Origin of the sequence: Micromonospora sp. CPCC 206061 (assembly GCF_036906915.1) — a bacterium.
In the GTDB taxonomy this organism is placed as follows: Bacteria; Actinomycetota; Actinomycetes; order Mycobacteriales; family Micromonosporaceae; genus Phytohabitans.
Genome location: NZ_JBAKHX010000005.1, coordinates 114145 through 171815 on the forward strand (window position 1 = coordinate 114145; position 57671 = coordinate 171815).

The following is a 57671-nucleotide window of genomic DNA, read 5'->3' on the forward strand; positions in this document are numbered from 1 at the left end:
TCTGCGTCGATCGGTACGGGCGGTGAGCGCCCGCTGGCGGTCCAGTGAGTCATCCGACCCGATCAACTCTGATCACGGACTAGGAAGCAGGCACAGTGAAGGCTGTCGTGGTACGCGATTTCGGCCCCGCGGAGTCACTGGTGGCAACGGAATTCGACGAACCGGTGCCCGGTGAGAGCGAGGTCCTGGTTCGGGTCGGCAAGGCCGGCATCAACTTCGCCGACAGACACGTCATCGAGGGTTCCTACAGCTACCGCCCGCCACTGCCGTATGTACCGGGCATCGAAGCGGTCGGCACCGACCCGGACGGCCGCCGGGTCCTGGCGTTGCCCCGTACCGGTGGCGCCTGGGCGCAGTGGGTCGCCGCCCCCGCCGCGACGTTGGTCCCCGTCCCCGACGCCATCACCGACCTGGAGGCGCTCGCGGTGGCCAACCAGGGTTTCGCGGCCTGGCACATCCTGCGTACCGCCGGCCGGATGACCCGGCAGGACACCGTGGTGGTCAGTGCCGCCGCCGGTGGGGTGGGGTCACTGGCGGTACAGCTCGCCCGGGCCTGGGGTGCCCGCCGGGTGATTGCGGTCGCCTCCACCGCCGCCAAGCGGGAGCTGGCGGTACGGCTCGGTGCCGACGTCGCGATCGACCCGACCGGTGGTGACGTCGCCGACCGCCTGCTGGCCGCGAACGACGGCAAGCCGGTCGACCTCTATCTGGAAATGGCCGGGGGACCTGCCATGGACGTCGCCCTGGCCACGCTGGGCCGGCTCGGCCGACTGGTCACCTACGGCTCCGCGGCGGGGCGGGCCAGCAGCCCGATCCGGCCCGAGTCACTGATGCAGGGCTCACGCAGCATCGTCGGATTCTGGGCGAACGACCTGGTCACCCGGTATCCACGGATCACCGCCGAGACGATGACCGGCCTGTTCGGGATGATCGGTAAGGGCACCCTGGTGCCGGTCACCGAGCACGTGTACCCGCTGGCCGAGGCGGGCAGGGCGGTCACGGCGCTGGCCAACCGGGAGACGACCGGAAAGCTCATCCTCGATGTCACTGCCTGAGCCGGGCCTGTTCGCGCTGGTCAACGCGGCCGGTCAGGCGGCACCGGAGCGGACCGCGATCCGGTGCGGCGACGAGTCGGTCAACTACCGCGAGCTGCTGGAGACGGCGTCCTGGCTGGCGGAGCGGCTGCGGGCGGCGGGGGTTGGCCGGGGCGACGTCGTCGCGGTCTTCGCCGGGGCGTCGACCGGATACGTGATCGGTGTCCTGGCCGCACTCGCCGCCGACGCGGTCTTCCTACCGGTCGACCCGGAGCTGCCGCCGGGCCGGATCGCCACCGTGCTCCGGGAGGCGGCCCCGGCCGCTGTCCTGCAGGCCCCGGGTCTCCCACCGGCGCCGACCCCGGCGCCTGTCGTCGCGCTGCCGGCACGACCGGTCGGGTGGCACGCCGGTGAGCGGTGTCCGGGGGATTTCCCGGTCGCGCACGGGGAGGAGCCGGCGTACCTCATCTACACCTCCGGGTCCACCGGCACTCCCAAAGGGGTGTTGTGCCACCACCGAGGGCTCACCAACCTGCTGACCGACTTCTCGGCGCGACAGCCCCTGGAACCGGGGGCTGTGGGCACCATGTGGGCGTCGATCGGCTTCGACGTCTCGGTGTACGAGATCTTCTCGGTGCTGCCGGCCGGCGGCACCCTGCTGGTCGTCCCGGCGCAGACACGGCTCGACCCGGAGGCGTTGTTCGCCCTGCTGGCCCGGGAACAGGTGGCGCACGCATACCTGCCCACGGTGTTGCTCCCGGCGCTGCGTGCATGGCTGGACACCCATCCGGGCGAGCTGCGGTTGCGCCGGGTGATGGTCGGCGTGGAGCCGATTCCGGAACGGCTGCTGCGCGACATCGCCGCCAGGGTGCCGGGGCTGGCGCTGATCAACGCGTACGGCCCGACCGAGACCCACGTCATCGCCACGGCGTACGACATCCGGCTCGACGACCCCGAACCGGACGACGGCCGGGCCCCGATCGGGGTCGCCGTCCGCGGGGTCACCACCCACCTGCTGGACCCGGATCGCGAGCCGGTCCCTGACGGGGAGGTCGGGGAACTCTGGATCGGTGGGGTCCAGGTGGCACTCGGTTACCACCGACGCCCCGACCTCACCCGGGAACGGTTCCTCCCCGACCCGTTCAATGAGGCGCCCGCCGCCCGCCTCTACCGAACCGGCGACCTGGCAAGACGCCGACCCGACGGCAATCTCGTCTACTGTGGACGGATTGACCGGCAGGTGAAGCTGCGGGGGTTCCGGGTCGAACCGGAAGAGGTGGAGGCCGTCCTCGAACGGCATCCCGGCGTCGGGACCGCAGTCGTGGTACAGCCGGAATCCGCCGGCGAGGCCCTCTGCGGCTACGTCACCGGCACCGCCACCCCGGCCGAGGTGCTCGACCACGCGCGCGATCTGCTGCCGTCGTACATGGTGCCGCACTGGGTGGTCGTCGTCGACGCCCTCCCGCTAACCGTCAACGAGAAGGTCGACCGGGTGGCGCTGGCCCGGCGCCCCCCTCCGGTCGTCGCGCCCGTCGACGACACACCGCGGACCGAGACCGAGGAGGCGCTGGCCCGGCTGTGGGCCGAGGTGCTGGGCCTGGACCAGGTCGACCTCACCGCCGACTTCGCCGCCCTGGGCGGGCACTCGCTGGCCGCCGTGCGGCTCTGCGGGCGGATCCGGCGCGACTTCGGCATCGAACTGCCGGTGGCCGAGGTGTACCGACTGCGTACCGTCCGCGCCATCGCCGAGACGATCGGGGAGCACCCCGGCACACCCGTGCTCCCGGTCGAACGGCCGAGTCGGCGGATCGGGCCGCTGTCCGCCGCACAGCGGGCGTTGTTGCTGCTGCACCAGCTGTATCCGGACTGTCGGGCGTACACCCTGCCGGTACTGCACCGGATCACCGGCGAGCTCGACATCGCCGCCCTGACCAGGGCGCTGGACCTGGTGGCCCGTCGGCACGCCGCACTGCGTACCACCATCGAGTCGGTGGCCGGCCGGGACGTGCAACGGGTCGTCGAGTTCGCGTCGGTCGAGCTCGCGGTGGTGCCTGTCAGCGAAGCGGAACTGGCTGCGCGGTGCGACGCGGAGAGCAGCCGCGCCAGGTTCGACCTCGCGGGTGGCAGGCTGTTCCGGGCCGTGCTGTTCCAACTGGGACCAGGCCGCCACGCGCTGCTGCTGCTCGCCCACCACATCGTCGCCGACGGTTGGTCCTTCACCGTGCTGCAGCGCGACCTCGGGCTGGCCTACACGGCGGTACGTGCCGGTGCCGATCCGGCCTGGGAACCGTTGCCGGCACAGTTCATCGACCTGGCCGCCGAACAGGCAGCCTCCGCGCACCACCAGGCCATCGCCGCCGAACTGGACTTCTGGCGCGCGGAGCTGGCCACCATCCCGCCGCCGCTGCGGCTGCCCGGGCAGCGTCCCCGCCCGGCACGGCCACGGTTCCAGGGCGGGCGGGTGACGGCGCCGCTGCCGTCGGCCACGACGGCGGCCGTCCGGGACCTGGCACAGCGGCTGCGCACCACCGTCTTCACCGTTCTCGTCACCGGCGTCCAGATGATCCTCGCCCGGTACTGCGACCGTGCGGAGTTCCTGCTCGGCATGCCGGTGGCCGGGCGTGACGACCCGCGCGCCGAAGACCTGGTCGGATTCTTCAACAACTCCCTGGTGCTGCGCTGTGAGGTGCCCCCGACGGCGACGGCGGCGGACCTGATCGCCGCCACCCACCGCCGGTTGATGGCGGCCTTGGCGCACCCGCACGTACCGTTCGACGTGCTGGTGCGTGAGGTCAACGCCCCCCGCGTCCCGGGCGCCAATCCGCTGTTCCAGATCTGGTGCAACATGCTGTCGTACCCAGCGGCACCACTGCGGCTGCCCGGCTGTGCGGTCGAGCCGCTGCCCGCGCCGCTCGCCGGTGCCCTCTTCGATCTGACCTGGTACTTCGTCCAGGACGGTGACGAGTTGAGGCTGGAGGTCGTCTACGACACGGACCTCTTCGACGAGGGGCAGGTCGAGGCGATGGCCGGCCACCTGGCGACCCTGTTGCCGCTCATCGCGCGGGAACCGGCGGCGGCGCATTCCGACCTCGACTTCGGAGTGCACGACCCGGGGCGGGAGCCCACCGAGTTCGTGGCCCCGGGCCCCGGGATCGCCGAGCGGTTTCGGCAGGCCGCCGAACGGCACGGCGACGCGCCGGCGATCGGCGACACCCAGACCTATGCGGACCTCGCCGCCACGGTCACGGAGCTGGCCGCGAGGTGGCGCGGGAAGGGACCGGTCGGGATTCTGGCCGCACGGACCCCCGCGGTGGCGGTCGGGGTCCTCGCCGCGCTCACTGCCGGTGTCCCGTTCGCGTTGTTCGACGCGACCCAGCCACCGCGACGACTACACCGGATGATCTCGCAGGTTCAGCTCGGCAGCTGGTGGGACGCCACCGACGGGCAGCATCCGGGCCTGGCCGACCAGCTCGGCGAGCACGCCCTGGCCGGCGGTGCCCCGGTACCGGCCGACGCCGCGTACGTCACCTTCACCTCGGGCACCACCGGCGAGCCGGTGGCCATCGCCGCGGCGGCGGAGCCGCTGCAGGCGTTCGTGCAGTGGTACGAGCTCGAGCTCACCCGGCAGGACCGGTTCGCGCTGTTGTCCGGGGTGGGCCACGATCCGCTGCTGCGTGACCTGCTCACCCCGCTCTGCATCGGCGCGCGCCTGTTCGTACCGCCACGGGCGGCGGCGGAGTCTCCGGTCGAGATGGTGCGCTGGCTCGCGGAGGTGGCACCCACGGTGCTGCACCTGACACCGGCCATGGCACGGGTGCTCGGTGCGGCTGCGGTTGCGGAAGGGGTCAGGCTGGACTCGGTCCGGCTGGTCGGGTTCGGCGGGGCGGCGGTGACCCGGAGCGGGCTCTCCGACGCCCGCGTCCTCTTCCCCCGGGCCCGGCTGCTGTCGTACTACGGCACCACCGAGACCCCACAGGTGGCCAGCGTGGCCGAGGCAGGGGTGGAGGGGGTAATCGGTTCCGGGAGCCCGGCCGCGCGGTTGTCGGTGGTAACCCCGACCGGCTCCCCAGCGCCGGTGAACGGCACCGGTGAGATCGTGGTACGGAGCCCGTACCTGGCCCTCGGGTACCTCACCGACCCGGCCCGGACGGCCCGTCAGTTCCGGACCAGGGACGGGGTGCGCGAGTACCACACCGGTGACCTGGGCTGGCGCCGACCGGACGGCCGCATCGTGCTCACCGGCCGTGCGGATCGGCAACTGGCGGTCAACGGGCTCCGGGTGGAGCCGGCGGAGCTGGAAGCCGTCGCGCGGGAACACTCCCAGGTCAGCGACTGTGTCGTGACCGCGACGGTCCGGTCGAACACGACCGAGGTGTTCGCGTTCGTGGTCGGGAACCCGGAGCGGCTGACCGATGAGGCGGTGCTGCGGCACTTCGCGGAGCGACTGCCGGCGACGATGACCCCCACCCGGGTGGTGGTCCTGCCAGAGCTGCCGCTGACCCCGAACGGCAAACCGGATCTGGCCCGGCTCGCGGCACTCGCGGAGACCGCGGACGAATCCGGCTCCCTGCGCCAGACCGAGGACATCACCCTGGTCGCCACGATCACGCAGGCGTGGCGCACGGTTCTCCACGTCGCGGAGGCCCCGCCACCGGACGCCAACTTCTTCGACTGCGGCGGTACGTCGGCCGACCTGCTGAGGGTGCAGACCGAACTCGCCCGCCGCTTGTCACGTGAGGTGGCGCTGCTGGATCTGTTCCAGTACCCGACGATTGCCAGTCTGGCGGCGGCCCTGGCCGATGACGGGGGCGCGGCGGTCGGCGAGGTGCGTCGATGACCCAGTCCTCTGGAGTCCGGATCAGCACCCGTCTCGCTGATGTCGTCACCGGTCGCGATGACGTACTGCTCGACGACGTCGACCGGCGGGAGCTGATCCGGGCGGAACGCGCCCTCGCCGAGGTCGGCCAGTCGGCCCGGTACGTCGTCGTCGAGGACCGGCCGGGGATCCCGATCGGCCTGCTCCCCATCTACCCGGTGACCCGGCCGTACCGGGTGACCCCACACCCCCGGCTGGTGCTCGGCGGCTCGCGGGTCACCCGAGGTTGGCGGACCGGCTGCTACCTGGGCTCCCTGGGCCGGGCGTCCGGGTTGGTCGTGGTGGCGCCCGGGGCTCCGCCGAAACCGGTCCGCGAGGCGCTCGTGCGAGATGCCTGGCGGCTGGTGACCGCGGAGGCCGACCAGCTCGACTTCGCCTGTTTCCCGCTCCTGGACGCTGAATCGCTCGCCGCCGTGCTGCCACAGGTCGCCGCCCAGGACCCGACGCTGGTGACGAGCGACGAGCCGTACATCCCGATCCGGTTCGACTCCTTCGCCGGATACCTGGCGACGCGGCCACGGAAGCAGCAGGCGATGATCACTCGGGAGCAGCGCCGGTTCCAGGGGGCTGGGCTGCGGATCGTCGAACTGGACCTGCTCACGCGTCATTCGCGACTGGCGCCGCTGCTGCGCAATGTTGAGCAGAGATACACGGTGGCCGGCACCGTCGAGGACTACGCCAGCTACCTGGCCGGCATCGCGGAAACCCTGGGCGACCAGGCAACCTGCCTGGTCGCCTGCCACGAGGATGACCCGACGGGACAGGATCCGGTCGCGTTCACCGTCGTATCGCGACAGGACACGGTGCGGCGGATCCGGTGCTGGGGCTGTGACCCTTCCCGGGTCGAGGGCACCTACGCGTATTTCAACATGGTCATCTACGAACCTCTCCGGCGCGCGATCGCGACGGGCGCCCGAAAACTGGTGCTCGGTCGCGGCAGCACCGAGGCCAAGCGCCGGCGCGGTGCCGAACTGGACCGGAAGACCAGTGTCGCGGTGGCACTGAACCCGATAGATAGCACGAGGTGAGGAAGAGATGTCCGACGATCTCGTCGCCACCCTGGTCACCATCTGGCGAGCCGCGTTGAAGAATGACGTGCTCGACGCGGAGAGTGACTTCGTGGAGTTCGGCGGTACGTCGCTGACCGCGGTACGGATCCAGGCCATGATCCGCTCGGAACTGGGCAAGGACGTCGACCTCCTCGACATCCTCGACAACCCGACCCCGACCGAGCTGGCCCCGGCGGTCACGGTGGCGCCCGAATGGACAGGGAGTGGCCCTGAGCCGGGACAGGACGAACGGGTCGAGGTCCGGGTCGACTCCGGCACGGCCGTGCTGGTGCGAGATCCGGACCGGCCGCGGGCGTACACCCTGCTGCTCGACGGCGTGCCGCAGTCGCATGTCGACTTGGACGACCCCACCCGGCTGGAATTCGACTACATGCGGCGCATCGCCCATGTCGTCGATGCTGGCCGGCCCCGGCAGACTGAGATCGACATCCTGCACCTCGGCGGCGGCGGGTTGACACTGCCGCGGTACTTCGCCGCCACCCGCGTGGCGAGGCAGTACGTCGCCGAAGCCGACGGCGCCCTCGTCGACCTGGTGCGGCGGGAGCTGCCGCTGCCATCGGCCGCCCGGGTCGACGTGCGGGTAGGGGACGCCCGTGCCGTGCTGACCGACACCCGCGACGGCCGGTACGACGTGATCATCGCCGATGTGTACACGGCACTGGCTATCCCCGCGCACGTCCTGGCGGTCGAGTTCGTCGAGGAGGCCGCCCGGGTGCTGCGCCCCGGCGGCCAGTACGTGGCGAACATCGCCGACGGCGGTCCACTCACAACTGTCCGGTCCCAGCTGACGAGCCTACGAACGGTCTTCCCGTACGTGTGCCTGCTCGCCCACGACGAGACACTGCGGGGCCGCCGGTCCGGCAACGTCGTCCTGGCAGCGAGCGACACCCCGCTGCCCGTCGACCCCCTGCTCCGTCACCTGACAGGTGACCCGTCCCCGTGTCGCCTCGTCGACGGTCCTGACCTGGACACCTTCGCTGCCGGAAGCCCTGACGTCTCCGAGGTTCCGGAGGTGATGGTGTGGCCCGAGGCCGCTTCAAGGACCCCACGTTGGTGAGCCTGGCCAGCCCTGACGAGGAACCGGAGCTGGACCTGTTCCTCCTGCCCGGCGCCGGGGCCGGACCGAGGTCGTTCAGCAACTGGGCCGGGTCGGTGCCGCCGAGTTGGCGGGTCACCGCCGCCTGTCTGCCTGGCCGGGACCGCCGCACCGGTGACCCGTTCGTGACGTCGATGGCGGAGTGCGCGGATCTGCTGGCGGCTGCGGCCCGGGAGCTCGACCGACCGCTGGTGCTACTCGGCCACAGCCTCGGCGGCATGCTCGCCTTCGAGGTGGCCAAGCGGGTACCGGTGGTGACGATCTTCACGGTGGGCTCCTCGCCGCCCGACCGCATCGTGGACACCGGTGGCGGCTCCGACGAGATGATCGACCGGATGGTCCGCGAGATGCTGCACAACGCCGGTGTCCCGGACTCGCCGGTGCTGGACGGCCTGGTGGATGTCGTGTCCCCGATCATGCGGGCCGACCTGGAGGTGGCGCGCAGTTGCCGGGCACCGGAGCCGCGAGGTGTCGGATGCGACATCGTCTCCTACTACGGCGCGGCGGACATCATGCCGGCGCTGTCGTGGCAGCCGTTCACCACGGCCCACGCCGACGTGGTGGTGTACGACGGTGACCACTACGCGGTCCACACCGACGTCCGCTGGTTCGTCGCGGACATGACGTACCGGCTGGCCACCCGCGGAACTCTTGGGAGCGTGGTATGGGAACACACCTAACCAGCCAGCATTGGGCCGCCCGCAGCCCGCGGGTGACGGGCGGGTTCGCCGCGGACACGGCCGCGGTCGCCGACCATCTCGCCGCCGGCGCGGACCTGCTGGGTCGGTTGCCCCACAAGCCGGACCGGGGCCCGGACGAGCGGGCCGCCGCCGCGCGGATCCACGCCGTCTGCCGCCGCACCCGCAGGGCGTATCTGCGGCGGCACGGCGACGCCTGGTACGACGAGCTGGCCGGTGGGTGTCACGGGATGCGGCTGGCCGACCTGGTCGCGGCGGCCACCGCCGGGCATCCCGGACTACTGCCCGACCCGGCCGCGTTGGCGATAGAGGCCGGTCGACCGCAGCGGGACAAGGAAGGCTACGAGATCGACCTGGGGATGGTCGCCGCCTCCTGGCTGCGGTCCGACCGGGTCGGACCGCACCTGGTGCATGCGATGCTCCAACCGACTGCGGCGGCGCGGGAACTGCTGGCGGAGTTCCGTCGCGACGGGCAGGTCGACCTGGGCACGGTGATGGTGGCGCGGGACGGCCACGTCGGTCACGTGACCATCCGCAACGAGCGGTTCCTCAACGCCGAGGACGACGCCACCGTGGCGGCGCTGGAGACTGCGGTCGACCTGGTGCTGCTCGACGACGGCATCGAGGTGGGGGTGCTGCGCGGCGGTCCGGTGGCGCATCCGCGCTACGCGGGGCGACGCGTGTTCAGCTCCGGCATCAACCTCACCTACCTGTACCACGGCCGGATCACGCTGCTGGAGTTCATGCTGCGGCGGGAACTGGGGCCGATGAACAAGATGCTGCGGGGGCACCGGCTCGGCGACGACCCGTACGACGACCTGTCGCTGGGCCCGGACGCGTCCAGCAACGAGAAACCGTGGATCGGTGTGGTGGACGCGTTCGCCATCGGCGGCGGCATGCAGCAACTGCTGTTGCTGGACCACGTGGTGGCGGCCAGCGGGTCGTACCTGCGGATGCCGGCGCTCAACGAAGGCATCGTCCCGGGCAGCGGGAACCTGCGGTTGACCCGGTTCGCCGGCACGCGGCTGGCCCGGCGGGTGATCTTCAGCGGCGTGACCCTGCCGGTGGAAGATCCGGAAGGGCGCCTGTTCTGTGACGAGGTGCTGCCGCCGGAGGCGCTCGAGGACGCCGTGGCAGCGGCCGCGGAGCGGCTGCGCAACCCGTCGATCGTCGCCAACCGCCGGTTGCTGCTGCACGCCGAGGAACCTCCCGACGCCTTCCGGAGGTACCTGGCGGGGTACGCCTGGGAGCAGGCGAACCTGCTGCACAGCGCAACGCTCATCGAGAAGTTGGAGCGGACATGGATGGTGCGGCCGCGGAGCCTGTGACATCGGCCGGCAGCGCCCCTGTGACACCGGCCGGCAGCGCCGGCGTGGCCGGTGGTGGGCCACTCGCGGGGCTGCGGGTCGTGGAGATGGCGGCCGTCGGCCCGGTGCCGTTCGCCGCGATGCTGCTCGCGGACCTCGGTGCCGACGTGGTGAAGGTGGACCGGCCGACCACGGTCGCCGATGCCGGCGGACCGTTGCACCGGGGTCGGCCGTCGGTCGCGGTGGACCTGGCCCACCCCGAGGGCGTGGAGGTTGTGCTGCGGCTCGTCGAGTCCGCGGACATCCTGCTGGAGGGGCAGCGGCCAGGGGTAATGGAAGGGCTCGGCCTCGGTCCGCAGGTGTGCCGGCAACGCAACCGGCGGCTGGTCTACGGGCGGATGACCGGCTGGGGCCAGACCGGTCCCGCGGCACGTACCGCCGGCCACGACATCAACTTCATCGCGGTCGCGGGGGCGTTGCGGAGTTTCGCCGCGCCCGGTGCGGCCCCGGTACCGCCGCTGAACCTGCTCGGCGACTTCGGTGGTGGCGGGATGCTGCTGGCGTTCGGCGTGATCTGCGCGGTGCTGGAGGCGCGCGGCTCCGGACACGGACAGGTGGTCGATGCGGCGATGGTGGACGGCACCGTGCTGCTGACGACCATGCTGCACGCCATGTTGGCGCGCGGTGAGTGGACCCGCGAACCCGGCACGAACCTGCTCGACGGCGCGGCGCCGTTCTACACCGTGTACGAGACCGCCGACGGCGAGTACGTCAGTGTCGGTGCTGTCGAGCCGTACCTCTACCGGGTGCTGCTCGACCGGGTCGGCTGGCGGGAGGCGGACCTGCCGGACCGCGACGACCGGTCGCAGTGGCCGGAGCTGCGGCGTCGGTTCGCGGCGCTGTTCCGGACCCGGACCCGGGACGAGTGGTGCCGGATCTTCGACGGCACCGACGCGTGCGTGACGCCGGTGCTGTACGCGGACGAGGCGCCGGACCACCCGCACCACGTCGCTCGCGGCACGTTCGTGACCCACGACGGGACGGTGCAACCGGCGCCGGCGCCGCGGTTCAGCCGTACCCCCGGCCGTATCCACCGGCCCGCGTCGCTTCCCGGGGCCGACACCGACGAGACGCTCACGGCGTGGGGATTCGACCCGTCGGAGATCGAGTGGTTGCGCGGCGAGCGTGCGATCGGCGAGCCGCGCTGAGCGCCGTTCAGCTGTACTGCGCCAGCAGTGCCGTGATCCGGGCGCGGGTCGTCTCACTGCGGGGGATCTCGGCGGCGGCGACGTCGATCCGGTGGACGTCGACGGCGCCGTCCGGCCATCCCGGTGGGATGTCGGGTGGTCTGTCGGCGCTGTGTATCAGCGCCACCGCACCGGTGGGTGGCGGTGGTGACGTGTCCATCGTGGCGTGAAGGAAGCCGAACCAGGAACGGTACCGGCGCACCAGCAGGCCGGCGACCGACTCGGCCTCGTCGCCGAGCGCCGCGACGGCGTCCCGCTGCAGGACGTCGATGATCGCCGGCAGGGTCGGCGGATCCGGGGCGGCCAGCGTGAGATCGGCGCCCAGGTTGCGGCGAACGGTGGCGAGTTCGGCCTGTACCACGTCCGTGGTCACCCAGGTGGGGTCCACCAGCAGTACCGGGACCGCGGCGCCGGTGCCGCCGGTGTTCGCGGCGATCATCAGCGCCAGTGTCGCCGTGCTGCAGGTGCCGACTACCGCGGCGGGTCTCAGGTCGGCCACGCGCGTCGCGTAACCGTGCGCCAACGCGGTCAGCGACGGGGTGGCACCGGTACGGCCGAGGTCGGTGACGGGGTCGATCCGGTGCACGGCGTGGCCGGCGCAGTCGGCGGCCAGCAGATCGCAGACCGTTCCGGTGGCGGCGAACGCCGCGAAATCGACGACCAGAACCGGCCTGCCGGTGCCGCCGCCGTGCGGTGTCACCGCCAGAACGCTGGTGAGGCCGTCAGCTGACTCGGTCACGCCGGCTCCTCCGACCCGTCGGCGAGCCGCGCGTACAGCGTCGCCAGCACCGGGCTCTCCGGTTCGAAAAGGTAGAAGTGTCCGCCAGGCACGATGGTGCCTTCAAACTCGCCGGCGGCCTGCGCCTTCCAGGCCCGCACGTCGTCCGGTGCGGCGACCGGGTCGGCATCACCACCGAACGCGAGCACGGGACACGGCAGCGGCGCCTCCGGGCGGTACCGGTACGTCGCGGCGACGGTGAGGTCGTCCCGCAGCAACGGGAGCATGGCGCCCAGCAGCGCCGCGGAATCCGGGTCCGCGGCCGTTTCCGCGTCCAGATACCCCAACTGGTGAAGCAGCGCCTTGAGCTCGGCGTCGTCGCCTGGCGCGCTGGCACTCAGTACCTGCGGTGCCGGCAGTCCGGACACCGCGAGGAATCGGGGCAGCGGCAGCCCTCGGCGTCGCAGGAGCCGGGTCAGCTCGAACGACACCAACGCACCCATGCTGTGCCCGAAGAAGGCGTACCGGCGGGTCGTCAGGTCGGCGAGCGCGTCGGCCAGCGCCTCGAGCAGCGGCTCCAGCGTGGTGAAGCGGGACTCGGCCATCCGGTCCTCGCGGCCCGGCAGCTGTACCGCGACGATCTCGGCGGACACCTGGAACTGCTGCCGCCACCGCCAGAACGTGGAGGCACCGGAACCGGCGTGGGGAAAGCAGACGAGGGTCGGGGCACCGGGACGCGCCGGTCCGACACGGGTCACCCAGCGAGCCAAAACCGACCTCCCTTCGTCGCCGCGCCGCCCGAAAGATACCCGACGGCGCATGTCGAATCCTGCCCACGCGATCACCTTTCCATCGGTCTGGACGCTGCAATTCTTTCGCAAGTTCGCTGCAATGGCGCCGCCGTAACCTGCTGGACGGTCCTGTGTGGTGGCTATGGGGGACGCAGAAGATGAAATCTCTGAACCGGTGACGAGATCGACGGAAGTGCTGTTGCAGGAGATCTGGGCCCAGGTTCTGGGCACGGAGTCCGTCGGGCTCGACGACAACCTGTTCGCGTTGGGTGGCCACTCGATCACGGTGGCCCGCATCCTGGCGCGGGTGCGTGACGTCTTCGGTCAGGAGCTGGACTTCTCCGCGCTGTTCGAGGCACCGACGGTCGCGGCGTTCGCCCGACAACTCGACGCGGCCCGGTCCCAAGGCGTGACCGCACCGCGGCTGACGCCGTGCGTCGACGGCACCGCGGCGCCGTTGTCGTCCGCGCAGCGGCGGATGTGGTTCCTCAGCCAACTCGCTCCCGGCAACCCCTTCTACAACGCCGAGATGGCGTTCCGGCTGCGGGGGACGGTCGACGTCGGACGGCTGGAACGGGCACTGGCCGCGGTGGTGGCGCGGCACGCGGCGCTGCGGACGTCGTTCCCGGATGCCGGTGGTCGCCCGCGGCAGGTGGTGGCGGAGGCGGTCGAGGTGCCGCTGCCGGTGATGCAGGTCGCCGACCTGGACGCGGCGCGGGCCGCCGCCGAGCAATGGTGCCGGCGACCGTTCGACCTCGGGTCCGGTCCGCTGATCCGGGCCGGACTGTTCCGGTGTGCCGCCGACGACCACGTACTGGTGTTGGTGCTGCACCACATCGTGACCGACGGCTGGTCCATGGGTCTGCTGGTCGACGAGTTCAGCCGGTGGTATGACGCCGACGGTGACCCAGGGCTGCCGGCACTGCCGGTGCAGTACGCCGACTTCGCCGTGTGGCAGCGGTCGTGGCTCGACGACATGGCGCCGCGGGAACTGCGCTGGTGGCGGGAACGGCTGCGGGGAGCGCCGGCGGCGATGGCGCTGCCGATCGACCGGGTCCGACCCGCGACCCAGAGTTTCCGTGGCCGGCGGCTGGACGTGGCGTTTCCGCCGGACCTGATGGCGGCGGTCGCCCGCGTCGGGCGGGCGGCGACCGCGACGATGTACATGACGCTGTTGGCCGCGTACGCCGTGCTGCTGTCGCGGTTCGGCGCCGGTGACGACGTGGTGGTGGGTTCGCCGGCCGCCGGCCGCACCCATCGTGAGCTGGAGCAGCTGATCGGGTTCTTCGTCAACACGTTGGTGCTGCGGGTGGACTGCTCCGACGATCCGTCGTTTCGCACCCTGGTCGCCAGGGTGAGGCAGCTGACGGTCGGTGCGTACGACCACCAGGACCTGCCGTTCGACCAGTTGGTGGACGACCTTGCCCCGTCCCGGGAGCTGAGCCGCAACCCGCTGGTGCAGACGCTGTTCCAGGTCTGGCAACCGGGTCGCGGTGGTGGTGGACTGCCGCGGCTGTCGGGCGTCACGGCCACCGAGTTCCCGCTCGACCTGGTGACCACGCGACTGGACCTCGAGTTGCACGTCATCGACCACGGTGACGGGCGGTGGACAGGGCGGTGGGTGTACGCCACCGACCTGTTCTCGGCGTCGACGGTGCGCCGCTTGGCGGACGTGTTTCTGCGGCTGCTGGCGGCCGCCGCTGACGATCCGGACCTGCCGGTGTCCCGGTTGCCGGTGCTCGACGACGATCAGCGCAGCTGGTTGGCGGCCCGCAACGACACCGCCGTCCCGGTCCCGGACACGACGGTGCCGGAGCTGGTCGCCGGGCAGGATCCCGGCGCGGTGGCGGTGCTGCGCGGCGGCACCGGGACGACGTACGGGGAGTTGGACCGCCGGGTCGGTGTGCTGGCGGCGGCGCTGCGCGCCCGTGGCGTCGGCCGGGGGTCGATGGTGGCGATCGGGATGTCGCGCGACTCCGGTCTCCTGGTGGCGATGCTGGCGGTGTGGCGCCTCGCTGCCGTGTGTGTGCCGCTGGACCCGGACGACCCCGCCGAACGGTGGGAGTTCGTCGTCGGGGACGCCGGTGTGGTGCTGGTGGTGGCGGACGGACCGATCGCGGGTGTGTCGGCACCGGTGCTGCGGGTCGGTTCCGACGGCATCGTCGCCGCAACGTCCGAGCCGCCGCCTGGGGTGGTGGCCCGGCCCGACGACGCGGCGTACGTGCTGTACACGTCCGGATCCACCGGTCGCCCGAAGGGCGTACTGGTGCCGCACCGGGCTGTCGTCAACCTGCTCCGCTGGCACACCGGCTTCCTCCGGCGGCACGTGGGGGAGCAGGCGTCCCCGCCCGCCCTCGACACCATCGCGAGCACGGCGTACACGTTCGACATCGCGATGGTCGAACTGTTCGGGCCGTTGACCGTGGGTGGCCGGGTGGTCCTCGTCGACGATGTGCGGAACCTGGTCGACGGGCTGCCACCGGGCTGCCACCGGGCGATGCTCAACACCGTGCCGTCGGCGGCGGCGCAGCTCGTCGCGACCGGACTGCCGCGCGGACTCGAGGTGATCGGTCTCGCGGGTGAGCAGCTCCCGCGGGCGCTGGTCGACAAGCTCCACGACGAGCCCGACACCCGGCTGGTCATGAACCTGTACGGGCCGACGGAGTGCACGATCTACGCGACCGGTGCCGTGGTCGACGCCGGTGGTGAGCAGCCGCCACCGATCGGCGGGCCGGTCGCCAACACCGAGGCGCACGTTCTCGACGTGCACGGGGACCCGGTGCCGGTAGGTGCGCTCGGTGAGCTGTATATCGGCGGTACCGGCGTGGCCTGGGGCTACGTGAACCGTCCCGCGCTCACCGCTGAGCGGTTCGTTCCTGACCCGTTCTCGGACCGGGTCGGAGCACGGCTGTACCGGACCGGCGATCTGGTGCGGTGGAACACCGACGGGCAGCTGACGTTCCACGGGCGGCTCGACAGCCAGGTCAAGGTCCGGGGCTACCGCATCGAGTGTGGCGAGGTGGAGTCCTGCCTGTGGGAGCACCCGGCTGTCGGTGAGGTCGCCGTCGTCGACCGGGAGGACCTGCCCGGGGAACGTCGGCTCGTGGGGTACGTGGTGCCGAAACGGCGGGCACCAGGCGGGGACCGGCACCCGGATCAGGTGGCGTCGTGGCGGGCGGTATGGGACCAGATCTACCGGCAGGGTGACGTCGGCGACCCGGCGTTCGACGTCCGCGGCTGGGTCGACAGCCGTACCCGCGAACCGGTGCCGCCGGCGGAGATGCGGGAGTGGCGGGACACGACCGTGGCCCGGATCCGGCGGCTCGCACCGTCCCGGGTGCTGGAGATCGGATGCGGCAGCGGGCTGCTGATGTGGCCGCTGCTCGCTGGCGGTGACGGGGTCCCGGGCTGCGACGAATACCTGGGCTGTGACATCTCCGCGCCGGTGGTGGCCCAGCTGCAGTCCGAAGTGGACCGCCGCGGGCTGCGTAACGTCACGCTGTTCGAGGCGGATGCGCTGGCGGCGACGCGGCATCCCGGGGCCCAGGGTGTGGATCTCGTCATCCTCAACTCGGTGTGCCAGTACTTCCCCGACCTCGACTACCTGCGCACCGTGCTGACCTCGGTGGCGCGGCTGGTGGCGCCGGGTGGCTGGATCTTCGTCGGGGACATGCGGGACCACACCCTGGCGCCGCTGCACCGGCTGTTCGTGGAGACGGCTGGGGAACAGCCGCCGAGCGGGCGGGACCTCGCCGTCCGAGTGCAGCGCGGGGTGCTTCGGGAGACCGAACTGACGGTGGCGCCGGCGCTGTTCTGGGGACTGCCGGAGACCTGCGAGGCGGTCACCAAGGTCGTCGTCGAGCCGCGCGGTGGGCGGCACGACAACGAGATGACGCTGTTCCGGTACGACGCCTCGCTGCAGGTGGGGGGAGCGGCGGAGGCCCCCACCGTGACCTGGTTCGACCACCGGGACCTGACCGGTACGCACGCCGGCGTGGAGGTGGTCCTGCGGGGTGCCGAACCGAAATCCGTCATCGGCGTCCGCGGCATCCCGGATCGGCGGCTCGCCGGCTACCAGCGCACCCTGGCGGGCCTGCGTAACCTGCCCGTCGCGGACGTCACGGGCTCCGACGTCGAGGAGCTGACGCGGATGGCGGCGGACGCCGGCCGGCAGGTGTGCGTGACCCGACCGGCGGGTGCCGATCCGGCCGAGCCCGGGACCGTGTTGGACGCGGTGTTCTGGGTCGGGGACGGGCGGTGGGATCCGCCGGTCGCGGTCCCGGAACCCGTGTCGCTGCCCGACGAGCTGCTGGCCAACCACCCCTACACCGCCGGTGACGCGGCCGGTGCGAAGGCGCTCGGGGAGCGGCTCACCCGCTACCTGCGGGCCCGGCTGCCGCGATACGAGGTGCCCTCGGCGATCGTGCCGGTCACCCGGCTGCCCCGGACGGCATCCGGGAAGGTGGACCGGGAACAGTTGCGGCGCGCACCGGTCCACTGGACGGACACTGCGTTCGGGTCCGGCGCCGCCGGTGTGGTGCCACCGAGCACCGAACTGGAGCAGCGGCTGTGCGGCGTCTTCGCGGACCTGCTCGGGCTGCCGCCCGCCGAGGTGGGAGTGGAGCAGAACTTCTTCGCCCTCGGCGGCAACTCCCTGCTCGCCATCGAACTCGTCGCCCGGGCCCGAGACGCTGGCTGCCACATCGGCATCCAAGACGTGTTCAGCGACCAGACGGTCCGGCAACTCGCCACCCGTGGCACGACCGCGACGGTGGCCCACACCACGCGGGAGGCGGGATGACCGTGTCGGGTGGCGAACGCCAACTGCCGATGTCGGGGCTGCAGCGGGGACTGCTGCTGCATGCCGTCGGTGCCGCCGACCCGGCCGCCTACGTCCAGCAGGCGCGATGGCGGGTCACCGGAGCGTGCGATGTCGATGCCGTGCGTGCCCGGTTCGCCGCCCTGGTTGCCCGCCACGCGGCGCTGCGGACCGGCTTCCGGCGGTCGGCCGGCGGTGACCTTGTGCAGGTGGTCGTCGGCGCGGTCGGTGACGTCGACGTACCGCTGTTCGACTGGCGGCAGGAGCCGCGGTCGGACCGGATCCCGCGGTACCGCGACCTAATCGCGGGGCAACGGCGCGACGGCTTCGACCTGGCCGCGCCACCGCTGGCGCGGCCGGTCGTGGTGCGGTTCGAGGACGACGTGTGGGACCTGATCCTCACCTTCCACCACATCGTCCTCGACGGGGTGAGCGTGGAGCTGCTGCGCGCCTCGCTGCTATCGGACGCGCCGGCCGCCGCCGACGACGGGCCTGACCGGTACGCGGACTTCCTGCGCTGGTGCGACTCCCAGGACCCCGGGCAGCACCGGGCGCACTGGGAGGCGACGCTGGCGACGGTGTGCCGGCACGACAGCGGGACCGCGGCCGGATGGCGGGTCGGCGCGGAGACCGGACTCGCCGGTGCCCACGAGCAGTACCGGTTCCGGGTGAACCGGCCGCTGGCGGCGGCCGTGGAGTCGGCGCGGACGGAGCTGGGCACCACCGCGGCCAACCTGTACCTCGGCGCGTGGCTGCTCACCTGCGCGAGGGCGTCCGGGTCGGCCGCGGTCACCTGCGGCGTCACGGAGTCGTTGCGGCACCATGCCGGCCGGGAGCTCGGTGCCGACCTGTCGCGGGAGATCGGGCTGCTGACCAACACGTTGCCGGTGGGCGCCGTGGTGGCACCGACGGGCAGCGCCCGCGACGTGATCGCCACGGTGCACCGGCAACGCGCCGACTACCTGGGCGAACCGATCACCACACCGCTGTGGCGGATCGGCGCGTGGCTGCGTCCGGAACTCCAGGACCGGCCCCTGTTGCGGTACCTGTTCTCGTTCCAGGAGTTGCCGGCCGTGCCGCCGGTGACCGGGCCGGACGGCGTGGTCGGCGACTCCGACCTGCTCGCCGACGGTCGGGAGGCATGGTTCGAACCGACGTCCGCCGGTGTCCACTACGACCTCGCGCTGGCGGTGGTACCGGGAGCGCGGCCGGAACTCATCCTGGCGTACCGCCCCGGTGGGTACGACCCTGCCGCGGTGGAGCGGATCGCTGCGGACTACCTCCGGGTGCTGGCGGCGATCGCTGCCGACCCCGACGTGCGCGCGGATGAGATCGAGCTGTCGGCGGCGGAGTACGACCTCGTGGTCCGGGACTTCAACGCCACCACGCTGGAGGTCGCCGGGGCCACCCTGCCGGAGCTGGTCGCGGCGCAGGCGGCCACCACCCCGGACGCCGTCGCTGTGAGCTGTGGCGACGACCGGCTCAGCTACCGCGACCTCGACCGGCGGGCCAACCAGCTCGCGCACCACCTGCGGGCCCGGGGAGTGGGGCCGGAGGTGGTGGTGGGGGTGTGCCTGCCGCGTGGGATCGACCTGCTGGTGGTGCTGCTCGGCATCATGAAGGCCGGCGGCGCGTACCTCCCGCTCGACCCCGAGGAACCGCCGGAGCGGGCGCCGTATCTGCTCACCGATGGCGCCGCGGCGTTCCTGGTCACCGACGTGCCGCGGGGCCTCGGGCATCCGGAGTACCTGCTGTCCGCCGAGGCCGCCGCGGTCGCGGCCCAGCCGGCAGGGCCACTGCCGCCGCTGGCACGGCCCGAGCACCCGATCTACGTCGTCTACACGTCCGGGTCGACGGGGCGGCCGAAGGGTGTGGTGGTGCCGCATGGTGCCGTCGCGAATCTCGCCGCCGCCCTGCGGGCGGCCCACGGCGGTGGCGTGGGGCAACGGGTGCTGCAACTCGCGCCGGTGCGGTTCGACGCCAGCGTCTTCGACTTCAGCCTCGCGCTGACCACCGGGGCGACACTGGTGCTGCCACCGCCCGGCCGCGCCGGGGTCGGTTCCGACCTGCTACGGACGCTGCGCGACGGCGAGGTGACGTGCGCGGCGATCCTGTCCGCGGCCCTGCGATCGCTGCCCCGGGAGCCGCTACCGGCGCTGCGGACGATCATCTCAGGCGGCGAGACCATCCCGGTGGACGTGGTCAACCACTGGGCCGTCGGCCGGCGGTTCGTCAGCGCGTACGGGCCGACCGAGGCGACGGTTGTGTGCACCAGCATGGACGTCGTCGCCCCCGTCGCCACGTATCCGCCGATCGGCCGGCCGATCGGCAACAGCACGATGTACGTCCTTGACGGCCGGATGCGTCCGGTGCCGGTTGGCGTGACGGGGGAGCTGTACATCGGGGGTGCCGGGATCGCCCGCGGGTATGCGGGACAGCCGGCCGCGACGGCGGAGCGGTTCGTGCCGGACCCGTTCTCGGGGCGCGCCGGCGCCCGGCTGTACCGGACCGGTGACCTCGGCCGGTGGACCGCCGACGGCACCGTGGTGTTCTGCGGCCGGGTCGACGACCAGGTGAAGATCCGTGGCTACCGCGTTGAATGCGACGAGGTGACGGCGGTGCTGCGGGACCATCCGGCGGTCCGGGAGGCCACCGTGGTCGCCCGTGCCGACGGCCAGGACCAGCGGCTGGTGGCGTACGTCGTGCCCGCCGCCGACGACGTGGCGATCCGGGACCTCCGGGCGTACCTGGCCCGGTGGTTGCCGGACTACATGGTGCCGTCGGCGTTCGTGACGCTCGCAGCGTTGCCGACGACGGCGAGCGGGAAACTGGACCGGGCGGCGTTGCCGGCGCCGAAACCGGAACGGTCGGACGGCGCCCACCGGCGGCCCGGCAACCAAACCGCGGAGCTGCTGGCCGGCATCTGGGCCGAGGTGCTGGGCGTCGAGGCGGTCGGCGCCACCGACGACTTCTTCGCGCTTGGCGGGCATTCCCTGCTCGCCGCCCGCGCCGCCACCCGGATCGGGGAGGCGCTCGGGCAGGACGTGCCGGTGGCGATGCTGTTCGCGCACCCTACGGTCGAGGCGCTCTCCACTGTCATTGACGGGGCGCGCGCATCGGACCAGAGCCGGCCGCCGCTGCGGCGTCGCGGTGACACCGGCCCGGCACCGCTGTCGGCCGGCCAGCGGCAGCTGTGGTTCATGACCGAGCTGGTGCCCGGCAACCCGCTCTACAACACCGGGTTCGCGGTACGGCTGCGCGGCGACTGTGACGCGGCCCGGCTGCGGCAGGCACTGGCCGACGTGGTGGACCGGCACGCGGTGCTGCGCAGTTCGTTCCCGAGCGTCGACGGGCAGCCCCGGCAGGTGGTGGCGCCCGCGTCCGATGTGGTGCTGCCGGTAGTCGACGTCGCCGACGCCGATGCGGCGCGGGCGGCGGCCCAGCAGTGGGGTCGGCGGGTGTTCGACCTGGCGGCCGGCCCGCTGTACCGGTTCGTGCTGTTCCGGATCGCGCCCGGCGACCAGGTGCTGCTGGTTTCGCTGCACCACATCGTCACTGACGGCCTCTCCATGCAGCTGCTGGCCGCGGAGGTGGCCCAGCGGTACGACGGCGCCCACGACCTGCCGGAACTGCCGGTCCAGTACGCCGACTTCGCGGTGTGGCAACAGTCGTGGCTGGGCACCGACGTGACGGCGCGGCAGCTGGACTGGTGGGTCGACCAACTGACCGGGGCGCCCCCGGTGCTGGACCTGCCGACCGACCACCCGCGACCGCCGAAGCCACGGTTCGCCGGTGGGACGGTCGACGTCACCCTGCCGCCAGAGCTCATGGCGGCAGTGGCGCGTGTGGCGCGGGCGGAGTCCGCGACCATGTTCATGACGCTGCTGGCGGTGTACGCCGTTCTGCTGGTGCGGACGGGCGGCTACCCCGACGTGGTCGTCGGGATCCCCACCGCCGGCCGGGCGCACCGTGCGCTGGACACCGTCATCGGCCCGTTCGCGAACCTGTTGCCGGCCCGGGTCGACTGCCGCGACGCGACCGGTGGCACGGATGTGTCGTTCCGGGAGCTGCTGGCCCGGGTGCGCCAGGTGACCATCGCCGCTATGGACCACGCGGACGTGCCGTTCGAGCGGCTGGTGGAGCGGCTCGCCCCGACCCGAGACCTCAGCCGCCACCCGCTGGTGCAGACGGTGTTCCAGGTGGTGCACGCCGGCGCGACGCTTGACCTGCCAGGCATGGTCGTCGATGACTTCGCTGTGGACCTGGTGACCACCCGGCTGGACCTGGAACTGCACGTCGTCGACCACGGCGACGGCCGGTGGCACGCCCAGTTCGTCTACGCCTCCGAACTGTTCGACACCGCGACGATGACCCGGTTCGCCGACAGCTATCTGCGACTGCTGGCGACGGTGGCCGCGGACCCGGGGGTACCGCTGCAGAAACTGGAACCGCTCACCGTCGCGGAACGGGATGCGCTGGCGGGTGGTGCGGTGACCGTTCCCGCGGCGCTGGTACCGGAACTGGCCGCCCGCCAGACCGGTGGTGGACTGGCGGTGGTATGCGGTGATGTCGCCGTCAGTTACGACGATCTGACCGAGCGGGTGGAGCGGCTCGCAGCGGCGCTGGTGGCAGCCGGTGTGACGCCCGGTGCGGTGGTGGGCGTCGGGACATCCCGCGGCGTCGGTGCCGTGGTGGCGTTGTTGGCCGTGTGGCGCGCCGGCGGGGTGTGCGCGCCGCTGGACCGAGCGGACCCGGTGGAGCGGTGGGAACGCGTGGCCACGACCACCGCCATGGCGGCGTTGGTGACCGAGCCGGGACCGGTGCGGCTGCCGGTGCCGGCCGTCGTCGTCGACGCTGGTGGCGTACCGGTCGGGGACGTGACGGAGGCAGCGGTGCCGGCGGCGGTGCTGAGCCCCGACGACGCCGCGTACATCATCACGACCTCTGGTTCCACCGGACAGCCGAAACTCGTGTGCGTGACGCACGGCAGCCTCGCCGAGGTCACCGCGTACAGCCGTCGTGCCTGGGAGGTGGGGCCGGGCGTGCGGGTGGGGCAGGCCCTGTCACTGGCGTTCGACGTGGCGCTGCTGGACGTGGCGGTGGCGGTGAGCAGCCACGCCACGCTCCATATCGCTCCGCAGGACCGCAGCTACGGCACGGGGCTGGAGGACTTCCTGCGCACCGCGCGGATCGACGTCATGCAGACCGTGCCGGCGTTGTGGACGGGACTGCGACCGGAGTGCGGTGCGACCCTGCGGCACCTCGCCATCGGTGGCGAGGCCATGCCGGTGGAGACGCTGCGCCGATGGGGTGACCGCATCGGCACGGTGCACCACGTGTACGGGACCACCGAGGCCGGCGTGTACTCCACCGAGCAGACCTACACCCCGGCCACCATCCCGGACACGCCGACGATCGGACGGCCCGTCGCCAACATGACGGTGTACCTGCTCGACGATCGGATGGCGCCGGTGCCGGTCGGTGCCGTCGGTGAGATCCACCTCGGCGGTGCCGGAGTGGCCTGGGGATACGTCGGCCAGCCGGGCATCACCGCGCAACGGTTCCTGCCCGACCCGTTCGCGGAACGGCCGGGTGGGCGCCTGTACCGGTCCGGGGACCTGGGCCGCTGGACCGCCGATGGTCGCCTGGAGTTCGCCGGCCGCGCGGACCACCAGGTGAAGATCCGTGGCTACCGGGTGGAATGCGGCGAGATCGAGTCCCGGTTGCGGGAGCATCCCGCGATCCGGGAGGCGGCCGTGGTGCCCCGTGGTGACGGCACCGACCGGCATCTGGTGGCGTACGTCGCGGGTGACGGTGTGCCGGCCGCCGACGCGCTCCGGGACTGGTTGCGGCCGAAACTGCCGGCGTACCTGCTGCCGCAGCGGTTCGTCCGGCTGCCGGCACTCCCGAAGACCACCAGCGGCAAGGTGGACCGGACCGCGTTGCCGGAACCGGTGCCGGAGTCGGGCGGCGACGGGGAGCCGACCCGGTCGGAGGCGTCGACGCCGACCGAGGAACTGGTCGCGGGGATCTGGGCGGAGGTGCTCGGTCTCGACGAGGTCGGGCGGCACGACAACTTCTTCGCCCTGGGCGGTCACTCGCTGCTCGCGGTACAGGTGACGGCCCGGGTGCGGGACGTGTTCGGGCTCGACGTCGAGCTGTCCACGCTGTTCGAGGGGCCGACGCTGACGGAGGTGGCCCGCCTGATCGACGATGCGGTCTCGACGCGGCCGCGGCTGCCGGCACTGACCCGTACGTTCCCCGACGACCTCGCCGGCCGTGACGACCTGCCGCTGTCGTTCGGACAGGAACGGCTGTGGTTCACCAATCGCCTCGTGCCCGACAACCCGTTCTACAACACGGCGTCGGCGGTCCGGTTCGACGGTGCCCTGGACCTGCAGCGGCTGCGCCGGGCACTGACCGCGGTGGTGGCGCGGCACGCGGTGCTGCGGGCGGCGTTCCCGGTGGTGGACGGTGAGGTACGGCAGGTTGTGGCCGCGGCGGCCGAGGTGGAGCTGCCGGTGGTCGAGGTCGCCGACGCCGACGCCGCGCGGGACGCCGTACAGCGATGGGGTCGGCGGGTCTTCGACCTGACGGCCGGCCCGCTGTACCGGTTCGTGGTGTTCCGCATCGGGCCACGCGACCATGTACTGCTCGTGGTCCTGCACCACATCGTCGCCGACGGGTGGTCGCTGCAGGTCTTCACCGGCGAGTTGGGCCGCTACTACCGCACCGACGACGCGGCCGCGCTGCCGGAATTGCCGGTCCAGTATGCCGACTTCGCCTCGTGGCAACGGCAGTGGCTGACCGGTGAGCTGCTGGAACGGGAGTTGGACTGGTGGAGTGACCGGTTGCGCGGTATGCCGCCGACGCTGCGGCTGCCCATCGACCGGCCGCGGCCCCGGTCGATGAGCTTCCAGGGACACCGGCTGGCGGTCGAATTGCCGCCGGAGCTGATGACCGAGGTCGCTGCCGTGGCGCGGGCGACACCCGCGACGATGTTCATGCTGCTGCTGGCCGCCTACGTCGCGGTGCTGTCCCGGACCGGTGCCGGCGACGACGTGGTGGTGGGTTCGGCGGGTGCCGGACGCAGCCACCGGGAGCTGGAAGGGCTGGTCGGGTTCTTCGTCAACACCCTGGTGATGCGGGTGGACTGCGCGGGCGACCCGTCGTTCGAGGAGCTGCTGGAGCGGGTCCGGCGCGTGACCATCGACGTCTACGACCACCAAGACGTCCCGTTCGAGCGGTTGGTGGAGCGGCTGGCCCCGGCCCGGGACCTGAGTCGCAACCCGCTGGTGCAGACGCTGTTCCAGGTGTCGCAGTTCCCGGCCGGCGACACCGGACCGCAACTGCCGGGCCTGCGCTCGGAGGCGTTCCCGCTGGACCTGGTCACCACCCGGGTCGACCTGGAGCTGCACGTCGTCGACCACGGTGACGGCCGGTGGAGCGCGGAGTTCGTCTACGCCACCGACCTGTTCGACCGGGCCACCGTGCAGGGGCTGGCCGATGCGTACCGGCGGCTGCTGGACCTGGTCGCCGACGACCCGGAGCTGCCGTTGTCGGCGCTGGTGACGGCACTGCCGGCAGCCGGTCGCGCTGCGGCGTCCGACGACCCCGCCACCGCGTCCGACGACCCAGTCTCGTGGGACGCGCCCCGAGACGACGTCGAACGGCGGATCGCCGCCGTCTGGGCCGAGGTCGTGGGCGTGCCCCGGATCGGGATATTCGACAACTTCTTCGACCGCGGTGGCACCGAACTCGCCGCGGTCGCCGCCGCGGCCCGGATGACCGAGGCGCTGCGGGCCGGGGTGCCGGTGCCGGTCGCCATGATCTTCGCGCACCCGACCGTCGCCGAGTGCGGCGCCGCGCTGCGGCGTCACGACCCTGCCCGTCACGGCCGTACCGGGCAATGAGGAGGAGCAACGATGGTACGGGAGATTCCGGAGATCACCGCGGCGGCGGCGACGGACCTGTGGGACACCTACGCGCTCCCACGCCGGCCCGTCGTAGTGCGCGGACTGTTCCGGGACCAGCCGATCGCCGATGCCGCCACCGTGGCGGGGGCTCGCCGGCTGCTCGGTGCCGCGCCGGTGCTGATCAAGGAGGAGTACAGCCGCAGTTTCGCCGGTGACGGGCAGGCCCCGGAACCGGAGCTCGCTTCCCTCGACGACTACGTCGGCCGGTACGGCGACGAGCCGGACAGCGGCCGGGTCGTCACCGAGTGGGACGTGCCACCCACGTTGTTGGAGCTGTTCACGCTGCCGGAGTTCTGCCGCCCGCAGGCTCCCGTGCACGACCTGTTCCTGCACGCGTTCCTCGCCGGCCCCGGCAACTACGCCCACCTGCACTTCGACCAGGACCAGCGGCACGTGCTGCTGGTGCAGGTCTTCGGCCGGAAGCGGGTGGTGGTGTTCCCGCCATCGGCGTCGCGGTGGCTGCACCCGTTCGGCAACCTCGGCTCGGTCCGGCTGCAGGGGATGGCCCCGGCCGAACGGGACGCGTTCATCGACCTGGCCGGCGGTATGCAGACGATCCTGGAGCCGACCGACGCGCTGTTCATGCCGCTGCTGGTGTGGCACTTCGCCGACTACGTCGACTTCGGGATGTCGTTCAACATCCGGTTCCGGCGCAACGCCCACAACCGGTTCCTGTCGGCCGACAACTTCGCCGGCGACCGCTACGTGCAGGCGGTGTCGGAGCCGTTCGGCGCGGTGCGGGTCGGCGACCCGCTGCCGGCCGACCTGGCCGCCGAGTTCGCCCGCATCACCGCCGTGCACGATGCCGACCATCCCGACCGGGAGGCGAAGTACCGCGCGATGCGGGCCACCTTCCGCGATGTCGCCCGGCAGCGGGGCGACGGCGCCGACCCGGTCTACGTGTTCCCCCTCGACGACATGGACGAGCGGCAGGCGATGCTGGGCATGCGCGACACCTTCCGCTACCGGCCGGACGGCCGTAGCTCCGCCGACATGATGGTGGTCGACGACCGGCCGGCGGCCGGTTCCCAGCTCCGGATGGTGCGCGACCTGGTCCGCCGGCACGGCTATCCTGACTCGTTGTTCGCCAGGGTGCTGGCCAACAAGTTCGCCAAGGCCACGGTGGAGGAGCTCAGCCGTGGCGAGGTCGCGCGGCTGGTGGCGTACCTGCAGTCCCCGTCCGGCCTGTTGCGGGCACCGGTAACGGTCTAATGGCTGTTCTCGACCGACTCCGCGCCTTCCGCCAACGAGGCACGCTGGACCTGGTAGCGCTGGCCTGGCGTACCCATCCCGGCCGGCTGCTCGCGGTGACGGCCACGATCGCTGTCGGAATCGTGGGCATGCCGTCGTTCGCGGTGTTCACCGGACTCGCGGTGGGTGAGCTGCCGGCGACCGTCGCCGGCGGCCTCGACTCGCCGGCGGGACGGCAACTGGTCTGGTGGGCCACGGCCGCGGGCGTCGTCTTCGTCGTCACCCAGGGCGCCGCGCAGGCCCGGCGGGTGTGGGGCGAGGTCCTCGGACAGCGGCTCGCGATCGCGTTGCGGGACCAGGCCCTGGCGGTGTGCGCCGCGGACGACGGCGACCTGCCCGACGGCGACGCGACCCGCGACGACCTCGCCCTGGTCGCCGGTGCCGCCCGCGGTCTGCCGCTCGACCGGGCCACCGCCGGTCTCGCCGAGGTGGCGACGACGACCTTCTCGACCCTGGGTACCGCGGTCGTCCTGTTCTTCTTCCACGTCTGGGTGGGATTGTGCGTCGGGGCGGCGTGGGTGGTCGCGCGCCTGGTGATCACCCGGGAGAGCCACCGCCGGCTGGAGCTGCTGTTCGGCCAGGCCACCGCGCTGAGGCGGGCCCAGTACCTGCGGGGGCTCGCGACCGGACCGCAGGCGGCCAAGGAGATCCGCGTCTTCGGGCTGCGGTCGTGGCTGCTGGACCGGTTGCACCAGGCATGGGAGGTGCCGGTCACCGCGCTGTGGGCGCAGCGGCGCCGCGGCAACCGCCGGGTCCTGCTGCTCGCCGCCGCACTGGTGCCGCTGTACGTAGTGCTGTTCGTCGTGCTGGTCGTCGAAGCGGCCCGCGGTGCGGTGTCGTTGGCGGCGTTCGCCGTGTTCCTCCAGGCGTTGATCGGCAGCGCGGCGGTCTTCGGGAGCGCTGCCGCCTACGGGCTCGACGTCGCCCTCGCGCCCGTGGCCGCGCTGCGGCGGCTCCAGCAGCGGAGGGCCGGGGCCCGACCGTCGGCGGGCGTGGCACCACCGCCGCCCGAGCCACGGGACGCGTTGGTGGTCGACGATGTGCGGTTCCGGTATCCCGGTGCCAGCACCGACGCGCTGCGCGGGGTGTCGCTGCGGATCGCCGCCGGCGAGTCGGTGGCGCTGGTCGGCGCCAACGGTGCCGGCAAGACGACCCTGCTGAACCTCCTCGGCGGGTTCGGTCGACCGGACGCCGGCAGGATCCTGATCGACGGCGAGGACCTGTCCGGGCTGGATCTGGTGGCGTGGCGCCGCTCGCTGGCCATGGTGTTCCAGGACTTCGTGCGGTTGCCGCTGACCGTCGCCGACAACGTCACGATGCTGGGAGAAGCCGGCGACCCGAGGGTGGTGCGGGAGTGCCTCGACCTCGCCGGTGCCGGTGACCTGGTCGCCGACCTTCCCGACGGGATCGACACTGTGCTGGACCCGGAACAGCCCGGCGGTGTGGACCTGTCCGGTGGCCAGTGGCAGCGACTGGCACTGGCTCGGGCGTTCTACGCGGTCCGGCAGGGCGCCCGGACGCTGCTGCTCGACGAACCGACGGCCAATGTGGACGTCGCGGGGGAGCTGGAGATCTTCGACCGGCTGCGGGCCAACGCCGCGGGACTCACCACCGTCGTGGTGTCCCACCGGTTCGCCGTCGTGAGACGCATGGACCGGATCTGCGTGTTCGGTGAGGGGACCGTCATCGAGGACGGTACGCACGACGAGCTGATGGCGGCCGGCGGGCGGTACTACACGATGTACCTCGCCCAGGCCGCTCCGTTCGCGACATCGGGGGGCGTCCGGTGACCGGCCTCGCCACCGGATGGCGGGCGGTCGCGACGGTCGCCGCGACGGCGGTCCGCGTCGACCCGCCGCGGGCGTTGCTGGCCGCGCTCGGCACCCTCACGATGTCGGTACAGCCGGTTGTGCTGGCGCTGTTGGTCCGGGCCACGGCCAACGCCGTCGTCGATGGGGCCACCGGGGCCGCCGCCGGGTACGCGGTGGCGCTCGCGGTGGCCGTCGGTGCGCAGATTCCCCTGCTGTGGTTCACGTTCGGGTTGCGTACCGTCGTCGAGGAGAAGATCCGGCACGCGATCGAACTCCGGCTCGCGGACGCGACGATGACAGGCTGGAGCCTGGCCCACCACGAGGACCCGGCGGTCGCCGACGAGATCAGCCTGGTGGAACAGGACATCACCCGGGTCGCCCAGATCCTGGTCTTCGCCCTCACCCTCACCGGTGCCGTCGTCCAGTTGGTGTTCGCAGTCGTGGTGCTCGGTGCGCTGCACCCGGTGCTCGTGCTGCTCCCGGTGGTCGGCCTGGTGCAGGTGTGGGCTGGGCAGCGCGGTGACACCCGCCGGCAACGGTCGCTGGAACAGGCCGTGTCCGGCGTCCGGCTGGCCACCGCGCTGTTCCGGATCGGGTCCCGGCGCGACCACGCCGCGGAACTCGCCCTCGGCGGTGCCGCCGGTCTGCGACGCCGTCATCATGAGGTCGCCACGGCCGCCCAACGACGGCGGGAAAGGGGCGAGTACGCAGCGACCTGGCCGGTGGCGGCGTCGGCGGTGATGTTCGGCGCGGCGTACGTCGGCGCGGTCGTCGTGGTCCTGCTGTCGGCGGTCGCCACCGCGGCGAGCATCGGTGACGTGTTGCTGACCATCACGTTGGCCGCACAGGTCACCGGCCAGGTGGCCATCGCCGCCGACGTCGGGGTGCAGCTGGTCCGGGCGCGCCGCACCGCCGGACGCTATCTCGCGGTGCTCGCCCGGCTGGCCCAGGAGCAGCCGCCGGATCCTGCCGTCACCACCGACGCTGCCGCCAGCGGTCCGGTCGCGTTGGACGATGTCACGTTCCGCTACCCGGGATCGGCAACACCGGCGCTACGCGGCCTCGACCTGGTGATCCGGCCCGGTGAGACGGTCGCGATCGTCGGCGGCAACGGCGCCGGGAAGACCACGATCGGCAAGCTGCTGTGCCGGCTGTACGACCCGACCGAAGGTCAGGTGCGGTATGCCGGTCGGGATCTGCGCGCCCTCGACGTGGCCGGCTGGCGGGCCGGTACGTCCGCGGCGTACCAGGACTTCGTCCGGTTCGAGCTGACGGCGGGTGAGGGTGTCGGCATCGGCGACCTGCCGTACGTCGACGACACCGCGCGGATCGGTGACGCACTGCATGCCGCTGACGCCGGTGCGCTGGTGACCAGGCTGCCGGCCGGGCTCGCCACGCCGCTCGGTGACTCGTTCCCCGACGGCATCGACCTGTCCACCGGGCAGTGGCAGCGGCTCGCGGTCGCGCGGGCGTTCATGCGGGATGCGCCGCGGCTCGTCGTCTTTGACGAACCGACCGCGTCGCTCGACCCGGAGACCGAACAACGGCTGTTCCAGCAGTACGCCGCCGAGTCCCGGCAGCGGCGCGAGTCCGGCGACGGCGCCGTCGTCATCATCACGCACCGGCTGGGTTCGGTCCGGTTCGCCGACCGGATCGTCGTCGTCGACGCCGGCACGGTGGTGGAGACCGGCACCCACGACGAGTTGATCGGCGCCGGCGGCCGGTACGCCGGCCTGATGCAGACCCATGCCACGGCGTACGGACTCACCACATCCGCCGCCGCTTCCATCGCCACGAAGGAGATGCCTTGACCGTGCCCACCGACCAGGACGCCGCCGACACGACGCCGTACGTCGTCGTCCGCAACCACGAGGACCAGTACTCCATCTGGATCGCCGACCGCGCCCTGCCAGCCGGCTGGGAGGCCGTCGGCGAGGCACGGCCGCGCCAGGACTGTCTGGCGTGGATCGAGGAGAACTGGACCGACATGCGTCCCCGCAGCGTCCGCGAGCGCGCCGCCGACGCCCCGACCATCGCCAGCTGAAACCGAAGGATCGCGTCTGATGGTGAAGGACTCCGCAAAACCGAACCCGCCGCCCCTGGTTGCCGGTGCCGCCGACGGCAGCGACGTGCCCCTGTCTCCGCGGCAGAAGCGGTGGTGGTTCCTCGGCCAGGTCCGCCCCGACAGCCCGGTCGGCACCACCGTGGTGGCGTACCGGATCCGCGGTCCGCTCCACGTCGAACGGCTGATCACGGCGGTGCAGGCTGTCGTCAGCCGGCACACTGTGCTGCGGACCAGGTTTCCCGGTGTCGTCGGACGGCCGCGGCCGACCGTCGCCGACACCGTGGACGTCCAGGTGCCGGTCCATGACGTCACCGACGAGGCACAGGCCGCCGACGCGGCGGCCCGCTGGGGTCGGGAACCGTTCGACGTGGGTCGCGGTCCGCTACTGCGGTGCGCCCTGTTCCGGTCCGGGGCCCGCGACCACCTGTTGGCGGTGGCGGTCCACCAGTTGGCGGCCGACGAGCAGTCGGCCGCGCAGTTCGTCACCGAGGTGTGCGCCCGTTACGGCGGCGACCCGGCGGCGGCGCCGTCACCGCAGTACGCCGACTACGTGGTTTGGCAGCGGGATTGGCTGGCCTCAGGTGCGCTCGACGGGCAGCGGGAGTACTGGCGGCAGCGGCTCGCGGACGCGCCGGCGGCGTTGGAGCTGCCCACCGACCACACCCGGCCGGCGTTGTCGAGCTTCGCCGCCGGCCGCCACCGCTTCGCGATCCCCGAACTGGCGCTGTCGTCGGGCGCCACGGCGCTGCTCACCGGCTTCCTGCTGCTGCTTGCCCGGTACACGGGGCGCGACGACGTACAGGTGGGGCTGCACACCGATGGACGGTATGCCGACGTCGACACCGCGATCGGTCCGTTCGCCGGCACGGTGGTGGTGCGCGCCGACTGCGTCGCCGGGTCGTTCGCCGAGCTGTCCGAGCGCGTGGCGGCCCTCGTCACGGAGGCCACCGGGCACGGCGACGTGCCGTTCGAACAGCTCGTGGAGGAGCTGGCACCCGCCCGTGACCTGAGCCGCAACCCGGTGGTACAGGTCGGTTTCGGGATCTCCGGACCGGACGCCACACCGACGCTGCCGGAAGCGTCCGTGGAACGTGTCGACGTCGCGCCAGCCGCCACCCTGATGGACATCGAGCTGCGGGTCGCGCCACGTGCCGACGGCGGCTGGGACGGCGAGCTGCGCTACGCCACCGACCTGTTCGCGCCTGCCACCGTCGCCCGTATGGTCGGCGCGTATCTGCGGCTGCTGGCAGCGGCTGCCGCTGACCCGCACGCCCCGGTGTCGCGGCTGGAACTGCTCCCCGACACCGACCGGCACCAGATCGCGCAGTGGAACGCCACCGCGCTGCCGGTGCCGGAGCGGACCGTCCACGAACTGGTCGACGCCCGTGCCGTCGCTGCTCCTGACGCGACTGCGGTGGTGTGCGGCCCGGACTCCTTGACGTACGGCGAGTTGCGGACCCGTGCCAACCAGCTGGCACACGCGCTGCGGGCCCGCGGCGTCGGGCCGGACAGCGTAGTCGGGCTGTGCCTGCCGCGGGGTGTCGACATGGTCGTCGGGGTGCTCGGCATTCTCGCCGCGGGCGGGGCCTACCTGCCACTGCACCCGGATGACCCGGTGGACCGGCTGGTGTTCATGGTCGACGATGGCGGTGCCGGCGTCGTCGTCACCCACAGCGCGGTACCGGAGGAGGTCGTCGGCAAACTCGGCCGTGAGATCGTCCGCATCGATAGCGCCGACGTCACCGGTCAGCCGGGTGACACGCCAGCGGTGGCGGTCCGCCCTGAAAATGCCGCCTACGTGATCTACACGTCCGGCTCCACCGGTCGGCCGAAGGGTGTGTGCGTACCGCACGGCGGCTACGCGAATCTGGTCGCGTGGCACCTCGACCAGTACCGGCTCGGTGAGGGGGACCGCTGCGGCCAGTTCAGCCGCATCACCTTCGACGCGTCCGCGTGGGAGATCGGCCCGGCGCTGGCAGCCGGGGCGACCCTGGTGGTCGCCCCTGACGAGGCCCGCGCCACCAGCGACACCGTTGTCGAGTGGCTGGCCGCGGAGCGGATCACTGTGACCTTCCTACCGGTGCAGCTCGCCGAGCGGCTGTTCCGCGACCCGCGGGCCGCTGACATGTCGCTCCGGCTGCTGCTCACCGGCTCGGACCGGCTCATGCAGTACCCGCCGGCCTCGCTGCCGTTCGAGGTCGTCAACCACTACGGCCCCACCGAGTGCAGCGTGATCTCCACCGCGGGCCGGGTCCCCGGTACGGGAGGTGACCGGCCGCCGTCGATCGGCACCCCGGTCGCGAACACCGAGATCCACGTCTTGGACCCATATCTGAACCCCGTGCCGGTCGGCGCCCCCGGCGAGATCTACGTCGGTGGCAGGTCCATCGGACGGGGGTACCTGAACCGGCCGGGACCCACCGCAGAGCAGTTCCCGCCGGACCCGTTCTCCGGTCGGCCGGGCGGGCGCCTGTACCGCACCGGTGACCTCGGACGCTGGACACCCGACGGCGTGCTGGAGTTCCTCGGCCGCGGCGACAACCAGGTGAAGATACGGGGCTACCGCATCGAGTGCGGCGAGATCGAGTCCTGTCTGCTGGCGCACCCGCAGGTAGCCGAGGCCGTCGTGGTGGTCCGGGACGACTCCGGTGACAAGCGCCTGGTCGGTTACGTCGTGCCCACCGCGGACGGTGGCGAGGCGACGACGACTGCGGCGGCGTTGCGGGCGCACCTGCTGCGGCAGCTGCCGGACTACATGGTCCCGGCGTCGTGGGTGATGCTCGCGGAGCTTCCGAAGAACGCTTCCGCAAAGGTCGACCGCAGGGCGCTGCCACCACCCCGACCGGCGCGGCCCGAACTGGAGTCCCCGTACGCCGCCCCCCGTACCGCCGTCGAACGGACCCTGGTCGCGATCTGGTCCGAGGTGCTCGGGGTCGACGGTGTCGGGGTGTACGACAACTTCTTCGAGCTGGGCGGCCACTCGCTGCTGGCCACCAAGATCGTCGGGATGATCGAACGGGACCTGGCGCCCGACGAGATCGACCTGCGTGCCGTGTTCGAGTACCCGACCATCGCGGAACTGGCCGCGAGCCTCGCGCCCGATGACACCACCGTCCCGTCCCGCACCGCCCCGGCCACCGCCGCCGATAAGGAGTGAACGCCATGAAACCACTGGTCGTCGATGTCGACAGCCATTTCCAGGAGCCGCCCGAGTGGCTCGTCGAGGTGGACGCGCCACTGGCGAAGGAGGTGTCGCCATCGTGGCTGTTCGAGACCTCGACGGCGGACCTGTTCACCTTCTTCACCGACAACGCCCCCCGTGACGTCATCGCCAAGACCACCAACGGGTTGCCCGTTCCGACCCGGGCCGCGCAGCAGTTCGCCCGCGGGTTCACCGACCTCGCCGAGGCCACGCGGGCGCTGCGCAACAGCCAGTTCCGCGGTGCCGTCTACCCGTGGGCGGGGTACCGGCCCGACGAACGGATCAAGCACCTCGACGACAACGGCATCGACATCCAGTTCGTCAACCCGGCCGTCGGGCTGACCACGATCGGGCGGATCGCTCGCCACCTCGGGCCGCAGACGTTCCCGCGTACCATCCGGGGGTACAACACGTGGGCCGCCGGTGTCCTGCACGGCCACACCGACCGGCTGGTGCCGACGACCCTGCTGTGGTGGGAGAACCCGGAGTGGTCGGTCGCGGAACTGCACCGGATGCGGGCGCTGGGTAGCCGGGCGTTCCTGATCCCGGGCCGGCCGATCGACAACAAGTCCATCGCCCATCCGGACTTCGAGCCGGTTTGGGCGGCGGCCGCCGAGCTCGGCATGATCGGCATCCTGCACATCGGGTTCCTGGGCTGCCCGGTCGTCGACGAAGGCTGGTACCACACCGGCAGTGACCAGATGGCAGACGTCGGCTACGTCCTCGCCAGCATCCAGCCGGTGGTGCCGCAGATGGTGTCGGCCGCGATGATCGCCTCCGGTCTGCTGGAGCGGCACCCGAACCTGCACATCATCATCGAGGAGTTCGGCGCCACGGAGTGGGCGCCGGCCTGGGTCGAGGGCTTCGACAGCCTCCTCGACCTCCACGTGCTGCGACAGATCACCGGCAAGTGGCGGCTGCCGCTGAAGCCGAGTGAGTACTTCCGCCGCCAGGTGCTGATCGCCGCCCAGCCCGGCGACGCCATCGACCAGGCGATGGAGCTGCTCGGCACCGGTTCGGTGGTGTTCTCCTCCGACTTCCCCCACCCGGAAGGCTCCGACTCGGCCATGGCCGCCTTCACCGACCAGTTCGACGACGCCCACAGCGGCGGTGACGCGGCGATGACGTCGTTCTTCGGGGACAGGATGCGGGAGGTCCTGGCGATCGGGGCGTGATGGGGACGTCGTCGCCGGTGGCCGACCCCCTGGACGGCGCCCCGTGACCCGACCGTTCCGCTTTGGCGTGCAGGTGGGGGAGGCCACCGACCGGCACGCCTGGGACCGGATCGCCCGGCAGGCCGAGGCGCTGGGGTACGCGACGCTCGTCGTGCCCGATCACCTCGTCGGCCCGTTGGCGCCGCTGCCCGCCCTGGTGGCGGCGGCGTACGCCACTACGACGTTGCGGGTGGGCACCCTGGTGCTCGCCAACGACTTCCGCCATCCGATGGTGCTCGCCCACGAGGCCGCGACCGTGGACCTGCTCACCGACGGCCGGTTGGAACTGGGTCTGGGTGCGGGATGGCGGGCCGACCAGTAACGTGTCGGCGCCGGTCCCCGGTTTCCGGAGTTGGAACTGGAGATCGGCATCGGCATCCTCTGGATCACCCGCAACCGCCGCACCGTCCTCGACAGCCTGGCACGGTCGATGAAGCTGTCCGCGTCCCAGGTGGCGGAGCAGCCGGCGGTGCTCGTCGGGTCGGTAGACGACATCGCCGACCAGATCCGGTACCGCCGGGAGCGCTACGGCTTCAGCTACATCGTGGTGATGGGCGGCCAGATGCACGCCGCCGCGCCGTTGGTCGAGATGCTGTCTGGCACCTGACCTCACCGCAGAAGCGGTTCGAGACCGGCGATGCTCTCGGTCGGCCCGGCTGCGCCACGGTCGAGAGCACCACCGGCCGTCGGGGGCTCATTGCCGGCCGGCCGCCGTCGCGTCGGCGGAACCGGCGAGGACGGCCGCCAGCCCGGCGACGGTCGGGTTGTTGAGGACGTCGGCGATGTCGAGCGCCGCGCCGCGTCCGCTGAGCCGACCGATGAGCCGGACCACCTGCAGGGAGTCGCCACCCAGCGCGAAGAAGTTGTCGTGTCGCCGGACGACAGGCACCCGGAGCACCTGCTGCCACGTCGTGGCCACCAGTGTCTCCCACGGCTCCCGCGGCGGGTCGTGATCGGCGCCGCCGGGCTCGGGTGGCACTGGCGGATTGTCGGTCAGCAGGCGACGACGGTCGACCTTCCCGTTGGGTGTGAGCGGGAGCGCGGTGTGGACGTGGAACCGTGCCGGCACCATCGCCCGCGGCAGCCGTTCCTGCAGGAACCGGCGCAGCGCATCGATGTTGCAGGCGCCCACGTCTCCGGCCGGCTGGATGTGTGCCACCAGGTGCGTGCGGCCGTCGTCGGCAACGAGCGCCGCGACCGCCCGTGCCACCGCCGGATGACCCGCCGCGACGGCTTCGACCTCGGCGAGCTCGATCCGGACACCGTGCAGTTTCACCTGGTGGTCGCGGCGCCCCCGGTACTCGAGGAGACCGTCGGGACGGGACCGCACGATGTCCCCGGTGGCGTACCGGCGGGTGCCGGCCGCGGCAGCCCGGAACCGGTCGGCGGTCAATGCGGGTTGGCCGAGGTATCCGCGCGCCACCCCGACACCGCCGATGAGAAGCTCACCGCCGACGCCGGGCGGCACGTCCGCGCCCCGCTCGTCCACGATCGATACGTCGACGCCGGGAAGAGGCCGACCGATCGGTACCGAACCGGTCTCCTCGCCCGTCACCTGGTGCATCGTCGCGTAGATGGTCGCCTCCGTCGGGCCGTAGCCGTTCCACACCACGCACCCGTTGGCCCTCAGGTCGCCGGCCAGCGTCGGCGGCAGCGGCTCACCGGCGCTGACGACCGTCGCCTGGCCGCGCCACCCCGCCTCGACCAGCACCGCGAGTCGGGACGGCGTGCTCTGCACCACCGTGACGCCACCGGCGACGATGCGGCGGGCCACCCGTACCGGGTCGTCCGCCTCGCGGTCGGTCACCAGCTCCACGCGCGCGCCGGTGACCAGGGCGAATAGCAGCTCCACGATGGCGATGTCGAACGCGACGGTGGTCCAGCCGAGCACCACGTCGTCGGCCGACAGGCCCAGCCGGTCGATGACGGCGTCCGCGATCGCGGCGAGGGCCCGGTGCTCGACCGCGACGCCTTTCGGTGTTCCGGTCGAACCCGAGGTGTACAGCACGTAGGCGAGGTCAGCACAGTGGACCGGTGCCGTGGCGTCGCCGGTCGCGTCGGTGACGTCCACCGTGGTGACGTCCACGGCCCGACGGCCGGACGCATGGTGCAGCGTGGCCGGGTCACCGACCACCGCGGTGGCGCCGGCGTCGTCGAGCAGCTGTGCGATCCGCAGCGCTGGCTGGTCCGGGTCGATTGGCAGCAGTACGGCGCCGGCCCGCAGCACCCCGAGGAGGGCGACCACGAGGTCCGGTGTGCGGGGCAGCAGCACTGCGACGACCGTACCGGCGGTGCCCCGCAGCGCCGCCGCCACGGCGCCGGACCGGAGCCACAGCTGCCGGTAGGGCAGTGCGTCGTCGCTGGTGGCGACCGCGACCTGGTCCGGGTGCCGACGTACGGTGGCGGCGATCCGGTCGCAGATGGTGGTGCGGGCCTGGTCGGCGTGGTCGGTCGGTGGTGCCGCGGCCGGGCGGCGCCGGGGTGGCGGCTGGTCGGGAGCGGCCGTGAGCGCGGCGAGGCCGTCCAGGAACACCGCACCGAACGCGTGCAGGTCTTCGACGCGCCAGTAGTCACGGCGGCCCTGCAGAAGGACGCTGAGCTGACCGGTGCCGGCCACGGCCGCGACCTCCACGGTCAACGGAAAGTGGGTGTCGCTGGCGGTGCGGAAGCTGTCGGTCGCCACGACACCGGACTGCACCAGCCGGTCCTGGACGTGGAAGTCGGTGAAGTGGAACAGGTTGTCCAGGGGCGGCCGGTGCGGAGCAGCCCGCTGGATGTCCGACAGCGGGTACCGGCGGTACGGCTGCATCTCCCGTTCCGCTGCCGCCGTCTCCCTTGCCAACTCGAGCCAGGACGACGACCCACGGTGCACCGGCACCCGCAGCGGCACGGTGTTCAGGAACAGCCCGAGTGCCCGGTCGCCACCGGGTGAACCCAGCCGACCGTGCGTCACCTGCCCGACCACGACCTCCGAAGCGGCACCGGTGTACGCGCCGAGCGTGGCGGCGTGTACGGCCAGCAGCAGCGACTTCAGCGGCACTGCGGCAACCCGCGCTATCTGCCGCAACCGGCCCGACACCTCGGTGGACACCGGCAGTTCGAGCGATGTGACGCGGCGGTCGGCCGGCCGACCACCGCGCGTGAGACCACGCGGGGCCGGGGCGGCGAGGTAACCGGTCCAGAAGTCACGTGCCTGCGTCGAGCCGCGGGCCGCGAGTTCTGCGGCGACGTAGTCACGGAACGGTGGCAGCGGGCCGGTGGCCGTGGTGGCGGGCGACGTGTCGGTGTATCGGGCGACGAGTTCGGCGAACAAGCTGGCGCTGCTCCACCCGTCGAGCACCGCGTGGTGTTCGGACCAGGTGAGCCGGAAGGCGTCCGGACCGAGGACCGTCACCGCGAACCGGACCATGGGTGCGACGCGCCAGTCCACCTTGCGGTCCTGTTCGGCGGCCCATGCCGCCTTGGCCGCGTCCCGCCGCGCCGCGGCGGACATTCCACTGTGGTCGGTGACGGTGAGCTCGGCGGTCGCATGCCGGTGCACCCGCGCGACCGGCACATCGCAGGTGTGCAGGTCGAAGGAGGTGCGCAGCGCCTCGTGCCGGGCGACCAGCTCCGCGAGGCACCGCTGCATCCGGTCACCGTCGAAGCTGGCGTTGACCACTGCGCTGCTGACACTGTGGTAGCTGTGAGAGTCGGTGCCCTCCGCGTGGTACAGCATTCCGAGCTGCAACGCCGTCAGGGGATACGCGTCGACGACGTCGTCCGGTAGGCGGCGACGGTCGTCCGAGCTGAGCAGGCTCAGTGGTGCCGTCGGTGCCGGTTCCGTCGTGGTGGTCGCGACCCGCCGTGCGAGCGTACGGATCGTCCGGCCGCGGAGAAGATCGGTGAGGTCGAACCGGGCACCCCGCGCCGCGCACGCCGACGCCACCCTGATCGCCACCATCGAGTCGCCGCCGGCGGCGAAGAAGTCGTCATCGAGGCCGACCGTCTCGACGCCGAGGATCTCGCACCAGACGTCGTGCAACGTCTGCTCCACCGGCGACAATGCGGGTGGCGGGACACTGTCGACCGGCACCGGCAGGGTGGCCAGCGCCCCACGGTCCTGGTCGCCGGCACGACCCCGGTACTCCCGCTGGCCGTCCGCCCCGACGACGGCCAGGTCACCGCTGCGGCACCGGCGGGACCCGGGTGGACCGTCCGGGTCCGGCTGGAACCGCTCCGCGGTGAGCGCCGGCTGCCGCCAGTAGCCGCGGGAGACTCCGGCCCCGCCCACCCAGATCTCGCCTGGCCGACCCGGTGGCACGTCCCGGAGGTCGTCGTCGAGCAGTCGCAGCGATAGGTGCGGCAGCGGCTCCCCGATGAGGCTGCGGGGGCCGACGTCCGTCGCCGCTACTGGTCGGGCCGTCACATGCACCGTGGTCTCGGTGATCCCGTACATGTTCACCAACGTCGGGCCGGTCCCGCCGTACCGCTCGTACCAGGGCCGCAGGCTGTCGAACCGCAGCTGCTCGCCACCGAACACGACGTAACGCAGCCGGTGCCGGACGCCGTCCCGGCTCGGGTCGGCGGCCACCATCTGCTGGAAGTACGAAGGGGTCTGGCTGAGTACGGTGACCCCGTGCCCGACCACCAGGTCCCACATCCGTTCCGGTGACTGGGCGACGTCACGGGACACCACCACGAGCCGGGATCCGTGCAACAGCGCCCCGAACAGCTCCCACACCGAGAAGTCGAACGCGTACGAGTGGAACAGGGTCCACACGTCCCCGGCGGCGAAGTCGAAGACCCCGGCCGCCGCGTCCAGCATGGCCGTGACGTGCCGGTGCTCGACCATGACCCCCTTGGGCATCCCGGTCGAACCCGAGGTGTAGATGAGGTATGCCAGGTCGGTCGGTCCGATCACCCGTCCCGGCGGGCTGCCGCCGGCCGGGGGCACGGATTCGTCGGTACGCACGACCGGCCGGTCGCCGAGTTCCGTGGGTGGGGTCGTGCCGTCGGCGACGATCGCGGCCAGTTGCGCGTCCGCGGCCAGGAACAGCAACCGCTCCACCGGATACGTCGGATCCAACGGTACGTAGGCCGCCCCGGCCTTGAGGATTCCGAGGATCCCGACGACAAGCTCGACAGTCCGCCCGGCGTACAGTCCGACCCGGTCACCGGGGCCGACGCCGGCCGTCGTCGTCAGGACGGCCGCCAGCCGGTCGGAACGCGCGTCCAGCGCGGCGTAAGAAAGGGTGGTCGCGGTGTCGGTGACGGCTTCCCGGTCCCCCATCCGGCGCGCCGTCCGCGTGAACGCCTCCGGCAGCGTGACCTCACCCAGCATGCAGCCCCCTCCGCGCCGCCGTGCCCACTGCCACAGCCGCCATTGCCTGTCACCGAGAATTGTGGACCCTGGACGTCCCGTCAAGCCTGCCCAGCCCCGCCCCAACACGACGGATTGCAGGAACATGCAAGCCTGTGGCTTCGTCTTCACAGGTCCATCCGAAGGTGATCTCCTGTCCTCCACAAGGGAGTAGGACTGGATTCGCGATAGGGAGTCCGTTGGGGCTGTCGACGGAGGTTGTTCCCGGGCTGATCCGCACGGCCACGAACGCCGGGTACTGGTCGAGGGACGGTCTGGTGTGGGAAGCGGTGACGCTGGAGCGGGTGCTCCACACGTTCCGGCAACGCGGTACTCCCGACTCGGCCCTCGAACGGTGGCGCCTGCGGGCGTCGCCTCTCATCGCCGCCGGACGCAGCATGCTGGCGCACGGCATCCGCTGCGGGTGCTCGGCCTGCCGCCAAGCGACGGTGACCGGTTGAGCGGGTTCGCCACGGCTCTGGGCCGCTCCGGTGGGATGTACCGGGAGCTGGGGACGCATGCGCTGAAGTTGATGACTCTGGACCTCGAAAAGGGCTACGTCGAGGTCGCCGACGCGCCGGTCGTGCGGGCTCTGGCGGGCATGTTCGACCGGCTGTGGGCCGACGGGTCGATCCGCGGGAGCCGGGGGTACCACCCATCGACCTGAGCAACCGGGAGCTGGCACTGGTGCGCCTGCTCGCCATGGGATACACGGACCAGTCGGCGGCGCAGGAACTGCGGCTCAGCGTCCGCACCGTTGCCTACACCATGCGAAGCCTGATGGACCGCCTCGGAGTCGAGAACCGGTTCCAGCTCGCCCTGCTGCTCGGCGCGGCCGGCGCCGCACCCCAACCGCCGCGCTACGGCGACAGCGGCCCCAAGGAAACCTGAGGAGATTCTCGTGTCACACCCGCTCGTGCGGCCAGTCATCAGCGTCGCCGCCGCGCTCACGACAATCCTGGCGCTGACGCTCGGCACAGCGTCGCAGGCGCAGGCCGCCCAACCCTGGCTCCCGGCGGCCTGCGCGACCGGGCAGTTCACTGGGATCGAGACGAGCGTCGACGACAAGCAGACCGCGCTCCGCGGCTATGTCACGCCGTGCGCGCCGTCTCTGGGCGACCCCAAGTTCGCACTGGTCGTCTTCTCGCCGTCTCCCTTCTCCATCGCGTTCGCATACTCGCACCTGGTGGTGAGCTACGAGCCCAACCGGCCGACCATGTTCGCCGGCGTCTTCCGCTCAAAGCCCCAAGGCGAGCAGATGGGAGTGTGCGCAATGCGTACCCTCAGCGACCGGATCGCCTGCGTCCGCGTGACGTTTCCGGACGACGGCTCCGCCACGATGGAGCCGATCCGTACGACCGACCCGCTCGTCATGAAGAGTGTCTTCTATGTCGAGGGCGAGATACCGCCACCGGACCCACACGGATTCTGCGGCTCCTGCCTAGAGCTGCCCACGTCCTGACCCGGCGAGCACGCTGGCTTCGGGCGCGCAGCGCCACAGACCAGTCGAGCCAGATCGACGTGACCCATCGCCACGGCGGGTTCAGACACCCGACGAGCGCAGCATGCCGCCGAGCATCTTCTCGGGCACGGCCATCACCACCTCGCACTGCTCGGTGCCGGCACCGGCCAGACCCGTCAGCCTGCGCGCTCGTGGCGCCTGCGCGGCGTTGATCGAAAGCGACCGGCCCGTTCCGCCGTGGTCCCTGCTCGCCTGCCCTTCCCGAACCTGGACCGCCATGCCGTTGATGCGGAGCGAAAGACGATCTCGGCGCCATGGCGAAACGTGACAAATCGGATTCTCTTCGCGTAAATCTCTGATGGGTCAGGTGCTATAAAACCTGGTAAGTCGTACTCTTTCCCTGTGGGATCTCCCGCCTTGCCCGAACCGCGGGCCCTCACGTCGTGGCGCGTGCTGGTGGCGGTGGTCGCGTTGGTGATCTTGACGGTAGCCATCGCTACTCTTGCCGTGCGCGCGCAAATTCGGTCCCGGGCTCTGCAGAACGCGGTCCACGGGGTGGCGATCCTGAACTCGCTCGTCATTGACCGGAGCTTGACGCTGACCGACATCACACACGGAACGAACCCGGTCAACGCCGCTGCCCTGAACGCCGATGTGACCATGCTCAAACGCCGCGGCGAGGTGGTCAACCTCTCGATCTGGTCGCTCGCGACCTCGCGGGTCGTGTACAGCGATGGCGAGCCGAGTGCGGTCTACACACCGTCTCCGAGCGTCGTGGCGCGGGCTCGGATGGGGGAGCCCTTCGCGGTGACAGACATCGGAGCGGCTGACACCGTGGTTGTCTACCACCCGTACGACGCCAACGGCGACGGCATCATGGACGCTGTCGCCCAAGTAGTGTTGCCCCGCGACCAGGTCGATGGACCGGTAGCCCAGTCGATGAATCTGGTTTACGCCGGTGGTGCGATCGTGCTGCTGCTCGCCCTGGCTGGCATCCTCCAGGTCCGACGACATCAGCTGCGGCAGGATCACGCCGCCATGCACGACGCCCTGACCGGTCTCGGCAACCGCCTGCTGCTGCGCCGCGTCGCGCCCCCTACGCTCGCCCGATCCACGCCGGAGCGGCCGACCGCCCTCCTGCTCATCGATCTGGATAACTTCAAACCAGTCAACGACGCCCTTGGGCACCCCGCCGGTGACGACTTGCTGGTCACCGCCGCGAAGCTCATCCAGCAGGCGAGTGGGCCGGCGAGTGTCGCGGTCCGGCTCGGCGGGGACGAGTTCGCGGTACTCCTGGGGCCGTTGACCGACCGTGGGGTGGCCCGCGATGTGGCGATCGAGATCCGCAACCGCATAAGCCAGCCGCTGATGATCGCGGGTTGCGAACTGGAGGTCGGCGCGAGCGTCGGCATCGCACGGGCGCCGGACGACGGCGGAGATCTGAGCGACCTGTTGAGCAGGGCCGACAAGGCGATGTACCACGCCAAGCACTCCGGTGACGGGGTGGCCGAGTATGCCGAAACACCCCAGACCGCACCCCCGGACCCGAAGGTCACCACGCTGTCGCAGCTGAGCCGCGCGCTGGCCGGCCATGAACTGGAGTTGTTCTACCAACCGGTCCGCGGTTCGGGCGCTGCCGTGAGATCGGTCGAAGCCCTGCCGCGGTGGCACCACCCCCAACGCGGGCTTCTGGAGGCCGCCATGTTCATCCCGGCGGTGGCGCACACCTCTTTGACGACGGCGTTGACGAGGTGGGTGCTGCGCCAGGCCGCCCGGCAGTGCGCCGCGTGGCGTGCGGACGGGGTACAGGTCAACGTGTCGGTCAACATCTCGGCGCGCACGCTGTACAACGACTCGCTGCCGGACATGGTCCGTACGGTAGCGGCCGACTGTGGCCTGCCGCCGTCCGTGCTCGAAATGGAGGTGGCCGAGGCGATCCTGGTACGCGAGTCGGCGCGGGCCATCCCGGCGATGCTGCGCCTGCACGACGCCGGCGTGGGTCTGTGCGTGGACAAATTCGGCGCCGAGTACGGCGCGGTGTCGGTCATGGCGGAAGCTCCGGTACAGCGAGTAAAAATCGACCAGAGATTCGCCGGAACCGTCGTCGAGTTCCCTCTCGCTAGAACCATCGTCGGCGGCTGGGTGCGGGTCGCGCACAACCTGGGTTTGACGGTTGTCGCACAGGGTGTGGAGAGCGCCGAAGCGTGGCGCTGTCTGATCGACCTCGGCTGCGACGACATGCAGGGATATTGGATCGGGCGACCCATGCCCGCGGTGGAGTTGACCAAATGGTTCACGCGACCCAACGCACACGCCGGTCCCGCGTAGTCGCCGCTGTCGTCGTCGCGTCTGCGGCGCTAGCCGGCTGTACCCGCGGCCCCGACCGCGACGCGTCGCCGCTCGCGGCGGCAAATGGGGCTGTCTGTCCCGAAGCGTTCGCCGATGCCAAAGCGGCCGTGGTCGCGGCCGAGGTGACCGCGGTCCCGTGGACCGGCCCGACCACCGGTCCCACCGCTCCGACCGGAAAGACCGTGGTGTACATCGCGCAGATCATGACCAACCCCGGGGTTGCGGGCGTCGCCAAGGGAGCCGTTGAGGCAGCTCACGCGGTCGGGTGGAATCTGGAGCTGATCGATGGGCAGGGTTCGCCCAGTGGAATCCAGAGCGCGTTCAAGCACGCTCTCGCCCTCAATCCGGATGGGGTCATCATCGGCGGGTTCGACCCAAACGTCGCGGCGGCACAGCTACAGGAAGCCAACGCCAAGGACATACCGGTGGTCGGTTGGCACGCCGTCGACTCGCCCGGGCCGAGCAGGAACCCCAAGCTGTTTACCAACATAACCACGAAGGTTGAGGACGTCGCGAGGATCAGCGCCCAGTGGATTATCCGCCATTCCGGCGGAACTGCCGGCGTCGTCGTCTTCACCGACGCGTCCATCCCGTTCGCCAAACACAAGTCTCAACTGATCACCGCCGCGTTCCAAGCATGTCCCGGGATACAACTCCTGTCCACTGAGGACATTCCGATTCCCCAAGGCAGTACGCGTACGCCGCGGCACATCTCGTCACTGCTTGACCGCTTCGGTGACTCGTGGACGCACTCCGTGGCCATCAACGACCTTTACTTCGCCGACGCGGCCCCGGCGCTGCGCAAAGCCGACAAGCACGGAGCTGGTCCTCCGTACAACATCGGGGCGGGCGACGGTGACCCCGTGGCGTTCGAACGGATCCGCAACCGCCAGTACGAAGCGGCCACCGTACCGGAGCCGCTGCTCCAACAGGGCTGGCAGATCATCGACGAACTGAACCGGGCGATCGCGCACCAGCCAAGCAGCAACTTCGTCCCGCCTGTCCACCTGACGACCACCGCCAACGTGGGGGACGCGACGTACTGGGAACCGGACAATGGCTACCGCAATCGGTACATGACGATCTGGGGAAGATAGACCGCAGTACCCGGTTGGGGCCCACCCCGATCCGAAAGTCTCTAGTCTGGTCAGGGCTTGCACGGCCATCCGCCTGACTCGCACCGCCAGAGTGCGAACACGGCCACGACAGTCAAACTTCCCTTACCCGAGAATCCCATGGGCAACATGACCTCTACCGATCCGACAACCACTCACCGACCGCTACGTAGCTGTTCAAGATCTTGGATGAGTGGTCTCCGCGCTACGACGCGGCTGCCCGCCATCAACAGCACCGCTCGGTGACCCGTCGGTGATGACGAAGGCCGGCAACGCCAAGGCCCGAGCGTGCTGCACTCCGCTGAGCACGAAAGTCCCACCAACGATGTCTGGCTCCCAGCCTTGCTGAAGGGCGTAGTCGATGACCGCTTGCACGTCTCGCTGATCCGGGTAGGCGCCATCCGCCGCGCAGGGCTCACCCCACGGCCCTGGCGGCGCCGTGGAGAGCAGGTCGACCTGCAAAGCACGGCTGTTCTTGCCCGCGCCCCAGATTCGCACCCGAATACAGCGACGGCAACCCCGATCACCGACTACCTCACCGATCCACGCCTTCCACACAAACGTCCGGTTGTGGGCGTGAAGCTTCCGAAGCCGTGCCCTCACATCGTCCTCCCGAACGCGGTGCCTCGGTGTCCGGTCAGGTAGCCGCTCCCGCAGCGAACAGGGTACTTGGCGGATCGGCCTGGCCGCCAGAACTTTGATCACGCCGGTGCGAGCCCGGTAAGCCGGGCTGCCGTACCAACTGCGATCCTGATTTGTTCAGCCGCAGTTTTCCAACAGGAGCTCGACGCCGATTGCGAAGCCGATGAATCCCGCTATGGGATGAATTCCGCAGCCCACGCTGATGAGTAAGATTCCGGCCCCGACGGCGGTCTCGCAGGGGGACAGTGTGAAGACGTCGGAGTTCGTCTCAACGGCGACGAACGCGCGGGCATCTCGGGCGAACCTTAGGATCTCGGCGAATGACTCAGAGGTGGCCGAGAAGTCGATCGGATCGACACCCATGTCCGTCGTTTCGGCCAGTGAGGTCCGTAGGTGACTTTCGAGAAGGTCTATCTTTTCTTCCGTGGATGGTGGCAGCGGCGTGTTCAGTGCAGCGATTGATTTCGTGGCTGGTGGCGAGGTGTTTAGTGCTTCGGCTAGCCGGGATCCAAGAACGTTTAGTTGGGCGGGCAACGTGCTCTCTTCACTATAAGTGTCCGACATGTTGCGTAGCTTAGGTGGGGTCGGATGGAGGAACGACTGAATCGCGCAACTTGGTCCGCGAGAACGCGATCTGTGAAACATCAGCAGTCAAACGTGGCGATAGAGTACGCCAGAGGTCTACCGGGGTGGGTTGTCCCTGCGTCGCCGTCGCGTGGAAGCCCCGTCGTCGGCGGCCGCTCCCAATCTGGGAGGTTGGATGGCTGCATCTTCGAGCCCCGCAGATGGACGGGGGCCGAGCTGGAACGTGCCGCCGGTGGACCACGTGCGAGCGGCGGTGCTGATCTCACTAATATCAGTCGATTTATCGTCGTACCCAACATGTCGGACCTAACCTGGTAGGAGGACCGAAGGGTGCAGCCCAGCGGGAATGACGTCATCGCAATTCCACTAGACCCGCTGTACACGTCGATGGGGATCCCGCTGGACGCCATGGGGGCGACGGGGGCCGGCGCACGAGGGGCACCCCTACAATGTGCGATTCGGTCATGGTTAGTCACAGACTAAGGATATGTGCCATGCCCTTCGAATTCTTCACCGAACGTGTCGACGAATCCGGCGCTGTGAGGGGCCAGGTGTGCCTGGCGACGGGCGAAGGGAACCAGCCCTCGATCGCCTACGCCACGGACTCCGGCGCCGTGATGCTGGCCGAGCGGGTGGACAACGAATGGCTGTTGAGCAAAGTACCCGGTGATTTGGCCACGCGCGACACCTATCGTGTCGCGCTCGCGCTCGACGGCGGTTCCGAACCACACATCGCTTATGTGAGCGCGGCTTCGGACCATTTGATCTACGGGGTCCGGCGGGCGAGTTGGCAACTCGAGGAGGTGCCGACGGAGGCCGGGCTGTTTCCCGGCGCCGTGAGGTTCCCGGCCCTGAAGCTCTACCCCGGATTCTTCGAAGTCCCGGAGCAAGGGGGCGAGGCATTCAAGTGGGCGCCCCACCTGTGTTATCAGGCGGGTCTGTCGCTGTGGCACGCGAGCAAGCAAAGGCGGCGCGCAGACCCGGCGTCTGGTCCCGTTTGGAAGAAGAACGTCGTGAAGGTCGACGAGTCCGACGGCACCGAGAAAGGCTGGTTCGCCACCCTTGAGTTCGACCCCGAGGACAACCTGTGGATCGCCGCCTTCGACGAGTTGCCAGGCGGCAACAGGCGGCGGCTACGCCTGTCGACGATCAAGCGGGACTTCGAGGACGGGCCCGACGAGATGGAGACGAGGGAGGCGGTCGGAGGCGACATCCTGGGGGAGTTCCCGGCTGTGGCGCACTCGATCACCGGTGAGGGAATCGTCACGTACTACGAACGCAATGAGCGCGCGATCAAAGTCTTCATGTTCGGTAACGGCCCAGGGCTGCCGGCCGTGGGGACCGTGGCGAGTGACGTTGACGGTGTGGACGTGTGGCCCTCGCCGGGTATCAGCCACCACAACGGGTTCTGTGTCGCCTACGGCTCCGGCGGCACGCTGAGGTTCGCGACCAGGGTTGGCAGCAACGGTGTCGCCATTCAGGATGTGGCTGATGGCGGCAAGTGGGCGAGCCTTGACTTCGACATCGACGGGAATGCACATATTGCGCACGTAGCGGATGGCAGGTTGATGTACGCCTTCGCCTCGCGCAGCGAGGGCTGAAATGGCACCGACCTATCTGATGGTCCGCAGCCGGGACCTGGTCGTGCTTGCCGTGCGTTGGGACGGGTGCGAGGTGCGCCCCGGCGCGCCCGTGCCGACACTGGTGGCCACCGCGGACGCGGCCTCGGTGACGCTGACTTTCCCGCCGCAGGCGATTCTCGAGCAGGCGACGACGCTGGCCCGCTTCGACACGGCCGGTAAGGTGCACAGCGACTCGAGGCTGGCCGGCGTCAGCGAGCTGGCCTTCCGTATCGACCGGGGGACCGTCATCGAGTTGACCGTCGCCGGCATCCTGGAAGCATTGGCAAACGTCGATCAAAAGTCGGTTGTGGAGATGCCTTGGGGGCTGAAGCTGCGGCCGCAACCGCAGACCGGGTCGGCCATGGTGTCTCAACACCCTGCCCATCCGGTGGCTGGGGCAGGACCAGACGCGGTCGGCCTGTGGCAGGCGAGGCTGCGAGCCCTGCAAGGCAGCCGGACAGACGCGAAACTCGAAGTCACACCGCTGGAATTCACCGAGACCAGCGACATCGCGGCGAGACCGCTGTTCCAGATGGTGCCGCTGGACGGGCGACGCGACGAGATCAAAGCGCAAAGCGTCGAGTCGCTGCCGAGAGTCTCCCGGCTGGAGTTGAGCGCGCTGGGCGGATCGCTGACGGCCGACGCGGCGTGGACGTCAGGTTCGTGGACCCACGAGATGGTGCTGGGCCGCGACCACAGGGTGGACCTGACCGCCCAGGGCAGGCTCTGGCCGTTCGGCCACCGCGTCGTCTCCCAGGTGTTCACCAAACGCGCGTTCCTGCCGGTGGTTTCTCCCGCCAGGCAGGGAACAGCCGCCGCGCTGCAAGCGCGGCACGTCCTGGTGATCCTCGAACCGCTGCGCACCGGGCTGCGCACCCCGACGTTTCCGTTCGACGAAGTCGAGATATTGGGACAGTCCTTCCTCATCGACAGCTTGCTGCCGCAGGACGAACCGCTGGTGTTCATCCCCAGGCGCGGCGGGGCGCCGTTGCGGCTTCCGGTCCGGTGCCGCTCGGGCGACAAGGACGTACATTTCTCCATCCCCGTAATCTTCGTCGGCTTCCTGAACGCACCACCGCCTACCAGCGTGGTGGCGGCTTGGCGCGCACTCGCCACGGTCGGCATCGCCGGTGTCGAGCTTGACATGGTGGGCGCGGGCGGCCTTCCGGGCGACATTCACGAGGTCCACTCGCTGACCTTGGACGGCAAGGCCGAGGGAGCGGAGTTCCGCCCCGACCTTGAAAGGTTCGCGGTGGTGCTGCCCGCGCTGCGGTCCCTACTTCCCGGGGCGGGGCACGAGGCGGCGCGGACGGTGAGGTTCGCTCCCGAGCTGCGCACCGGCCAGCGGACGGTCCCGAAGGTGCCGCTGCGATTCGATCCGCCGGTCCCGGTCAACTTCACCGGTAACACCGACCGGTCCGGCGCGTTGGTGGCGCCCAAGTTCGACGCCGACGGCATTTCACGCGACCTCGGCCCGGTGGCCAGCAGCGTGCTGCCGGATCAGCCAAATCTGGCCGCCGCGCTGGTCGACGCGTTCCGCGGGGCGACGTTGTTCGGCTTTCCGCTCGCCTCCCTTATCGACACCGGCACCAACCCGAAACCTGCCCCGCCGACGATCATCCATCGGCGGGTGGGGCAGGCGGTCTCCGTCGAGATGCGCTGGACGAATTTGAGACTCGTGGCGCACGGGCCGTTCCGGCCCAAGCCAGGCGCGCCGCCGCCACAGCTCGACCTGTTCGTCGGCGGCGGCCCGGTCCCACCCGATGCGCCGGAGCCACCCAACACCTGCACCCTGTCGAACTTCACCCTGGCCCTGCCGCCCAACGCGCCCCTGATCACCCTGACATTCGACAAGGCGAGATTCACCCAGCGGCCGGGCGAGCCGATGAAGCTGGAGCTCGAGGGGTTCGGCATCGAGTTCGGCGGCGAGCTCAAGCTGCTGCAGGAACTACAAAAACGGGTCATGTCCCTACTCGGCGGGCACGGCCCGACGATCAGTGTCTCGTCCTCCGAGGTCGTCGTCGGGTACCAGCTGCGCGTGCCCGACGCGCCGGCCGGGATGTTCGTTATGCGCAACATCGCCGTCATGGCCGCGGTGCGCGTGCCATTCGCCCAGAGCCCGGCGCGGGTCGTGGTCGCGTTCGCCAGCCGCGAACAGCCTTTCAGCCTCACAGTCAGCGGGTTCGGTGGCGGCGGGTACGCCGCGGTCGAGATCGTGGGGGACAACCCGTCGAAACTCGAGCTCTCGATGGAATTCGGCGCGATGATCGCGCTCGACTTCGTCGTCGCCCAGGCCGAGGTGCATGCCATGGGCGGCGTGCGTTTCGTGCGCCGCGCCGACGGCTCGACGGCGTTGGAGGCGTTCATCCGCATCGGCGGCTCGGTGCGGCTGCTGGGTCTGATCACCGTCTCGGTGGACCTGCGGGTGAACCTCACCTTCTCCGACCCGCCGCCGAGACTGACCGGCCGGGCCTCGCTCGTCATCGAGCTGGACCTGACTCTCTACTCCGATTCCGTGACCGTCGACAGCGGACAGTTCGAGCTGATCGGCGGCGCCGCTCCGGCCGCGCCGCCGGATCGGGCCCTGCCGGCCGAGGACGATGCGGCCCAGCTAAAGGCATGGGAAGCCTACTGGGAGGCGTTCGCATGAGCGAGATGCTGTGGATCGCGGTCCCAGGCGGCCTCAAGGCGGGCAGCGCGCTGCTGCGGGTCCTCATCGTGCCAAAGCTCGACGGCGGTTCGCTCTCAGCGCACGGTATGGCGCAGTGGCCGCCCAGCCAACTGTTAGAGGGCACGGTGCGGGTCGAGGTGTTCGCTCCCGGCGCGAGCGCTGATACACCGCCGGTGTTGACGCGCGACCTGACACCGGCGATCCCGTTCCAAAGTGGACTTTGGGACGAACTGACCGACGGCATGACGGTCGAGAGCGGCAGGAGTCCCCAGGCGTCGCCCGCTCCCGCGACGCTTACCGTCCACGCCACCTCGCGCGATGCGCAAGCGATCGCCAGCACGCTCAAGGGCGCGTCCCAGACGCCCATCACCACCGAGCAGGGCCACCAAAGCGCGGCATACGCCAGCATGGTCAGGACCCTGCTCGATACGCACTGGTCCGGCGCCGAACACCCCGTCGACCACCGAGCGGCGGCCACGTCCCCGCCCACGCCACCGACCCCGTCAGCGCCACCGGCGGCTACGCAACCGGCCGGTTTTCACCGAACCGTGTCGCTGCTGCGGGAGCATCCGGCGGTGTTGCGGGCGCTGGGCCTCATCGTCGAACTCGCGCTCGACGCGAACGATCTGTCCACTTTGGCTGGAGGGACGATCCGGGTGCGGTGGCCTGGCCATGTCGCCCCGCTGCCCGCGGTGGTCTCGCCCAGAACCCGGTTCGGTGCGCAGTTCCTGCCGGGGTCGACGGCGAACGTGGACGCCGGGATGGTCACGCTGGACCGGCGCGACGCCGCCGGATCCCTCCTATGGGACGTCGCGACCGTCGACATAGACGTTTCGGCTGGGCGGCTTCGCGAAGCCGCTGTGGCCATGACAGCCCGGCCCAGCGAGCCGGCCACGCTGCCTGCCCTGCGCTCGGGCGGTTTGCAGCTGGTTCTGCGCGGGCGAGGTGAGGAGATGGCCGAGCGGCTCAACCGGGCGACCCGCATGTTGCCAGACGTTCTCGCCGAGGACCTCACCGCCGACGACCTTCTGCTTGGCTACCGCATCGACCTGCTGCCGCAGCTGGGCGGAAGCGACTGGTTCTCGCTGCAACAACGTGAGGCCGTTTATCGGGTACACGGCCGACTGGCCGACGGAGGGATCAGCGATCAGTTCACCGTTGTCGAATCACCGCAGCAATTCGAGGAAGGCCACATCAAGACCAACGCGGCTATCCACGACGATAGCGGGTTGCACGCCGACGAGATCGTCGCGGCCTGGAGGGGCTGGAGCCTGGCAACGCCCCAGCCGCCCTTCGATCTGGCGCCGCACGCCACACCGCCGTCGCGACCCGGCATGAACCTCAGCATGTCCTTCAAAGTCGCGTCGAAGACGTTGCCCCGGCTCCGCTTCGGCAGGCACTACGCGCTGCGGGCGAGGGTGGCTGACATCGCCGGTGGCGGCCTCGAACCGGGTGATCCCACACCGAGCCGTTACCAGACGCCGCCGATCTTCTATGGCCGGTACGAGCCGATGCTTGCCCCCGGCGTCGCTCTGCTCGACGGCGTCGCGCCCACGGATCTGGACCCGGGCGAAACGGTCGAGCACGTCGTGGTACGCAGCGACCCGGCCGGCGGGCTCGACATCGCCGAATACAGCACCCGATTCGGTTACCGCCTCGACGACAAGCGGCAGGTGCTGCCACCATCGACAACACTGGCCATCGCCGAACAGCACGGCATGTTCGATCGCACAGAGCCCCGCTTGACGTGGGATTGGGCCCGGCGTGGGATGCGGGGCGGGCTGCCCGACCCGGCGGCCGGCGGCATCGCCCTCGTCGACCTCGGCCCGGATGCCCCAGCCGTACCGGCGATGAACTGGCAGGGTCAATGGCCTGATCTCACGCCGAGAACGGTGCACTTGACCTCCATGCCATCCGGCCGCCCGCAGGCGGCATGGCAGGCCGACGGCCGGCTGGCGGTACGCGTAGCGCCGGCCGAGCGGATCACCTTGCAGTTGTCGACATTTCCGCGGGAGGGGATCATCGACGAATTCGCCTTGCAGGCCGAACTGCCAGGCGTGTCGATGGAGGCGGCCAGGCAGGGCCGGCACCCGATGCTGACCCCCGCCCGGACCGTGACGTTCGTGCACGCCGTCCAGCGCCCGTTGCGGGCACCAGACACCGCGCTGAAGGCGCACCGCGAGCCCGGCCAGACCTTTGTCACGCTCCACCCGGACTCGCCGCTGCTGGATCCGAAGAGCACCGCGCAACTGGACATCACCGCGAGCTGGGACGACGTGACCGACGCGCCGGTGACCAGCCTCGTCGTCGGCTCCGACGACTCGCCGCAGCCGCAGACGCTGTTCCGCCATGAGTTCGGCGACACCCGCCATCGGACGGTCAACTACACACTGAGCGCGGTCAGCCGGTTCCGGCACTACTTTCGCGACTCTGACCCGGCCGCCTTCACCCGGGTCAGCAAACCGCCGCCGGTGGTCGTGCTCAACTCGTGCAGGCCCGCGCCGCCCGTGGTGCGCTCCGCCAGGCCGGCTTTCGAGTGGGTGACGACCGGGAACCTGGACGCTCCAGGGGCTGTGCTCACCAGGAAACGTTTGAGCACCCGAGTACGTCTCACGCTGCAGCCGCCCTGGCACACCACCGGTGTGGGCGAACTGGTCGGCGTGATCGTGCGGCCCGACAGCGACGAGTCCAGCGCGCTGGATGACTTCGTCTCACTGGTCGGGCACGATCCGCTCTACCCGTCGTTTGGGTTCCTCGCCGGCGGCCCGTTCGCCGGCGACATTATCAGCGGCAGCGGTGCGCAGCGAGCCCTGCGGATCGCTGAGGCCGGCGCGGACGCGGTCGTCAAACCGCATGCGCCCGCATTCCACAGCGGCGAGCAGAGCTGGCTGTGCGACGTGGGTTTCACCGCGGCCTTCAACCACACCTTCGTGCAGCTCGCCGTCGCCCGTTTTCAGCCCAACAGCCTTGACAGCCTGTGGCTTTCGGAGGTGGTCAGGACGGACATGGTGCCCATCCTGCCCGAGCGGACCCTTACCGTGACCCGCGAGGCGGGCAAGTACGCGGTCAAGCTCAGCGGCCCGATCTCGTCCGCCACGGCCGTCAACCGCGTCGACCTGATCATCGAGCGGTGCCGCCGACCCGACGGGATGCCCGCCGAACAGGTGGATCTGGTCGAAGTCGGCGACGCGCTCGATGGTGTCGCGGCCTGGAAAAGGCTCACGTCGTTTCCGGCCGTGCCTGCCGGCCTGTCACCCAACCTGCATTGGGCATCACAGGTGTTCCTGCCCAATGGGCCGGGCGAGTTCCGGCTACGGGTCCGCGAGGTGGAACTGCTGCCCAACTCGGTCGCACAGCCCGGCATAAGTCTAAAGACCGGCACTGCCGGCGAAGTCAAGGAGCGGACTGTCTTCACCGATATCGTTGCGCTGCCCCAGCTTTAGGCGGAAATGGCGTTTCCGGCAACTACCGGTGTTCGCGGTGACAGCATGAAAGTGTCTCTGTTCTGACGCGGGGGAGAGCCCAATGGCAGACGATTGGCAGGCAAGAGCCCATGGCCCGGACAGGGCACAGCCCGGTGGCGGCCCTGGGCGCCGCGAATTGATTTTGATCGGTGCTCCGGACGCCGAACTCCGTATCACGCCAAGCAGAGCGATGTCGCTTTCTGGCGCGCCGCTTGGGGTGCTGGAGTCGGTCGCCGCCTCGCAAGAGGTGACGATCCGGCCTCTGTTCGGCGTGTCCGAGGAACGGATCCTAGCCGGCAGGCCGGCGGATACGGTCGAGACGGTCGAGAGCGCATCGCTCGCACCGGTCATGGCGCGTTTCTATCAGGTCGACGCACCTGACGAGCAGCTCGACGAGCTCGCCGCGCGGTTGCGCGACAGTCCCGCCGTGGAGGCCGCCTATGTCAAGCCGGCCGCGGATCTGGCCGTGCTGGCACCGGAAAGGACGGCCGAACGGCTCAACGACATGATGCCGTCCGGTCCCGACGCGCCCCCGGTGACGCCCGATTTCACCTCCCAGCAGGGTTACCTGAACGCGGCGCCGGCCGGAGTGGACGCCCACTGGGCGTGGACCCAGCCGGGTGGCCGGGGTGCCGGCGTGCGGGTGATCGACTGTGAGTGGGGCTGGCGCTTCACCCACGAGGACCTCACCCAAAATCAGGGCGGGGTGGTCGCCGGGACCGCGGATCAGATCCCTGACAGCCGCTCGACCCACCACGGCACCGCCGTGCTCGGCGAAATCAGCGGCGACGTTAGCAGTGTCGGGGTCACCGGGATCTCGCCGGACGCGGTAATCAGCGCCTCGGCGTTCTCGGTGCCGACCGCCGACGCGATCAAGGCCGCCGCCGACCGGCTCGGCCCGGGCGACATTCTGTTGCTCGAGATCCATCGCGGCGGCCCTAGATACCCCGGTGGCGACACCCAGCTCGGGTTCATCGCCGTCGAATGGTGGCCCGACGACTACACGGCGATCCGCTACGCCGTTTCGCGCGGGATCGTCGTCGTGGAGGCGGCCGGCAACGGCTTCCAGAACCTCGACGACCCCATCTACGACACCCCGCAGTCCGGCTTCCCGGACTGGTGGCGCAATCCGTTCCGGCGAGCCGAGCTGGACTCCGGCGCGGTCGTCGTCGGTGCCGGCGCGCCGCCGTCGGGCAACTTCGGCCCGGACCGCTCCCGGCTGGACTTCTCGAACTTCGGCGCCTGTGTCGACGCGCAGGGTTGGGGCCGCGAGGTCGTCACCACCGGCTACGGCGACCTGCAGAGCGGCCCGACCGTCGACGTCTGGTACACCAAGCAATTCAGCGGTACGTCCAGCGCGTCGCCGATCGTGGTGGGTGCGCTGGCGTGCGTGCAGGGCGTGCTGCGTGCACAGGGCAGGGTGCCGCTGTCGCCGGCGAGGGCCCGAGAGTTGTTGCGGGCCACGGGTTCCCCGCAGCAGGACTCGTCTGAACGACCCGCCACGCAGCGGATCGGCAACCGTCCGGACCTGCGCCAGCTGATCCCGGCCGCGCTGGAAACGGGGAGCTGGACCGGTGTCCAGTTCAGCGGGCAGGTCGCGGCGAACGCGACGCAAAGCTGGTTCACCTTCCAGTGGCCGGCGCACTGGCACGTGCTGTGGTCGGTGGTCCCGACAAGTCCGCGCCCGGGCGCCCCGCAGCTGCGGTATCGCACGCGGGTCGAGCGAGCAAGCGACTTCCACGCCACGTACTGGATCGAGATCACAAACCTGGTTGACGCACCGGTGGACTTCGAGGCCCGCTTCGTCGTCCTCGGCTGGTGACCTTTACCAAAAGGAGACGCACAATGCGTATCGGAACCCAGTTCACCGGATCGCTCGACGCCGGTCAGAGCGGCAGCTGGTTCACCCACTCCTGGCCCCAGGAGTGGCATGTGCTGTGGCACGTCATGCCGCTCACCCCGGCGCAGGGCGCGCCGGGGGTCGAGTGGGACGTCGAGGTCGAGCGGGCCGACGCGGCGAAGGTGACCTACTGGTTCACCATCCGCAATCTCAGCAACGCGCCCATGAACTTCGAGGCCCGCTACGCGGTCATGAACTGAGGGAGGGCAAGCCGTGAAGAAGCGCATCACCAACGACGGCCAGCCGGTCGACGCGGGTTCCGCTCCCGTCAACGGCCCTACAACGCCCCGATCGTCCACAATAGACGATACTGCCCGTGACGGCGGATCGCCGCCGGCCTGGCTGGTGGACGGCATCGCGGCGGCCGGCGGCCTGATGTCCGCGCCGTCAACACCGCGCAGTGGCGGCGCGGCCCGCAACGCCGGAGGCCCACCCGGACGTTAGACGATCGTGACCGGGTGTGCCCCCGCCGTCCTCTGACGTTCGGCGGCGCACACCCGGTTCGCGTCCTGGTTCAGCAAGCGTCCACGAGTTTGAGAAGTGTCACTCAAATGCGGCAAGACGTCCTGAGAGGAGCAGTACCGTGGCCGAGAACGGTCTGAAGACCTTTTCCATGCACAGCAGCGACGACAAGTACGAGCGCACCGTCGCCACCATATCCGGGGAGCTGGCAGATGCCGACCGGTCGCTCCCCGCGGAGCTTGCGCCGGAGAATCAGGATCCGGAGACCGTGGCCCGGCGCTATCTCAACCAGATGATCGCCAGTCCGGCGGTGCCCTCCCTCACCGCGGCTCCGGCTGAGACCGCGACGTACTACCAGACCGTCGCCACCGAGGCGGTGCCGTTGACCGGTACGAAGGTGGTCAAGTTCGCGCAGTACCTGCACCACATCCCGGTCTACGGCTCACTCATCACGATCGAGTTGGACGACGACAACTCGCTGCTGTCGGTCAACTCCGCGCTCGGTGAGCCCGAAAAGGTCGACCCCGTCGCCAGCGTCTCCCCGGCGCGGGCCAAGGAGGTGATCGCCGAGGACGGCGGGGCGTTCTCGCCACCTGCGGAGCTGCCGCGCCTCTACTACTACTTCGACGACCGCAAGCGGCGGGGCACTTGGCGGCTGGTGTACATCGCGAAGAACGTGCGGCGAGAAGCCGCCGGAAATGGGGCCGCTTCGTCGATGCCGCAGCTGTTCGACTACGTGATTGACGCGCACGGCAAGGGTGAGCTCATCGCGCGGCTGCCCCGCTCGCAGTCGGTCACCTGGAGGCCGGAGGAACTGGAGACGGCTGACGCGCTCGGCAAGCCGCGGCACATCCGGGCAGAGCACAACGAGAGCGGCAAACAC

General features: G+C 70.7%; 36 protein-coding genes and 1 pseudogene (2 of these 37 only partly in view). 32 read left to right on the forward strand and 5 right to left on the reverse strand.

The features are described 5' to 3' along the window. The 9 genes and pseudogenes from V6V89_RS06555 to V6V89_RS06590 form a co-directional block, all read left to right on the forward strand. Nucleotides 1-26: the 3' portion of a lantibiotic dehydratase gene (locus tag V6V89_RS06555; protein WP_334618050.1), read on the forward strand. The gene continues 2158 nt to the left of window position 1, outside the view; 26 of the gene's 2184 nt are visible here — the last part of the coding sequence; its start codon lies beyond the left edge, outside the window; the stop codon is at nucleotides 24-26. 114 nt (nucleotides 27-140) lie between these two features. Next, nucleotides 141-1055, forward strand: coding sequence for a quinone oxidoreductase family protein (locus tag V6V89_RS06560; RefSeq protein ID WP_334618052.1), 915 nt, complete (start codon nucleotides 141-143; stop codon nucleotides 1053-1055). Then, a complete protein-coding gene (locus tag V6V89_RS06565; protein ID WP_334618053.1) occupies nucleotides 1042-5871 on the forward strand; it encodes an amino acid adenylation domain-containing protein in 4830 nt (1609 codons plus the stop codon). The genes V6V89_RS06560 and V6V89_RS06565 overlap by 14 nt, the downstream gene beginning before the upstream one ends. Further along, complete coding sequence (locus V6V89_RS06570) at nucleotides 5868-6938, forward strand: GNAT family N-acetyltransferase (protein WP_334618054.1); 1071 nt, start codon at nucleotides 5868-5870, stop codon at nucleotides 6936-6938. The genes V6V89_RS06565 and V6V89_RS06570 overlap by 4 nt, the downstream gene beginning before the upstream one ends. 7 nt (nucleotides 6939-6945) lie before the next feature. Then, nucleotides 6946-7137: pseudogene (locus V6V89_RS41620) on the forward strand (acyl carrier protein); the annotation flags it as partial. Nucleotides 7138-7161: 24 nt separating this feature from the next. After that, complete coding sequence (locus tag V6V89_RS06575) at nucleotides 7162-8037, forward strand: spermidine synthase (protein WP_442935083.1); 876 nt, start codon at nucleotides 7162-7164, stop codon at nucleotides 8035-8037. Next, nucleotides 8001-8756, forward strand: coding sequence for a thioesterase II family protein (locus V6V89_RS06580; protein ID WP_334618056.1), 756 nt, complete (start codon nucleotides 8001-8003; stop codon nucleotides 8754-8756). Before V6V89_RS06575 ends, V6V89_RS06580 begins: the two co-directional genes overlap by 37 nt. Next, nucleotides 8741-10102, forward strand: coding sequence for an enoyl-CoA hydratase/isomerase family protein (locus V6V89_RS06585; protein WP_334618057.1), 1362 nt, complete (start codon nucleotides 8741-8743; stop codon nucleotides 10100-10102). Before V6V89_RS06580 ends, V6V89_RS06585 begins: the two co-directional genes overlap by 16 nt. Beyond that, a complete protein-coding gene (locus V6V89_RS06590; protein WP_334618058.1) occupies nucleotides 10075-11289 on the forward strand; it encodes a CaiB/BaiF CoA transferase family protein in 1215 nt (404 codons plus the stop codon). Before V6V89_RS06585 ends, V6V89_RS06590 begins: the two co-directional genes overlap by 28 nt. A gap of 7 nt (nucleotides 11290-11296) precedes the next feature. Here V6V89_RS06590 and V6V89_RS06595 read toward each other — a convergent pair whose 3' ends face one another. Together V6V89_RS06595 and V6V89_RS06600 are read right to left on the reverse strand one after the other, a co-directional pair. Beyond that, a complete protein-coding gene (locus V6V89_RS06595) occupies nucleotides 11297-12067 on the reverse strand; it encodes a hypothetical protein (protein WP_334618060.1) in 771 nt (256 codons plus the stop codon). Then, nucleotides 12064-12804 carry a thioesterase II family protein gene (locus tag V6V89_RS06600; protein ID WP_334618061.1) on the reverse strand — a complete coding sequence of 247 codons (741 nt, stop codon included), beginning with the start codon at nucleotides 12802-12804 and terminating at the stop codon, nucleotides 12064-12066. The genes V6V89_RS06595 and V6V89_RS06600 overlap by 4 nt, the downstream gene beginning before the upstream one ends. Nucleotides 12805-13012: 208 nt before the next feature. Between V6V89_RS06600 and V6V89_RS06605 the strand changes: the two genes are divergently transcribed. From V6V89_RS06605 to V6V89_RS06650, 10 genes are read left to right on the forward strand one after another with little or no spacing between them, the layout of a single operon-like run. Further along, nucleotides 13013-17638 carry a non-ribosomal peptide synthetase gene (locus V6V89_RS06605; protein WP_334618062.1) on the forward strand — a complete coding sequence of 1542 codons (4626 nt, stop codon included), beginning with the start codon at nucleotides 13013-13015 and terminating at the stop codon, nucleotides 17636-17638. Continuing rightward, nucleotides 17635-25569 (forward strand): amino acid adenylation domain-containing protein, encoded by a 7935-nt coding sequence (locus tag V6V89_RS06610; RefSeq protein WP_334618063.1) that lies wholly within the window; start codon nucleotides 17635-17637, stop codon nucleotides 25567-25569. Before V6V89_RS06605 ends, V6V89_RS06610 begins: the two co-directional genes overlap by 4 nt. Before the next feature lie 12 nt (nucleotides 25570-25581). Then, nucleotides 25582-26844 (forward strand): cupin-like domain-containing protein, encoded by a 1263-nt coding sequence (locus tag V6V89_RS06615; protein ID WP_334618064.1) that lies wholly within the window; start codon nucleotides 25582-25584, stop codon nucleotides 26842-26844. Beyond that, nucleotides 26844-28673 carry an ABC transporter ATP-binding protein gene (locus V6V89_RS06620; protein ID WP_334618065.1) on the forward strand — a complete coding sequence of 610 codons (1830 nt, stop codon included), beginning with the start codon at nucleotides 26844-26846 and terminating at the stop codon, nucleotides 28671-28673. Before V6V89_RS06615 ends, V6V89_RS06620 begins: the two co-directional genes overlap by 1 nt. Further along, nucleotides 28670-30505, forward strand: coding sequence for an ABC transporter ATP-binding protein (locus tag V6V89_RS06625; RefSeq protein WP_334618066.1), 1836 nt, complete (start codon nucleotides 28670-28672; stop codon nucleotides 30503-30505). The genes V6V89_RS06620 and V6V89_RS06625 overlap by 4 nt, the downstream gene beginning before the upstream one ends. Nucleotides 30506-30507: 2 nt before the next feature. Then, a complete protein-coding gene (locus V6V89_RS06630; RefSeq protein WP_442935084.1) occupies nucleotides 30508-30738 on the forward strand; it encodes an MbtH family protein in 231 nt (76 codons plus the stop codon). A 19-nt stretch (nucleotides 30739-30757) separates the two neighbouring features. Further along, nucleotides 30758-33916: a non-ribosomal peptide synthetase gene (locus V6V89_RS06635; protein WP_334618068.1), complete on the forward strand. Its 3159-nt coding sequence runs from the start codon at nucleotides 30758-30760 to the stop codon at nucleotides 33914-33916. A gap of 5 nt (nucleotides 33917-33921) precedes the next feature. Next, nucleotides 33922-35136 carry an amidohydrolase family protein gene (locus tag V6V89_RS06640; protein WP_334618069.1) on the forward strand — a complete coding sequence of 405 codons (1215 nt, stop codon included), beginning with the start codon at nucleotides 33922-33924 and terminating at the stop codon, nucleotides 35134-35136. Nucleotides 35137-35179: 43 nt separating this feature from the next. Next, nucleotides 35180-35497 (forward strand): LLM class flavin-dependent oxidoreductase, encoded by a 318-nt coding sequence (locus V6V89_RS06645; RefSeq protein ID WP_334618070.1) that lies wholly within the window; start codon nucleotides 35180-35182, stop codon nucleotides 35495-35497. A gap of 30 nt (nucleotides 35498-35527) precedes the next feature. After that, nucleotides 35528-35782 carry a hypothetical protein gene (locus V6V89_RS06650; protein WP_334618071.1) on the forward strand — a complete coding sequence of 85 codons (255 nt, stop codon included), beginning with the start codon at nucleotides 35528-35530 and terminating at the stop codon, nucleotides 35780-35782. Between the two features lie 87 nt (nucleotides 35783-35869). Here V6V89_RS06650 and V6V89_RS06655 read toward each other — a convergent pair whose 3' ends face one another. Then, nucleotides 35870-40498 (reverse strand): amino acid adenylation domain-containing protein, encoded by a 4629-nt coding sequence (locus V6V89_RS06655; protein WP_334618072.1) that lies wholly within the window; start codon nucleotides 40496-40498, stop codon nucleotides 35870-35872. A gap of 218 nt (nucleotides 40499-40716) precedes the next feature. Here V6V89_RS06655 and V6V89_RS06660 point away from each other — a divergent pair, with 218 nt between their 5' ends. The 4 genes from V6V89_RS06660 (at nucleotide 40717) to V6V89_RS06675 (ending at nucleotide 41978) form a co-directional block, all read left to right on the forward strand. Further along, a complete protein-coding gene (locus V6V89_RS06660) occupies nucleotides 40717-40977 on the forward strand; it encodes a hypothetical protein (protein WP_334618073.1) in 261 nt (86 codons plus the stop codon). A gap of 71 nt (nucleotides 40978-41048) precedes the next feature. Continuing rightward, the gene (locus V6V89_RS06665) at nucleotides 41049-41183 is read left to right on the forward strand and encodes a hypothetical protein (protein WP_334618074.1); all 135 of its coding nucleotides are present in this window, start codon (nucleotides 41049-41051) and stop codon (nucleotides 41181-41183) included. A 20-nt stretch (nucleotides 41184-41203) separates the two neighbouring features. Beyond that, nucleotides 41204-41407 (forward strand): helix-turn-helix transcriptional regulator, encoded by a 204-nt coding sequence (locus V6V89_RS06670; RefSeq protein ID WP_334618075.1) that lies wholly within the window; start codon nucleotides 41204-41206, stop codon nucleotides 41405-41407. A 10-nt stretch (nucleotides 41408-41417) separates the two neighbouring features. After that, nucleotides 41418-41978 (forward strand): hypothetical protein, encoded by a 561-nt coding sequence (locus V6V89_RS06675; protein WP_334618077.1) that lies wholly within the window; start codon nucleotides 41418-41420, stop codon nucleotides 41976-41978. Between the two features lie 81 nt (nucleotides 41979-42059). Here the strand turns inward: V6V89_RS06675 and V6V89_RS06680 are convergent, their stop codons facing one another. After that, a complete protein-coding gene (locus V6V89_RS06680; protein ID WP_334618079.1) occupies nucleotides 42060-42257 on the reverse strand; it encodes a hypothetical protein in 198 nt (65 codons plus the stop codon). A gap of 123 nt (nucleotides 42258-42380) precedes the next feature. Here V6V89_RS06680 and V6V89_RS06685 point away from each other — a divergent pair, with 123 nt between their 5' ends. Together V6V89_RS06685 and V6V89_RS06690 are read left to right on the forward strand one after the other, a co-directional pair. Next, on the forward strand, nucleotides 42381-44306 hold the full coding sequence (locus tag V6V89_RS06685) for a putative bifunctional diguanylate cyclase/phosphodiesterase (protein ID WP_334618081.1): 1926 nt from the start codon (nucleotides 42381-42383) through the stop codon (nucleotides 44304-44306). Next, nucleotides 44267-45424 (forward strand): substrate-binding domain-containing protein, encoded by a 1158-nt coding sequence (locus tag V6V89_RS06690; protein WP_334618083.1) that lies wholly within the window; start codon nucleotides 44267-44269, stop codon nucleotides 45422-45424. The genes V6V89_RS06685 and V6V89_RS06690 overlap by 40 nt, the downstream gene beginning before the upstream one ends. Nucleotides 45425-46201: 777 nt before the next feature. Here V6V89_RS06690 and V6V89_RS06695 read toward each other — a convergent pair. Further along, nucleotides 46202-46648, reverse strand: a complete 447-nt coding sequence (locus V6V89_RS06695) for a hypothetical protein (protein WP_334618084.1) — start codon at nucleotides 46646-46648, stop codon at nucleotides 46202-46204. A gap of 515 nt (nucleotides 46649-47163) precedes the next feature. Here V6V89_RS06695 and V6V89_RS06700 point away from each other — a divergent pair. From V6V89_RS06700 to V6V89_RS06730, 7 genes are all read left to right on the forward strand, one after another. Beyond that, entirely contained in the window at nucleotides 47164-48270 is a 1107-nt protein-coding gene (locus tag V6V89_RS06700; protein WP_334618085.1) for a hypothetical protein, read from the forward strand. A gap of 1 nt (nucleotide 48271) precedes the next feature. Next, a complete protein-coding gene (locus V6V89_RS06705; RefSeq protein WP_334618086.1) occupies nucleotides 48272-50941 on the forward strand; it encodes a hypothetical protein in 2670 nt (889 codons plus the stop codon). Continuing rightward, a complete protein-coding gene (locus V6V89_RS06710) occupies nucleotides 50938-54405 on the forward strand; it encodes a hypothetical protein (RefSeq protein WP_334618087.1) in 3468 nt (1155 codons plus the stop codon). Before V6V89_RS06705 ends, V6V89_RS06710 begins: the two co-directional genes overlap by 4 nt. A 211-nt stretch (nucleotides 54406-54616) precedes the next feature. Beyond that, a complete protein-coding gene (locus tag V6V89_RS06715) occupies nucleotides 54617-56248 on the forward strand; it encodes a S8 family peptidase (RefSeq protein WP_334618088.1) in 1632 nt (543 codons plus the stop codon). A gap of 23 nt (nucleotides 56249-56271) precedes the next feature. Next, the gene (locus V6V89_RS06720; RefSeq protein WP_334618090.1) at nucleotides 56272-56526 is read left to right on the forward strand and encodes a hypothetical protein; all 255 of its coding nucleotides are present in this window, start codon (nucleotides 56272-56274) and stop codon (nucleotides 56524-56526) included. Between the two features lie 13 nt (nucleotides 56527-56539). After that, on the forward strand, nucleotides 56540-56770 hold the full coding sequence (locus V6V89_RS06725) for a hypothetical protein (RefSeq protein ID WP_334618092.1): 231 nt from the start codon (nucleotides 56540-56542) through the stop codon (nucleotides 56768-56770). A 139-nt stretch (nucleotides 56771-56909) separates the two neighbouring features. Then, a protein-coding gene (locus V6V89_RS06730; RefSeq protein ID WP_334618093.1) for a M4 family metallopeptidase crosses the window boundary here: on the forward strand, nucleotides 56910-57671 show its beginning. 930 nt of this gene lie beyond the right edge of the window; the window shows 762 of its 1692 coding nt (coding positions 1-762); it begins with the start codon at nucleotides 56910-56912; its stop codon lies beyond the right edge, outside the window.

Coding starts and splice junctions, on each gene's coding strand:
- V6V89_RS06590 (WP_334618058.1), top strand. CDS start 10,075: ATGGATGGTGCGGCCGCGGAGCCTGTGACATCGGCCGGCAGCGCCCCT.
- V6V89_RS06635 (WP_334618068.1), top strand. CDS start 30,758: ATGGTGAAGGACTCCGCAAAACCGAACCCGCCGCCCCTGGTTGCCGGT.
- V6V89_RS06565 (WP_334618053.1), top strand. CDS start 1,042: ATGTCACTGCCTGAGCCGGGCCTGTTCGCGCTGGTCAACGCGGCCGGT.
- V6V89_RS06680 (WP_334618079.1), bottom strand. CDS start 42,257: ATGGCGGTCCAGGTTCGGGAAGGGCAGGCGAGCAGGGACCACGGCGGA.
- V6V89_RS06715 (WP_334618088.1), top strand. CDS start 54,617: ATGTCGCTTTCTGGCGCGCCGCTTGGGGTGCTGGAGTCGGTCGCCGCC.
- V6V89_RS06710 (WP_334618087.1), top strand. CDS start 50,938: ATGAGCGAGATGCTGTGGATCGCGGTCCCAGGCGGCCTCAAGGCGGGC.
- V6V89_RS06655 (WP_334618072.1), bottom strand. CDS start 40,498: ATGCTGGGTGAGGTCACGCTGCCGGAGGCGTTCACGCGGACGGCGCGC.
- V6V89_RS06585 (WP_334618057.1), top strand. CDS start 8,741: ATGGGAACACACCTAACCAGCCAGCATTGGGCCGCCCGCAGCCCGCGG.
- V6V89_RS06615 (WP_334618064.1), top strand. CDS start 25,582: ATGGTACGGGAGATTCCGGAGATCACCGCGGCGGCGGCGACGGACCTG.
- V6V89_RS06690 (WP_334618083.1), top strand. CDS start 44,267: ATGGTTCACGCGACCCAACGCACACGCCGGTCCCGCGTAGTCGCCGCT.
- V6V89_RS06695 (WP_334618084.1), bottom strand. CDS start 46,648: ATGTCGGACACTTATAGTGAAGAGAGCACGTTGCCCGCCCAACTAAAC.
- V6V89_RS06570 (WP_334618054.1), top strand. CDS start 5,868: ATGACCCAGTCCTCTGGAGTCCGGATCAGCACCCGTCTCGCTGATGTC.
- V6V89_RS06700 (WP_334618085.1), top strand. CDS start 47,164: ATGCCCTTCGAATTCTTCACCGAACGTGTCGACGAATCCGGCGCTGTG.
- V6V89_RS06705 (WP_334618086.1), top strand. CDS start 48,272: ATGGCACCGACCTATCTGATGGTCCGCAGCCGGGACCTGGTCGTGCTT.
- V6V89_RS06640 (WP_334618069.1), top strand. CDS start 33,922: ATGAAACCACTGGTCGTCGATGTCGACAGCCATTTCCAGGAGCCGCCC.
- V6V89_RS06665 (WP_334618074.1), top strand. CDS start 41,049: ATGACTCTGGACCTCGAAAAGGGCTACGTCGAGGTCGCCGACGCGCCG.
- V6V89_RS06720 (WP_334618090.1), top strand. CDS start 56,272: ATGCGTATCGGAACCCAGTTCACCGGATCGCTCGACGCCGGTCAGAGC.
- V6V89_RS06620 (WP_334618065.1), top strand. CDS start 26,844: ATGGCTGTTCTCGACCGACTCCGCGCCTTCCGCCAACGAGGCACGCTG.
- V6V89_RS06610 (WP_334618063.1), top strand. CDS start 17,635: ATGACCGTGTCGGGTGGCGAACGCCAACTGCCGATGTCGGGGCTGCAG.